Origin of the sequence: Bacillus sp. COPE52 (genome assembly GCF_003355115.1) — a bacterium.
Lineage (GTDB): Bacteria > Bacillota > Bacilli > Bacillales > Bacillaceae_G > Bacillus_A > Bacillus_A toyonensis.
This window is the reverse complement of sequence record NZ_CP031292.1, coordinates 2490032-2547702: the sequence shown is the minus strand read 5'-3', so window position 1 is coordinate 2547702 and position 57671 is coordinate 2490032. Positions and strand designations below refer to the sequence as shown.

Annotated in this window: 51 protein-coding genes and 3 pseudogenes (1 of these 54 cut by a window edge); 11 read left to right on the top strand and 43 right to left on the bottom strand. The window is 32.5% G+C overall.

Features of this window, described 5'->3' with window-relative positions; genetic code table 11:
• The 7 genes from DPQ31_RS12570 to DPQ31_RS12540 all read right to left on the bottom strand — a co-directional run.
• Window positions 1-800, bottom strand: the 5' portion of a protein-coding gene (locus DPQ31_RS12570; protein WP_098711579.1) for a MerR family transcriptional regulator. The gene continues 13 nt to the left of window position 1, outside the view; the window shows 800 of its 813 coding nt (coding positions 1-800); it begins with the start codon at window positions 798-800; its stop codon lies beyond the left edge, outside the window.
• A gap of 106 nt (window positions 801-906) precedes the next feature.
• Window positions 907-2364 (bottom strand): serine hydrolase domain-containing protein, encoded by a 1458-nt coding sequence (locus DPQ31_RS12565; RefSeq protein WP_208731983.1) that lies wholly within the window; start codon window positions 2362-2364, stop codon window positions 907-909.
• Complete coding sequence (locus tag DPQ31_RS12560) at window positions 2364-2876, bottom strand: DUF1700 domain-containing protein (protein ID WP_199633425.1); 513 nt, start codon at window positions 2874-2876, stop codon at window positions 2364-2366. Before DPQ31_RS12560 ends, DPQ31_RS12565 begins: the two co-directional genes overlap by 1 nt.
• On the bottom strand, window positions 2873-3214 hold the full coding sequence (locus DPQ31_RS12555) for a PadR family transcriptional regulator (RefSeq protein WP_000376294.1): 342 nt from the start codon (window positions 3212-3214) through the stop codon (window positions 2873-2875). The genes DPQ31_RS12560 and DPQ31_RS12555 overlap by 4 nt, the downstream gene beginning before the upstream one ends.
• 409 nt (window positions 3215-3623) lie before the next feature.
• Window positions 3624-6794 carry an ATP-binding cassette domain-containing protein gene (locus DPQ31_RS12550; protein WP_097958532.1) on the bottom strand — a complete coding sequence of 1057 codons (3171 nt, stop codon included), beginning with the start codon at window positions 6792-6794 and terminating at the stop codon, window positions 3624-3626.
• 79 nt (window positions 6795-6873) lie between these two features.
• The gene (locus tag DPQ31_RS12545) at window positions 6874-7353 is read right to left on the bottom strand and encodes an SRPBCC family protein (RefSeq protein WP_000879008.1); all 480 of its coding nucleotides are present in this window, start codon (window positions 7351-7353) and stop codon (window positions 6874-6876) included.
• 185 nt (window positions 7354-7538) lie between these two features.
• Complete coding sequence (locus tag DPQ31_RS12540) at window positions 7539-8102, bottom strand: class I SAM-dependent methyltransferase (protein ID WP_208731982.1); 564 nt, start codon at window positions 8100-8102, stop codon at window positions 7539-7541.
• A 252-nt stretch (window positions 8103-8354) separates the two neighbouring features.
• Between DPQ31_RS12540 and DPQ31_RS29850 the strand changes: the two are divergent.
• A pseudogene (locus tag DPQ31_RS29850) lies at window positions 8355-8438 on the top strand (IS3 family transposase); the annotation flags it as partial.
• Between the two features lie 59 nt (window positions 8439-8497).
• On the opposite strand, the gene DPQ31_RS12535 reads toward DPQ31_RS29850, so the two are convergent.
• The 3 genes from DPQ31_RS12535 to DPQ31_RS12525 form a co-directional block, all read right to left on the bottom strand.
• Window positions 8498-10450, bottom strand: coding sequence for a SpaA isopeptide-forming pilin-related protein (locus DPQ31_RS12535; RefSeq protein WP_208731981.1), 1953 nt, complete (start codon window positions 10448-10450; stop codon window positions 8498-8500).
• Window positions 10451-10603: 153 nt separating this feature from the next.
• Window positions 10604-11407, bottom strand: coding sequence for a class C sortase (locus DPQ31_RS12530; RefSeq protein ID WP_208731980.1), 804 nt, complete (start codon window positions 11405-11407; stop codon window positions 10604-10606).
• Window positions 11408-11499: 92 nt separating this feature from the next.
• Entirely contained in the window at window positions 11500-13161 is a 1662-nt protein-coding gene (locus DPQ31_RS12525; RefSeq protein ID WP_208731979.1) for a SpaA isopeptide-forming pilin-related protein, read from the bottom strand.
• A gap of 578 nt (window positions 13162-13739) precedes the next feature.
• Here DPQ31_RS12525 and DPQ31_RS12520 point away from each other — a divergent pair.
• The gene (locus tag DPQ31_RS12520) at window positions 13740-14966 is read left to right on the top strand and encodes an AraC family transcriptional regulator (RefSeq protein ID WP_208731978.1); all 1227 of its coding nucleotides are present in this window, start codon (window positions 13740-13742) and stop codon (window positions 14964-14966) included.
• A gap of 432 nt (window positions 14967-15398) precedes the next feature.
• On the opposite strand, the gene DPQ31_RS12515 is transcribed toward DPQ31_RS12520, so the two are convergent.
• Both DPQ31_RS12515 and DPQ31_RS12510 read right to left on the bottom strand, forming a co-directional pair.
• Window positions 15399-18071, bottom strand: a complete 2673-nt coding sequence (locus DPQ31_RS12515; RefSeq protein ID WP_208731977.1) for a M4 family metallopeptidase — start codon at window positions 18069-18071, stop codon at window positions 15399-15401.
• Window positions 18072-18583: 512 nt separating this feature from the next.
• Window positions 18584-18958 (bottom strand): hypothetical protein, encoded by a 375-nt coding sequence (locus DPQ31_RS12510; RefSeq protein ID WP_001106151.1) that lies wholly within the window; start codon window positions 18956-18958, stop codon window positions 18584-18586.
• Between the two features lie 194 nt (window positions 18959-19152).
• Here DPQ31_RS12510 and DPQ31_RS12505 point away from each other — a divergent pair, with 194 nt between their 5' ends.
• Complete coding sequence (locus DPQ31_RS12505) at window positions 19153-19317, top strand: hypothetical protein (protein WP_208731976.1); 165 nt, start codon at window positions 19153-19155, stop codon at window positions 19315-19317.
• 551 nt (window positions 19318-19868) lie between these two features.
• Here the strand turns inward: DPQ31_RS12505 and DPQ31_RS12500 are convergent.
• The 4 genes from DPQ31_RS12500 to yqeK form a co-directional block, all read right to left on the bottom strand.
• Complete coding sequence (locus DPQ31_RS12500) at window positions 19869-20717, bottom strand: GNAT family N-acetyltransferase (RefSeq protein ID WP_087969219.1); 849 nt, start codon at window positions 20715-20717, stop codon at window positions 19869-19871.
• An 81-nt stretch (window positions 20718-20798) separates the two neighbouring features.
• Window positions 20799-21536 carry a 5'-methylthioadenosine/S-adenosylhomocysteine nucleosidase gene (gene mtnN, locus DPQ31_RS12495; protein WP_140158459.1) on the bottom strand — a complete coding sequence of 246 codons (738 nt, stop codon included), beginning with the start codon at window positions 21534-21536 and terminating at the stop codon, window positions 20799-20801.
• The gene (locus DPQ31_RS12490; RefSeq protein WP_208732096.1) at window positions 21533-22207 is read right to left on the bottom strand and encodes a DUF3885 domain-containing protein; all 675 of its coding nucleotides are present in this window, start codon (window positions 22205-22207) and stop codon (window positions 21533-21535) included. Before DPQ31_RS12490 ends, mtnN begins: the two co-directional genes overlap by 4 nt.
• A gap of 13 nt (window positions 22208-22220) precedes the next feature.
• A complete protein-coding gene (gene yqeK / locus DPQ31_RS12485; RefSeq protein ID WP_199633423.1) occupies window positions 22221-22829 on the bottom strand; it encodes a bis(5'-nucleosyl)-tetraphosphatase (symmetrical) YqeK in 609 nt (202 codons plus the stop codon).
• Window positions 22830-23027: 198 nt separating this feature from the next.
• Between yqeK and DPQ31_RS12480 the strand changes: the two genes are divergently transcribed.
• The 3 genes from DPQ31_RS12480 (at window position 23028) to DPQ31_RS12470 (ending at window position 26068) form a co-directional block, all read left to right on the top strand.
• A complete protein-coding gene (locus tag DPQ31_RS12480; protein WP_208731975.1) occupies window positions 23028-23723 on the top strand; it encodes a response regulator transcription factor in 696 nt (231 codons plus the stop codon).
• A complete protein-coding gene (locus DPQ31_RS12475; protein WP_001243279.1) occupies window positions 23713-24870 on the top strand; it encodes a sensor histidine kinase in 1158 nt (385 codons plus the stop codon). The genes DPQ31_RS12480 and DPQ31_RS12475 overlap by 11 nt, the downstream gene beginning before the upstream one ends.
• 181 nt (window positions 24871-25051) lie before the next feature.
• Window positions 25052-26068, top strand: a complete 1017-nt coding sequence (locus DPQ31_RS12470) for a D-alanyl-D-alanine carboxypeptidase family protein (protein ID WP_208731974.1) — start codon at window positions 25052-25054, stop codon at window positions 26066-26068.
• Between the two features lie 58 nt (window positions 26069-26126).
• Here the strand turns inward: DPQ31_RS12470 and DPQ31_RS12465 are convergent, their stop codons facing one another.
• From DPQ31_RS12465 to DPQ31_RS12445, 5 genes are all read right to left on the bottom strand, one after another.
• Window positions 26127-26585 carry a DinB family protein gene (locus tag DPQ31_RS12465; RefSeq protein WP_208731973.1) on the bottom strand — a complete coding sequence of 153 codons (459 nt, stop codon included), beginning with the start codon at window positions 26583-26585 and terminating at the stop codon, window positions 26127-26129.
• A 2-nt stretch (window positions 26586-26587) separates the two neighbouring features.
• The gene (locus DPQ31_RS12460; protein WP_208731972.1) at window positions 26588-27235 is read right to left on the bottom strand and encodes an alpha/beta fold hydrolase; all 648 of its coding nucleotides are present in this window, start codon (window positions 27233-27235) and stop codon (window positions 26588-26590) included.
• Between the two features lie 85 nt (window positions 27236-27320).
• A complete protein-coding gene (locus DPQ31_RS12455) occupies window positions 27321-27881 on the bottom strand; it encodes a nucleoside/nucleotide kinase family protein (protein ID WP_208731971.1) in 561 nt (186 codons plus the stop codon).
• A 50-nt stretch (window positions 27882-27931) separates the two neighbouring features.
• Complete coding sequence (locus DPQ31_RS12450) at window positions 27932-28471, bottom strand: GNAT family N-acetyltransferase (protein ID WP_208731970.1); 540 nt, start codon at window positions 28469-28471, stop codon at window positions 27932-27934.
• A 103-nt stretch (window positions 28472-28574) separates the two neighbouring features.
• Complete coding sequence (locus DPQ31_RS12445) at window positions 28575-28931, bottom strand: hypothetical protein (protein WP_000535570.1); 357 nt, start codon at window positions 28929-28931, stop codon at window positions 28575-28577.
• Between the two features lie 576 nt (window positions 28932-29507).
• On the opposite strand from DPQ31_RS12445, the gene DPQ31_RS12440 reads away from it, so the two are divergent.
• Window positions 29508-29786, top strand: coding sequence for a hypothetical protein (locus DPQ31_RS12440; protein ID WP_176549963.1), 279 nt, complete (start codon window positions 29508-29510; stop codon window positions 29784-29786).
• A gap of 550 nt (window positions 29787-30336) precedes the next feature.
• On the opposite strand, the gene DPQ31_RS12435 is transcribed toward DPQ31_RS12440, so the two are convergent.
• Together DPQ31_RS12435 and DPQ31_RS12430 are read right to left on the bottom strand one after the other, a co-directional pair.
• Window positions 30337-30798 carry a hypothetical protein gene (locus DPQ31_RS12435; RefSeq protein ID WP_000569865.1) on the bottom strand — a complete coding sequence of 154 codons (462 nt, stop codon included), beginning with the start codon at window positions 30796-30798 and terminating at the stop codon, window positions 30337-30339.
• A 391-nt stretch (window positions 30799-31189) separates the two neighbouring features.
• A complete protein-coding gene (locus tag DPQ31_RS12430) occupies window positions 31190-31570 on the bottom strand; it encodes a hypothetical protein (protein WP_199633420.1) in 381 nt (126 codons plus the stop codon).
• A gap of 635 nt (window positions 31571-32205) precedes the next feature.
• Between DPQ31_RS12430 and DPQ31_RS12425 the strand changes: the two genes are divergently transcribed.
• Together DPQ31_RS12425 and DPQ31_RS12420 are read left to right on the top strand one after the other, a co-directional pair.
• Window positions 32206-32574 carry an FtsB family cell division protein gene (locus tag DPQ31_RS12425; RefSeq protein ID WP_000526888.1) on the top strand — a complete coding sequence of 123 codons (369 nt, stop codon included), beginning with the start codon at window positions 32206-32208 and terminating at the stop codon, window positions 32572-32574.
• 272 nt (window positions 32575-32846) lie between these two features.
• On the top strand, window positions 32847-33014 hold the full coding sequence (locus tag DPQ31_RS12420; protein ID WP_000358201.1) for a hypothetical protein: 168 nt from the start codon (window positions 32847-32849) through the stop codon (window positions 33012-33014).
• A gap of 464 nt (window positions 33015-33478) precedes the next feature.
• On the opposite strand, the gene DPQ31_RS12415 is transcribed toward DPQ31_RS12420, so the two are convergent.
• From DPQ31_RS12415 to DPQ31_RS12380, 8 genes are all read right to left on the bottom strand, one after another.
• Window positions 33479-35419 (bottom strand): AMP-binding protein, encoded by a 1941-nt coding sequence (locus DPQ31_RS12415; protein ID WP_097952813.1) that lies wholly within the window; start codon window positions 35417-35419, stop codon window positions 33479-33481.
• A 49-nt stretch (window positions 35420-35468) separates the two neighbouring features.
• Window positions 35469-37010, bottom strand: a complete 1542-nt coding sequence (locus DPQ31_RS12410; protein ID WP_000886736.1) for an acyl-CoA carboxylase subunit beta — start codon at window positions 37008-37010, stop codon at window positions 35469-35471.
• Window positions 37011-37012: 2 nt separating this feature from the next.
• Window positions 37013-37801 carry an enoyl-CoA hydratase gene (locus tag DPQ31_RS12405; RefSeq protein WP_000939822.1) on the bottom strand — a complete coding sequence of 263 codons (789 nt, stop codon included), beginning with the start codon at window positions 37799-37801 and terminating at the stop codon, window positions 37013-37015.
• Between the two features lie 4 nt (window positions 37802-37805).
• Window positions 37806-38717 (bottom strand): hydroxymethylglutaryl-CoA lyase, encoded by a 912-nt coding sequence (mvaB, locus tag DPQ31_RS12400; protein ID WP_000775420.1) that lies wholly within the window; start codon window positions 38715-38717, stop codon window positions 37806-37808.
• 21 nt (window positions 38718-38738) lie between these two features.
• Window positions 38739-38954, bottom strand: a complete 216-nt coding sequence (locus DPQ31_RS12395) for an acetyl-CoA carboxylase biotin carboxyl carrier protein subunit (protein WP_001987345.1) — start codon at window positions 38952-38954, stop codon at window positions 38739-38741.
• Between the two features lie 26 nt (window positions 38955-38980).
• On the bottom strand, window positions 38981-40318 hold the full coding sequence (locus tag DPQ31_RS12390) for an acetyl-CoA carboxylase biotin carboxylase subunit (protein ID WP_199633419.1): 1338 nt from the start codon (window positions 40316-40318) through the stop codon (window positions 38981-38983).
• A 15-nt stretch (window positions 40319-40333) separates the two neighbouring features.
• Complete coding sequence (locus DPQ31_RS12385; RefSeq protein ID WP_000397277.1) at window positions 40334-41479, bottom strand: acyl-CoA dehydrogenase; 1146 nt, start codon at window positions 41477-41479, stop codon at window positions 40334-40336.
• Between the two features lie 216 nt (window positions 41480-41695).
• Window positions 41696-42664 (bottom strand): YbgA family protein, encoded by a 969-nt coding sequence (locus DPQ31_RS12380; protein WP_001248624.1) that lies wholly within the window; start codon window positions 42662-42664, stop codon window positions 41696-41698.
• Window positions 42665-42844: 180 nt separating this feature from the next.
• Here DPQ31_RS12380 and DPQ31_RS12375 point away from each other — a divergent pair, with 180 nt between their 5' ends.
• Window positions 42845-43144 carry a WGxxGxxG family protein gene (locus DPQ31_RS12375; RefSeq protein ID WP_098711571.1) on the top strand — a complete coding sequence of 100 codons (300 nt, stop codon included), beginning with the start codon at window positions 42845-42847 and terminating at the stop codon, window positions 43142-43144.
• Between the two features lie 136 nt (window positions 43145-43280).
• Here the strand turns inward: DPQ31_RS12375 and DPQ31_RS12370 are convergent, their stop codons facing one another.
• The 7 genes from DPQ31_RS12370 to DPQ31_RS12340 form a co-directional block, all read right to left on the bottom strand.
• Entirely contained in the window at window positions 43281-43934 is a 654-nt protein-coding gene (locus tag DPQ31_RS12370) for a TetR/AcrR family transcriptional regulator (protein ID WP_000711175.1), read from the bottom strand.
• Between the two features lie 24 nt (window positions 43935-43958).
• The gene (locus DPQ31_RS12365; RefSeq protein WP_001265599.1) at window positions 43959-44978 is read right to left on the bottom strand and encodes an ABC transporter permease; all 1020 of its coding nucleotides are present in this window, start codon (window positions 44976-44978) and stop codon (window positions 43959-43961) included.
• On the bottom strand, window positions 44975-45700 hold the full coding sequence (locus DPQ31_RS12360) for an ABC transporter ATP-binding protein (protein ID WP_098711570.1): 726 nt from the start codon (window positions 45698-45700) through the stop codon (window positions 44975-44977). The genes DPQ31_RS12365 and DPQ31_RS12360 overlap by 4 nt, the downstream gene beginning before the upstream one ends.
• Window positions 45701-45886: 186 nt before the next feature.
• Entirely contained in the window at window positions 45887-46138 is a 252-nt protein-coding gene (locus DPQ31_RS12355; RefSeq protein WP_000548627.1) for a hypothetical protein, read from the bottom strand.
• 216 nt (window positions 46139-46354) lie between these two features.
• Entirely contained in the window at window positions 46355-47197 is an 843-nt protein-coding gene (locus DPQ31_RS12350) for a metallophosphoesterase (protein ID WP_208731969.1), read from the bottom strand.
• A gap of 260 nt (window positions 47198-47457) precedes the next feature.
• On the bottom strand, window positions 47458-48384 hold the full coding sequence (gene bla, locus DPQ31_RS12345) for a class A beta-lactamase Bla1 (protein ID WP_208732095.1): 927 nt from the start codon (window positions 48382-48384) through the stop codon (window positions 47458-47460).
• 266 nt (window positions 48385-48650) lie between these two features.
• Window positions 48651-50786 (bottom strand): peptidoglycan D,D-transpeptidase FtsI family protein, encoded by a 2136-nt coding sequence (locus DPQ31_RS12340; RefSeq protein ID WP_000744256.1) that lies wholly within the window; start codon window positions 50784-50786, stop codon window positions 48651-48653.
• Window positions 50787-51178: 392 nt separating this feature from the next.
• Between DPQ31_RS12340 and DPQ31_RS12335 the strand changes: the two genes are divergently transcribed.
• Entirely contained in the window at window positions 51179-52948 is a 1770-nt protein-coding gene (locus tag DPQ31_RS12335; protein ID WP_097959370.1) for a peptidoglycan D,D-transpeptidase FtsI family protein, read from the top strand.
• Between the two features lie 11 nt (window positions 52949-52959).
• Here DPQ31_RS12335 and DPQ31_RS12330 read toward each other — a convergent pair whose 3' ends face one another.
• The 5 genes and pseudogenes from DPQ31_RS12330 to DPQ31_RS12310 all read right to left on the bottom strand — a co-directional run.
• Window positions 52960-53787: an SH3 domain-containing protein gene (locus DPQ31_RS12330; protein ID WP_208731968.1), complete on the bottom strand. Its 828-nt coding sequence runs from the start codon at window positions 53785-53787 to the stop codon at window positions 52960-52962.
• Window positions 53777-54310: an RNA polymerase sigma factor gene (locus tag DPQ31_RS12325; protein ID WP_000435492.1), complete on the bottom strand. Its 534-nt coding sequence runs from the start codon at window positions 54308-54310 to the stop codon at window positions 53777-53779. Before DPQ31_RS12325 ends, DPQ31_RS12330 begins: the two co-directional genes overlap by 11 nt.
• A gap of 443 nt (window positions 54311-54753) precedes the next feature.
• A complete protein-coding gene (locus DPQ31_RS12320) occupies window positions 54754-56721 on the bottom strand; it encodes a penicillin-binding transpeptidase domain-containing protein (protein ID WP_208731967.1) in 1968 nt (655 codons plus the stop codon).
• Between the two features lie 200 nt (window positions 56722-56921).
• Window positions 56922-57464: pseudogene (locus DPQ31_RS12315) on the bottom strand (ATP-binding protein); the annotation flags it as partial.
• 15 nt (window positions 57465-57479) lie between these two features.
• Window positions 57480-57671 (bottom strand): annotated as a pseudogene (locus tag DPQ31_RS12310) (aspartate ammonia-lyase); the annotation flags it as partial.

Genomic DNA, 57671 nt, shown 5'->3' with positions numbered 1-57671 from the left:
GGATAACAAACCTCTGTAACCCACTTATTAGGATCCGTTTCCATCGCTGGGCTCACATGATAAATATTAAACATTGGGCCTGCTAATTCGTAACCTTCCGTCTCAATCCATTTTGCGGCTGCTTCATTTACGTTTGTCATTTGTTCATAACTTCCGCTTACTGTTATAGAAGCTACTTTGATTGGCTCTATTTTTTGAAAATGAACATCTTTTGTATTTTCATGCTTTCCTAAGATATTTAGCTGTATTTCTATATCCACATCATTTTCTTTGTATTCTTGATCATGGAAGACAGCGATACTATAACTCGGGTGAGCCATACTAATATTTTTCATATGAATTTCTTGCATTAATATACTCCATAAATCGCCTTCACAATTATACGATGGAATAACCTTTCTAACAGTAGCTACATTTCTTTCTGGAATTTTTTTTATTGAAACATGATAGTTCATCTCAACAACATCCTCTCTCATCGTTTTCATTGAGTTTTCGAGGAGACGTAATTGTTTTTGGAGGTTATTCATGTCTTCTTTAATTTGAGTACTACGATTTAGAAATTGCTCCTTTATACTATCCATATTATCGCATTCTATTATTTTTTTAATGGTAGCGATATTAAACCCCATATCTTTAAACGTTTGAATTTGATTTACTTTCTTTAGTTGAGCCGCTGAATAATATCGATAACCACTTTGCTCATCGACTTTTACTGGCTGTAATAGCTCCACTTTATCGTAGTGTCTCAACATACGTATACTAATGGAAGATAATTTTGAAAAATCTCCAATTTTAAACATGGTTTCCTCCTAAAAATTCTGTCTACTTCGAAGCTCAACTTTATTTTAAACAATGACATCGTGTGAGAGTCAACTGTTTATAACAACTTGAATTATAATTCTTTAATTAATTACCTTCTTTCTGCCTTCTTAAGGCAATTAAGATTGATATTAGTCCGTTTACAGCAAATAAGATTATTATAATTCTAGTTAGTAAGGCTACATCTGCTGAAAATACTTCAATCGTATGCCACGGTGAATTTGTGCTATAAGTAAGAAGTGGGATTAAAATAATTGATAATATTAGAAATAGACTCCCTACGAAAAACCAATTGGATTTTTTACGATTTTTCTTATGTTTATATTTTTTATTTAACATAATTGATGTAATGAAAAGTATGAGTATAACTAACGACATAACAATTTGTGTGATTGGGATATTTTTAGGAACTTCATTAGGTTCTTCACCATTCAAAATACTAATAATCCCCTTTTTCAATACCACTAGTGCCCCCTCTTCTAATACATGATTTTTATTCGTTAAGATCACACCACCCCAACCGCTATTATTTAAAATAAACATTTCAGCATGAGCATCGGGGGTAGATCCTGAATGCCAAATCATCGTTTCGTTGTCATTTAAATTCGTTGTTCTTAATCCAAACCCATAACTTTTTTCTGGATTTATTTTATAAAGTGGTGATAAATAAAGGTCAATATTTTCTCTCTTTAAAAATTGATTGTGCTCTTGGCGAGTTAAAAACATAATATATTGAATCATGTCTTCCAAATTCGCGGTAATATAACCATATGGTGCCCCAGCATTATCATAGGACACTACACTTTTTCTTGGTATACCAAACCAAGATTGATAGCCTGTTAAATATCCTTTTTCATATGCACTATCTTTATTTGCTGCCGCACCATTCATTTCTAATGGCTGAAAAACATGCTTTTCCATATATGAAGAATATGTTTCATTTGTTACTTCCTCAATAAGTGCACCTAAAACAATATAATTCGCATTACTATATTGATATATTTCCCCTGGTGAAGCAGTTAATTTTACATTTGAAAGTTTCATTACATTATCTTTTATTGATGTAGAACTTTTTAATTGCTTATCTGATAGCGCTAAACCTTCATATGTATTTATTCCACTCGTATGAGTTAGTAGATGTTGAATTGTTATATTCGAGGTTAATTGAGGATCTTTTAGTTTAAACCAAGGGAGATGTTGTTGAACAGAATCCTCTAATTTTATCTTTTTGTCTTCTATTAACTTTACTATAGCTAAAGCTGTTAAAGATTTACTTATTGAACCGATTGCAAACGGTGTTTTACTAGTTACCTTTTTTTCAGACTCTCCAGTAATTCCCCACGATTTTGCGAAGAATACATCTTTATGATGTACAATTGCAACAGAAGCTCCTGGAATGTTCTGCTCCTTTATAAATTTTTCAATGTACTTATCTAAAGTAACTTTAATATTTTGCTCAGCATAAACTTTTGGATGTACGATACATAATATTAATACATTACAAAGAATACAAATTTGAAATAATTTATAGATAATTTTCTTCATTATACTTTAGATAGCTTTCTTTTTTTATAAATTACTAGGCTAATAAATACTAATACAGAGAGTGTAAAACTAATCATTATTAATACATAGTTCCACCACTGATTCTCTGCTATACGATATAAAAGATTATAATTAAATGAATTTTTACTATGAGTTGAATTATATGATTCAGCTAAAAATATTGAAAGTGTAGTTTGTGAGATGAGGTAAGTAATAAATGCAATGAATATGCCACTTAATAGTAGTGAATTTGATTTTCCATTTTCATTTTGAAATTGTTTCATTTTTACTCGTATATCAATTTCATTTATTTCCAAAAAATCTTGAACAAATAATTGAGGAGTTCCTAGATCGTTTAGACTATCCTCACCATCTTCATGACATTCCTGAAAATGTTCTAATAATTGTCGTTTAATATTTTCCCTTTCTTCTATACTTATATCGTATTGCTTTAATTCTTTAAGTACGTCAGTTAAAAATTGCTGTTCTTTACCTTTTAGTTCATTCCTCATTTCAAAAGGTCTCCTTTCAAACCGCTTTTTAATAATGTTTGAATATCAGATTGCAATTCTAGCCACTCATTAATTTTCTTCTCAAGTCGTATTTTCCCGCTGTCATTAATTTCATAATAAATTCTAACTTTGCCACTGGCTGTTACTTCTTGATATGTATTAACCCATTCTTGATTTTTCAACTTAGTTAAAATGGGATAAATACTTCCTACTCCTTTCAATTTTAAATTGTGTACTTCAAGCTCTTTCATAATTTCATATCCATAACTTTTCTTTCTCGATAAAATCGATAATACACACATTTCTAAATGCCCTTTAATTAAACTTGTTCTGTCCATAGGATAAATTTAACAGAAATATATACTTCATTCAAGTATATATTTCTGTTAAATTTAAAAAATCAGATAATAAAACAAAAAGGTTTATAAACACCCAAAATTAGCACTCATGACCTATATTTATCTCTAATTTTCATTTTTATAATATAATTATTACATAATATATCAACCTTTTATCCCTTTTAGTTTTCATTCTCCCTTCCACTTATACTTCTTTCCATAGTGAGAAATATTGTATGTGGGACATAAAAATACTAAAAAATCCAACTTCTTAATTTTGACATTAAGAAATTGGATCTTCTTTCGTTATTTCGTAATAATCATACTGTGCTATTACATTTACCATTAAGAATACACGCTAAATATTAATTGAGTTAGTGGTTTTAATAACACATAAACTAATAAAATTTTACTTATTAATCTCCAAACATTCATAAACAGCCATCATATCTCGTTTATCCAACTCACGAATACGATTAAAAATCGGTATTTGTGCAACAGCCTCCGTTAATAAACTTTCATCCACAACATCACTAACTGTTCCAGTTAACCATGTTTGCACATCTATGCCATCAACAATTTCTTTAAGCCCTTCATCATTAATACCACTTGCATTACAAGTGACACATGGAATTGTTAATTTAAACACGCCATCATGTAGGTTATCTTCAGTTATAACTTTCTTTCCGTTACAGAATGGACATGGGTTGCTTTTTTTAATTTTATTAATTTGTGTAACTAATTTTTTGTAACCAAATGCTTCGTAAACATATGTTAGTTTTTTATATTTTCCATTTGTGAAATACTGATCTATAATGGTTTCTCTTGTTTCATAAACATTAGAAAAATCACAAATAGTTACTTGATTATTGGCGCTAATGGATTCTATATTCCCTTTAATTTCGTCCCAGAATGGTAAAACATTTTGTAACACTATTTCATAATTTGAAAAATTTGCTTGTCCTAATTCGAACATTTTCAGTGCAACTTGTACTTTTCTTGGCAATAAAGAAACATCTTCCGTCAATCTCATATCTCCACCTATTATAGACTTCAATTTAACGAGTGCCGGTAAATTACCAACTGTGTTCAACACTTCATCCATAGGCTGATTAATTATTTCACGAATATCTGAGTTTCCAAACTTAAGCGATTTATGATGATTTAAAACCGTCCCCTCACAAATTGGACATGTCATGATTTCTTTAGATTCCTTAATTTGTTCTTTAATAGCTGCTTTAGAAATCACAATATATCCACCAATGATCGTATTAAATCCTACCCATGTTCTACGTGTCTTACCTTTCTTATCATAAAATGATTTTTCAAAATACCCGTACCAAAATGTATGTTTTTCCTCTTCTGACATATCATTATAGCTCTTTGATAAATCATGACCGAGTTCATTTTTAATTTCTTCAAATAAAAATTCTATTTTTTCATATTGATAAAATTTCAATACTTTCATGATTTCCGGATCGAATAAACCATCCCAAAATGGAACATTTTTATCTTGTATTGTAATGTCTTTATTAAAGATTTCAATCTTAAGGCGACCTGAACAAGACGGACAGTGATTATCCTGTGAATAAAAATCAAAACTTCTCGTATCTTTATTGGTTGGATGGGAAGCTATAATTTGATTAATTAATCCACCAATCTCATATAAGAAACTATATTGACTATACAAATGTCTTTCAAGATCAATAGCAATTATTGGTGCAATTGTATCAGATTCATATTCGCCATAAATTAATCGGGCCATTGATGATAAACTTTTTAAAATACCACCCTTATAAACGTTTTCAGCATTTTTAAAATAGTTAATATGATTTTCTTTTACATAGTGAATTCCTTCTTTACGCTTTAGCGTTGAAGAAATATGTATTTGCGCAGCCTTTTTCACACTACTCTTTTGACGATAATAATCATTATGACTAATAACATCAAGATGTTCTACAGATTCAAGCTGTCTTTTCCCAAAATCAACAATATAATCCGAACTTTCTAGCATGTAACTATTATGTTCAATCATTATGATTGAGACTGATTCATCTTGTAAAATCCCTCTGACACTATCTATAAATTGATTTAAAATATTTTGTGATAAACCTTTTGAAGGCTCATCAAAAATAAATAAAGTATGTGGGTTTCTTGTGTTGGCAAATAACTCCGACACTAAATGAACACATTGAAACTCACCTGTTGATAATGTTTGTGTTTTTCTTTCTAATGTTAAATAGCCGAGTCCTAATTTGATTAGTAAACTCAAGCGCTTATATGCGATATCTTCATTTGGAAGGTCATCAATAATATCCTCAATTGAACGTTCAAAAATATCATCAATTTCTTCACTATACTTTGTCAGTTTCTTTTTAATATCAAGGAAAGTAGCAACGGTTGATCGACTTGTAATTGACTGATTGCGATCTTGTCCTACCATAACAAGTTTGTCTTTTGGATATCGCTTTTGAAAATCTTTAGCGATACATTCATTAACAAGTGTAGATTTTCCACATCCTGATTCCCCTGTAACAGTTACAAGTCTATTTTTAGGAATCTGAAACTTAGTCATTTGGATATTTCGACAATATAATTCATGGAATGTATAATATTCTGTTGGCATTTCGTTATTTCGTTCTGATAGTAATGGCTTTGGCCTTGGTGATTCTTTCACAATTTTCCCGCCATATTTTCCACTACCAGGTCCAAAGAATAATTGCTCATCAGTTGTATCCAGTACTGTATCTGAATGATCAATGAGCCAAATTTGATTTTTGCACCCTATTTTTTTGATTTCTTCTAATATTTGTAATAATGTTACGTGATCAAGCCCCACAGAAATCTCATCAATAATAATTACTGCATTTTCACTTACTGCCATGAATTCAGCTAAGTAAAGTCGTGTTAATTCTCCACCTGACAACGTACCCATAATTCGATTTAATGTTAAATAGCCAATGTTCATATTAATAATATTTTGTAAAATGTGTTGTTTTGCTTCACTAATATTTAATTCTTCTGCTAATGAAAGAATAGATTCAACACTTAAATCGTTAATATCCGAAATTATATGTGGTGTAGCAAATAACTCAATAGTATGTTGTTCAACTTCTTCACTAAAACGTTTTCCTTTACATTTTTTACACTCAATATTTTTAGTAGTACCACGCCCTTTACAAGCAGCACACCAACCTAGCGGATTATTAAATGAAAAAACCTCAGGAGATAGATTAAATTCTTCAGCAAGTTTTTCACGAATCTCTTTAAAAACACCTGTATGAGTACCAATTGTCGAGCGCGGATTGGAAGAAATCGATGATTTCCCTAGAAAAAGGACTAAAGGCATTTCTTCCATCTTAATAGCACTAAAATTAGTCTCCATTATATTAGGAAATAAATATTGATATTCAGCCTTTGGCAATAAGGAAACTAGACGCTTCTTTGATTCTTCACCAATTGTTTGACAAAGAGTTGTTTTTCCAGATCCAGATAAACCAGCAATACCAAGTGATTTATTAAACGGAATGATAGCATCTAATTTATTTATGTTATTTGCAATTAATTGATTTACTTTCATATTAACCTCTATTCTTATTTTCTTAAAAAATCATTTTCATAATATAATAATTACATAATGAATATTACCTATTATGTAATTATCCTTTCAGTTCATGAATCTTAACCTTGTATTTTTCAAACCATTGTTGCCACTCATCTTTTGGAAATTCTTTCTCTTTTCCTTCTAACACGGAAGAAAAAAGTTCTAAACAAATATGCCAACCAGCAATATCTTTCGGTGTATGATCTGTTAATTCATGAATGAATTCTTTAAGAAGTAATAGGGATCCATTTCCTGCTTTATGTATTTCAAATCGGACACGATCTTTATCCCATTTGAATTCAAGTACTGCATTTAGTTGACACTCTAAAATATCGATATTTAAAAATGAACCATCCATCATATCGAACTTTATCATTCCACCTGTTTTAAGGTTTTCAATCTGCAAATTAGACATCCATTTTTTAAGCTTACTGTTTTCAGTTAACACAGACCAAACTTCCTCTATCGTATAAGGAAATTGGCGTTGAAATTTTACAATATACCCATTAGATTGTTTCTCTATCTCAGCTAACATATTTATTCCCCTCACTCTCGCGCAGAATGTATGTTCTTATTTTACACGAATTTATGCATAAAAGAAATCTATATGGCAACTAAATATTAATTTAATGTGTAGATGACATTTTGAAAATTGATTTATTATAAATAAAAAAGCCGCATTTGCGACTCATGAACTAATACCTACTTTATTCGAATGACTTATCTTTTAATTGCGTCAACAATTAACGATGGAAAACCAAGTTTATCGCCTCGATTCCTAGAATCATACCTTTTCGAACGGAAAATAACCCCGTCATTCGCATCCCAGTCGTTGTAATAAAATTGACCATTTTCATCACAATACTCAAGTAAAACTACCTCAAATCCAGCCGTTTCAAACATTTTCGTTAATGTTTTGTAATTATGAACTATTTTATGACTTGCAGCAGGATGCTTTTTCGGCCCAGGTCCGCCTATTTGAACTATATTTTGGTATGTTACATCCGGAAAAAATGCATCAGGGACGCCGCATCGAATATGACCTGATGGTTTTAAAAATTCATAACAAATTTCAGCTGCTTTTACATCTTCTTCAAACGTAAGATGTTCCCATACATGCTCAGCTAAAATAGCTGAAATGGAATTGTATTCAAATCTTTCTTCCCAAGTGGTATTGTCTAGTAAATTAAGTTCATCTTCTTGCGTTTGAATCCATCCTGGATTATTATTAAACACTCCACCTCCAACTACTACTTTAATTTCATCTTGTTTTATTACCATCATTTTCACCCCGTAAACATTTTGTTTTATTAATATATTATATGTTTACTATAAACTTTCCTGCTTCAACAAATTAAGAAACATATATCCCTCCTCTAATATGAAAGAAAAGTTTAAAGTTGTTTCTGAATGAACTAAGAAGCAAATTGGATTTATTAAATAAAACCATTCAGTCGAATGTAACTTTTCTATTATTCCGTTATGTGGTACTTTAGCGAAAAAATGAATTGTTAAACGTCATAAAAATATAATGATTATTATCACAACAAACGAATTAAGGGGAAATTCAGTAGCATGAGCCCGGTACAATACCGAATTCATGCCATTAAAATTGTCTAATGCAAAATCTGTCTAACATTATGAAAACAGTTCATTATATATACTGTTTTCATAACTATTTACACATGATTTTTCTTAGAGAAATATAACACACCAAACATTACCAAAATACCAAACACATAAAAAATTGTTGTACCGCTGCCACCAGTATTAGGAGTCATCCAATTATTCTTCGCATTTTTTACTGTTATTTTTTGTGTCCTTACTGCCTCTGTAATTTCTACCTCTATTGGATCTCTAAGTAACATATATCCGTTTGGTGCTTTTATTTCTTTAATCGTATATTTTCCTAGTACTAATTGCCTGGAAATCACCTTTCCTTTTTCATCTGTTGTTAATCTAGCAACTTCTTTCCCTTCTTTATTTAACACTTGAAATACAGCACCTTTTATTTTTAAATTGATATCCTTGTCATCAACTTTCTCAATTTCAATTTTCCCACCCGGATCTGGCAATTTCTTATTTCCTATTTTCATTTCTATCACTTTATCTTTTTCTATTTTTACAACTACTTTATCTTTCAATAATTCATAACCTTTAGGCGCTTCTATTTCCACTAGGCTATAGTTTCCTATTGGTAAATCTTTAGATATCGTTTCTCCTTTTTCATCTGTCATTAACTCTCCAACTACTTTTCCGTTTGAATCTTCTATATGAAACTTTGCTCCTGCTAGCTTTTTATTTTTATCATTTGTGTCTACTTTCACCAGCTTTATTTTCCCTATTGGATCTGGCAATTTTTTATTTCCTATTTTCATTTCTATTACTTTATCTTTTTCTACTTTTACAGCTACTTTATCTTTCAATAATTCATAACCTTTAGGCGCTTCTATTTCCACTAGGCTATAGTTTCCTATTGGTAAATCTTTAGATATCGTTTCTCCTTTTTCATCTGTCATTAACTCTCCAACTACTTTTCCGTTTGAATCTTCTATATGAAACTTTGCTCCTGCTAATTTTTTATCATCATTATTACTATCTACTTTTTTTATTTTTATTTTTCCTGTACTAGGCTTGTTCCAATGTTTCCAGTTAAATTTGAAATTGTGAAATTCGAATCCACCAGTTTGTTTCACTACACCGACAAATGCTTGGCCATTAATTGAACCGCCTTTTGTTTCTAGTACAGCATTTGGAGCAAATACACTTCCAACAACACCATACCCCTCTGCTGTGATTTTTTTCGCATTAGGAAATACCCAAATCACTTTCCCATATAGCTCAGTAAACGGTGAATCTGGAGAATAGGGTTGTGATGTAGGAATTATATCTGTAGCCCTTCCTATATTATTCGTGTCATATAGAATAGACCCGTTCTTAAATGTAACCTCTCTTGCATCCGAGTACATAACAATAAAATCTTTGTCCTTAGCATTGGGTAAAAATACATCTCTTATTTCTAAATTTATTTTCCCTGTCAATTCTGATGAAACATAAATATTAGGATTGTTTATCTCTTTTCCGATGCCAAAACTCATATTTGGAATTGGGGTATTCGTTTTATATTGACCTGCATCTTGATTGACTTGGTTCACTATGTTACGGAACTCATTGAATTTCGCATCAATTTCTTGTTTTTCTTTAAAAACAATACGATCATAAGAAGATTGTATTGTACGATCTGGATCACTCTCTTTTGTCATTACGACTATTCCGTTTTGAATGATAAAAGATTCTTCCCTTGATTTCTTAAATTTTCCAGACAATAACAAAGATGGATATCCCCCATCAACCCATTTTTCACCTACTATATTAGATGTTCCCGCTGCAGCACCTACAATCGTATACCCCGATGCATCCATATCACCTTGAACTGCAATTGCTCCTTCAGTGTCGCCACCTACTGCTATATGGTTACCAAAGACAAAAGTATTATAACGCGATATATCACCTAGACCTTCTAAGTTTGTCGTGGATCCATATACTTCTTTTGGTACATATACGACAAAACTTACACTTAACATTAACAAAACAATAAAATGAATACTTACCAGCTTTAATCGTAGCCTCAATTCCTTTGTTCCCACCTTTACCGTATTTTTTCTATAGTCGAATAAAATAAAATTTTTATCAATGAGGATTTACTTCATCCCCTATATACCTTCTTTAGTTATCTCTGAATTTCCGGTCCCACTGCCCATTAATGCAGGATAAATAAATACATTCTATCGAGTTAACCTTTTCTTATAAATTACGACTAGAAACGCACATAACAATAGGATTGGAACTATTACCGTCCACTTATTAAACATAAATACCTCTGTACTTATTTCTTGTTTTTCTTTCTGGTTGAACTCTACACGCTCACCTCGAACGAGCAATCTATTTGTATTTACTCCATAAGGCGTACATGTAATTAATGTTGTATAATCTTTATCTTCCACAATTTTCAAATCGTCCGTTTCGTGTGGTAAAACTACTTTAATTTGAACAACTTTATAAGCAAGAATTTTGTCTAAAGAGTGAATATAAAAAAGATCTCCTTCACTTAACTTATCTAAATCTGAAAATAACTTTGCTGATGGTAAACCACGATGCCCGGTTAAAATAGTGTGCGTATTCTCACCACCTACCGGGAGTGACGAATAATCTAAATGCCCTATCCCCCGACTCAATGCTTCTTCAGAGGTACCTTGATAGATTGGCAGTTTTATTTTAATTTTCGATATTTCAATATACCCCATTACATCACCTAAATTTAACGCATCGGCATACGCTTGTTGATTACTATTTTCCTCAGCAAATGGATCTGCAAATGTTTGCGTGGAAGTTTGGACTTGTTTATTATAGTCGGCTGCTTCTTTTTCCCTACGTTCAATTTCTTTCTTTTGTAGCACTTTAATCTTCTTATCATAAGAACTAATCTCAGAATAATGAGCACGAGTCGCCAACCAATTACTAATAGTAGGATATAAAAAAATACCTAATCCAAATAGAAAAATACCTCCTAAAACAAGATTTCGTTTCATATTTCCACCTCTGTATATACTAAAATATCGAAAAGAGGAAAGCATTTTGCTTCTCCCCTTTTCACATCACATGGTTACATGTTCCTAGAACTTTATTTATTAGCAAATTTTTTTCTAAAGAAAACAAACGCTGCTGTAACCATTAACGTAAGGCCTAGTACAGTAAAAAGAGTCGTGCCTATACCACCGGTTACTGGAAGAATCCATCCACTTTTATTATTTTCTATCGTTAATTTAACCGTTTGATTATTTTCGCTAACCTTTACATCAATTGGGTCTTTTAATAATTGATAAGAAGCTGTTTTACCATCTTCTTTTGTATATGTTGGTGCTTTTGTTTCAAAAATTTGATAGTCTCCGTATGGAATGTTAGACCACTTAATAACACCATTTTCATCTGATACACCTATTACTTCTTTTCCTGCTACAACAACTATTTTCCCATTTTTATCTTTAAGTACAAACTCTGCACCTTTTAATTTCTTCTTATTATCACCATCAATTTTTGATAACTCAATAATTCCAGTTGTCGGAACAACAACTACTGGTTTAGATTCTTTTTCTCCAATTACATCATTTTTATTTGTAAAATCAATTTTTGCTATATTTAAAATTTCCGAACTAGATGGTACTCCTTCTTTTACTTGTGATTTAATTTGTAAATGAAATTCTTTTTTACCATCTAATTTTGTAAAATCTTTTACTGTAGCTGTTACTTTTTGACCTTCTACAGCTACATCTACAACGCTTGCATTTACTTCCGCTCCATCAATCTTCACGATTGGCTTTCCTTGCATCACTAATCGATTGTCCAAAGTATCTGTTACCACATATTTTTTGTATTCTTTAATGTCTTCTGGAATTAATGTTTTAATATCATAATTGTAATTAGTTAACGGATTTATTGGTAACGCTTCCAAATTACCATTAATCTTTTTATCAATAGTTGGTTCTTCATAGTTTTTCAATTCTACTTTAACTACTGTACCAGAAGTAATTGTTCCATCTTCATTAATTGTTCCTGAGTTCTTAATAAAAAACTCGCGTTTAGTTGGATCTATTACATAGCCTTTCGGAGCTTTTGTTTCTTGGAAATAGTATTCTCCATACTCTAATCCTTGCACACGAATATGACCATTAGCATCCGTTACTAAATCTTTTTTCACTTCTGTTCCATCTTTTTTAAATACAGAGAATGCTGCACCCGCTAATGCTTTATCGTTTGCACCAGTTTTTATTAAATCAACTGCACCGCGTTTAATCTCATTTTTTGGATACATATGAACATCATAGTTTAACACCTTACCCTCTTTATTCGTTAATGGAATATCTACTGTATACGTATTTGGATTTAGGTTAACATGTGGAGGGCCTGCCACCTCTTTCACTTCATAACGTCCTAGCGGAAGATCTTTTAATACAGCTTGTCCGTTATCATCAGTTACTACTTGAGATGGAGTTGCCCCCGTTACAGGTTTCACAGCTTCTTTCACGATTTTCCCATCATTTGAAATTTTTTCAAACGATGCAACCTTTTTTACTTCAAACGTTACACCTTTTAACGGTTTCGCATTTGTTGGCACCTCTTGATTTGCGGAACCATCACCTTCTACTCCTGTTGTTCCTTCTTTTTCTTGTTCATACTTATGAATCGTTAAAGAACCTTTGGTTGGTGAAGCTGCCTTTACTAATACACTAGACCACGCTGAAAACGTTAAGAAAACAACTAGAAGCACACTTAATATTTTTTTCATTTCTCTATTATCCCCTTTACTACTTCTATCATTTTAAAAATCTATTTTTTACTATTACCATCTAAAGGTGCAATTGTGTACAAAGTATTAGCCTTGAACGAATAACATAAAACATAGTTGTCTCAATACCCCATTGTTTACAATCACTGATTCACTGTTCTTATTTCTACTATTACGTTGTCTCCCCGTATGATATATGTAATTTTCTCTCCTACATTTCACTTATGTCTCTACTTCAAAATAATAGTTATTGTTGCATAGTAGCTTTCGTCGCTATTTTTTACTAATTACTTAGCGTCAATTCGTTAATCTCCCCCTCTTATCTCTATTTGAATCCAATCATAAACATTTTTTGATACATGTTAGCGTAACTAGCAAATAAGTGTGATGATTCATATTTTATGCTACTTCCCAAAACTGTTACCTGTATATTCAAATAATATGTGCTATTCATGTTAAATTATGGTATTATTCTTAGAAGTTTATAATTTTTATTGATAAAGTTTTTCCGTTTCTACTTATGAAAAAAGGAATATGTGTTTATTCAACTATCACGCACAACTGTAAGGAGGAAGAATATGACTAAAAAGCTCAGTCTAGTTGAGATAGAGTACATTTGCAATATGTTTTTCCAATCTTTTGAAGTTCCAGTTTGTTTTTTAGATTGCAACAAAAATATTCTTTTAGCTTTTACATCAAAAAATGATTCACTTTCATTGTATACATCAAAAATAGAACAGTTACATATGCTTTATCAGAGAAATGATTCATATAATTCTCCCATCTTCAGGACTCACCAACATCTAGGGCACTTCATTTTAATTCACATAAAGAGCGATTATATGGTGAACGGCACTGTTATTATTGGACCTGTAACAGATGTAAGCTTTTCTAAAAACGAAACGGATAGCAGCTTTCATTTTATGGCGAATTATAAAAAAACAAGAGACTATTACTTTTCATTGTCACTCAAAGATCAATATTTCTTTGTAAATATGGCGATTTTGTTCCATAACATTCTTTATAAAAAAATTTCAAATGTAAGTACCTTTGCCAATAACAGTGACTCATTTCATGTAAGTCCTAGCAGTATCTTAAACGAAAATGTATATATTTCAATGCAAAAAAACGAATCTTTCTGTCATAATTTTTATTTAGAGCAACAACTACTTGGAGCTATAGAAAACGGGGATAAAGAAACAGTACTCAAATATTATTATGTATTTCAACAAGAGATTCTTTCATCCTTATCTTCATTCCATCAATTAAGAAGACATAAAAACATTTGTATTTCATCCATTACACTTGCTACTAGATATGCGATAAAAGGAGGGCTTCCATCTGGGATTGCTTACAAGATTTATGATCTACACATCCAAAGAACAGAAAATTTAAAAGACAAAGAATCTGTTTGGCATTTATTAAAAAATGTTTTCTGTACTTTTGCAGACCGTGTGAAGGCACAAAAAACACAGCAATATTCACAAACTATTGCTATTTGCAAAAACTACATTTTCAAAAATATTTACAATCCAATATCTGTTAAACAACTTGCTACATTTTCAAACGTGAATTCGGATTATTTATCTATATTATTTAAAAAAGAAGTTGGTATTTCATTAAGTGAATATATTCAGCGTGAACGAATCGAAGAAGCAAAGAAATTATTAACTTTTACAACCTATTCCTTATCTGACATCTGTGCTTCACTCAATTTTACTGATCAAAGCTACTTCACTAAAATTTTTAAAAAATTCACTAACGAAACGCCTGGTAAATACAGGAAATCTCATGTTGTCATATAGGTGAAACTTCCATTAATACAAAGTGTTTTCAGTAATTAATGAATGGCTATTTAAAACTACTCTAACATTCATGAACTTTACGATTCAGGCTATTTTTAAACAACAAAAACACGTTACTATTTTTAATGAGAATAGTAACGTGTTTTTTACGTAATATATTTCTGTAGACAGAATCACATCCAAGTGCAAAGTTTTATGGAAGCCAAATGTACCACTTAACTACTAACATCTTAGTAAGTAATAACTTCATCTAAACATTATTGTGTGTAAAAAAAAGCCAAACTATTTTTCAGTTAGTGACATTCGCCCTTCGGTACCGATAATATAATTTACACTTAAGACAAACTGCCTTTTTTGTTTTACTTATTTTTCACTTTATTTTTTCTGGATTATGAATTCTTTTCTTCAAACGAATGATGCCTATGCCTGCCATTATTTTTGTATCTTTCTACATTTACGAACCAAAGTGAGTACTGTTGCTGCAATAACCATCAACATGCCCATTATTGCACTGTTAGTTGTACTTGCACCCGTTTTTGGAAGCTCTTTATATGTATATTCTTTTTTATCATAATTACTATTGTTTGATATATTACTATTACTAGCAAGACCATTAGCTTTGCTAGTCTCTTTATCTTTCACTAGTACTTTTTGTATTGCCTTTACCTCATTACCTACGGAATCTTTGACACTATATATTATTTCATAAGTATCAGCTTTAGATGTATCTACTTTACCATCAACTTTTACTTTAGAAGTAAGGTCATCGTTCTTTTTATTAGTAGCTGATACTCCTACCATTGGGTCAAATTGATCATTCTCATTAATTGTAGTTGTAGCAGGTACTTTTAGTATTGGGTTGTCATTTTTAACTTCTTCTCTAACTTTAACCGTTACAGTTTGTTTCGCAGTTACTTCATGACCTTTAGAGTCTGTAACTGTGTATGTTAATGCGTAAGTACCAGCTTTAGATGTATCTACTTTACCACCAACTTTTACTTTAGAAGTAAGATCGCCATCTTCTTTATCAATAGCTAATACTTCTGTCATCGGAACAAATGAATCTCCTACATTAATAGTCACTCCAATAGGCGCTGTTAATTTAGGCTCTATATCTAATATTTCTTCATTTTTCTCTACAATTACAGTCTGCGTATCCGTTGCATTCCCCCCTTGGGAATCGACAACCAAGTAGTTCACAATGTATTTACCTGGTTTAGATGTATCTACATCGCCTTTATGCTGTACTCTATTTGTTAAATCACCATCTTCTTTATCAGCAGCTGTTACATTTCTCATCGGGTCAAACGTATCACCTACACGTAGTGTAATTGTAGACGGTACAGTTAACTCTGGGACTTGGTTTTCGGCAGTTTTTTCGTTTTCTTTCACTGCTCCCTTAATTTTTGCTGCATCAAAAGCTTTTTGGACCGCTTGAACCTCAATTGAGTTCGCTCCATATTTGTTTGTTGCAACTTTAAGGCACGCTAATCTCAATTCTGAGAAATTAGAAGTCATGTTCAATTCATCAGTATTTGCATAGTAGAAAATATCAAACATTTTATCTTCACCAATACCATTTACAGTTACACCATTATGAGTACCACCTTGAGCAATTAAATACGCAACTTTATTAATAATACTTGAGTTGAAATGAATGCCTCCATTATCCTCTCCATTTAAATCATTATATTTACTATAATCATCTGGATATGGTACTCCATTTGAATAATTGATTGAAGATGGATTTTTCATATTACGGAAAACCGATCCAGTTTGTTCTCCTGTTGTCCAGTTAAATTCCCCGTTATTTATGTATTTCTCAATAGCCGTTCCCATAATATCAGATAACGCTTCGTTAATTGCACCAGATTCTCCGAAAAATTCAAGGTTAGATTCGCTAGAGGTAACCGCATGTGTAAATTCATGGCCCACTATATCGAACGCTTTCACCATGGGGTCACCATATATAAGCATACTAATATTATTAATATTAGCACTAAATGCATTCTCCCAATTTTTAGGGTTATTTGTTCCTCCAGAATCCCATGCATGTACAACTGATACTACTTTTTTTCCCTTATTATCAAAACTATTACGCTTGTATTTATCTTTATAAAAATCATATACCTTTGTTGCTAAAAAATGAGCACTTACCGCCTTTGGATCAGTAAATGTTGGTGAAGTGCTAGTTACTAATATACCAGGATAATATTTTTCTTCATTTGTAATATCTCTATAATTTACATCATATGTCTCAATTCCTTGCCCTCTTGTGTAATCAGCAAGAGCATATTTCCCATTACTTTGTTCAGAAATACCAAAAGTGCGAGTTATAGCTAAATCATCTTTTCCTGTTCCAGTTAGTGATACGAAATTGTTTTTTCTACTTTCCTTTAAAGGTTCAACATGCTCTTCACTTACTTTTAAACCTGATTCTTGTACCATATTTTTCAACATTTCACCATTATCGGCATTCACTAAATAAGTTCCAGATACATAGCTTGGTGTTGCAGCAGCAAATGTAACTTGATATGCATTTGAAGCTTGTCCATTATTTTCATCCACAAAAATAACTTCCTTAACTTCTGGTTCAGAAATGAACTTGATATCGCTCCCGTACTTCGTATAAATATATTGTTTGGCTTCTTCTTTTGATAGCTTAATAGGCTTTTTCAAATCTTCTTGTTTTAAATTTTGCGCGCTATCGCCTGAAACACTTTTAATAACACCCTTATTATCTACGTGTGCAGTTAATTGATGGCCATATACTTCTTTTCCTTCGTATGTTTGCTGCATACGTACGAGTGTAGTCCCATCATACGAACCACGTTTTTGAAAGACTTTATAATCTACTCCTGTTTCTCCATTGACTTGCTTTGGAGAAAGCGCTTGTTCTGTTTTCTCCTTAAGTGCATCCTTTACTACATTTTCTGGTGTCTTTTGTGACGGTTGAGTAAGTTCACCTGAGCGGAACGATTCCTCCTTCATTTGAACTTGTAGTTGATCTGTTTCCTCTGCATGACCTATTCCGTATGGCGCTACAGCTGTTAAAGCCAATCCTGTTGTTAATGCAACTATAGCTATTTCTTTTTTATTTTTCATGATATTTACCTCTTATAATTTCCTAAAATATAAAACTGTTAAAAATTATACTATTCATTCGTATCAAAAAAAGAAAATAAAAAGCATATAAAATTAAACAAAATCGCATAATTTAATGACGTTAATTCATTATTTAAATATAGTTATTCTAGAGAAAATCACTGCTTTTAATGAACTTTTTTATAGATATATATAAGGTTCGATAAATTAAATTTCACGTGTAAATTCTCTTTTTTTTAAAGATCCAGTTTGAGTTTTCTAAGGTTATCATAGCAAATAAGCCCTAGTAGGTTTCTATTTTCAGATCTTTCTATTTTAATTTTCATCAATAAATGAAGTCATATAAAAGTGAATTGTGTAACACAATATATTAATTACAGATATAAAGCATATTATAAAAAGGTGACTTCTGTAATCAACAAAAGTCACCTTCTTACAATAGATTCGCAATACATATTATCCCAAAAATGTTTATAATGTATAATTTCTATGTAACAAAGAAAAATAATTTATTAACGAGCATTTTCCAAAACTTTTATTAGGTCATTTATATTTTCAATTTTCTGTTGAAACTGATCAAATTTGCTATGTAGCAATGAAGGATTTTTATCTTCTCTTGAAATAACTTGTTTTAATTCGTGCTCTAATTTATCATACGCATCAAAGAAATTATCAAATTCTACACTTACAAGCTCGTCATTTTCACGATAAAATCTTTTTGCTTCTATATAAGTCATATATGATTTATTTAAAAATCCTAATGAAATTAAATATTTAGAAGTGTTTTCTTGATAAATAGCAATATCACATGCTGTTTTAATATCAGAATAAGTCTTTTGAATAAAACATTGTAATTCAAGAATCTTAAACTTTAAACCATAATTCATTTCATTCCCTCCCATCCTATCTATTCTACATAAAATAATAATATTTTACAAAATAAAATATTATTATGAAAGTGACATTTAAAAAGATAACGAAAGAAGAAACAAATTCAAACTTTTCAATCCTTACTTTTAATCTTCAAATAATCTTTTAATTGTTATATAATAAATTAAATATATAATTAGGAGTAGATATAATGCCAGAAACATTAGAACTCATTCTTTTCATACTTATAGCAATTAGTGCTGTAGGTTATCTAATAAAAGAAATTCAAAAACCTGAGAAAAGAACGCTTGGAATTTCACTAGAATTTTTAGTTTTTTTCTGGTCAATATGGAGAATATCGACTATCATAATTTAATTTATATAATCCCTCTCCTCTCGATAAACCTTACTATTCAATCAATACTGTAAACAACTCATTTCTTAAGCATATGTCTTTAATGGAGCAGCTACCTTTTGCTAGCTGCTCTTTTCTTTCTAACCATTATACACAAATTTTCATATAATATAGTCATTCCTTTCTTATAAATTAAGCTCGTCACTTCGGTTATAAAAATGGGATTATATCCTATAATTTTTTTTAGAATCATCCATAATTTATTTCTGAAAAAGTGCTTTGTTTTACTGAAAGGTGGTTGCGGAAACAACCGCCTTTTTATTTTCAAAAAAATCTAATTTCCAAAAAACTATCCACTGCTTTCTGGAACAGTTTTATAATTTCTAACCTGCTTCCTCGTTTCTAATTCAATATGTAATCTCTCGTTATTTTACTGTCACTTTATAAATAACCTTCTAATAAAAAGACCTCCACATATAGTATGTTGGGACTTATTCACGGATTATATATGAGAAATATTTTACGCTCATAGTGAAAAAATAAAAAGCGCAAAGAATAATTCCTTCCGCTTTTTATAACAATAAATACATTTCATATTGTGCTAAAGAATTCTTTTTAAACCCAGATTTCTTTAAAAACCCTTCCAGTAAACTGTTGTTTGGAAAACTAATAGATAAACTTGATAAATTCGATTCTACTCTTGCTACTTGTAATAATTTCATCCCAATCCCAATATTTCTATAATCTTTATCTACGAAAATATAACTAATTTTACCTTGTTCATTTACACATACAGAGCCTTTTAAATCATTATCAACATATGCACCGTAATACGTATTATTTGTTTTTTCAATGTAATCAATATCATTTTGCCAATTTATATGGAAGTTAAGCCATTTCTGAATTTCAAGTTTAAATGTTTGAAATTCTAATCTTTGTACTTCAATATTTTTATTATCTTTATTTGTTAATTTAGTTACATCATTTAAATTATAATAAGAAAGATCATACACTTTTTCATAACCTAATTTGTTATAAAATTGAATCGCCCTATCATTACCTACAATAACTTCAAGAAAAAGTTGCTGGCATTCATTTTGTATCGCTTCTTCTTTATGTAGCTCAAATAACTTTTGACTTACTCCAATGCCGCGAAACTCTGGATGAACAGCTAATGTTCCACAACGCATTGTTTTTATAGTTTCATAAACCTTTATACCACCAAGTATTATGCCAACAGATTTGTCACCATCTAAAGCAAGAAAAGAGTGTTCTAGCGAGTTACCTTCTGGTCCAAAAAATCTTTGTATAAAATCTTCTTTTGAAACATCCATTTTAATGATGTAATCTGAAAATCCATCCTTAAAAGCTCCATACACTAAATCTATACTTACTTCACTACATCTTTTATATTGAATCATATAAATATAATCCTCCACTTTGGCTTGTTATATACTACATTCAAATACATGAAATGAATTCCTTTCACCAGGATCTTTTAACTATTTATTATTTACTACAGTAATCTCATAAACACGTAAAAAAGCAATTAAATGCTCACATGCTCGTTCACATGCTAACATTTTAAAAACCTTTTGTTCTTCTTTCGTTTTATCATTCGCTTGATCTGAAGCAGCTTTTAAACATAAAAATGGTTTTTTATTTATATGACATACGTAAGCGAAAGCAGCGACTTCTTGATCAACCGCCAATGCTCCGTATACAGTATGCAGTAAATATCTCATTTCGGAACTACGAATACGCTGATCTCCAGATAAGAACGTACCGAAGTGAACTGGATCATAAGATCGTATTTTTTTTATTTTTCTTACAATTGACTTTGTTGTTTCAATAGGTGTTGTTCTACCATCATATAAATTAAAAACATCTTCCCCTGAACCAGCAGCAGTAACATCGTGTTGTATTGCATTAAGTGCTACTACAATGTGACCATTTTTTACCTTATTTGATAAACTTCCGCATATTCCTGTCATAAATAGCTCGTCCGGCTGAAACTCACTTATTAATAATTGTACACAACTAGCACAACTTACTTTGCCAACACCAGTTATTGCTGAAATAATTTCCAGGTCATTTATATAATGAAAATGAAATTCCCAAGCTGCTCTTTTTTCGATGCGTTCACTCGGATAATGTTGATGCAAATACGTAAGTTCTGGTTCCCATGCGGATACGATTGCGATACGTTTCATTACACACTTCACTTCCCCTACTGTCATTTAAATAAGCTATCTATACTTTCTCGTTCATAAACTGGAATCCACTCTTTGTATTTTTCATATAAGCCTCGTATTATTTCTTTATTCTTCGCAATGACTTCACATCCTCTATCATCATAAATAAACATGACAATATCTTTCGTTGCGTTAATGAGAAATACGTCTGGATAAAAAATCTTTTTTTTGCTTCCAAAACGAGGATAAAGATTTGGAAAATCCTCATGATTAACAGCTTGAATAAGTGGTTCATATTTAATATCTTCCGCAAGACATTTTAAAGAAAATTGAGATGTACAATATAAATCTGCTTCTTCATCTTTAAATAGAAAAGGTAACGTTTCTTGTCTTATACGAAACTTTAAATCTCTCTTTTTAATATATTTATTGTATATATTTATTTTCTGTGGAGTTTTTATATTTTCCTTTTTAAACCGATAAACATTTGCTACTACAAACACTACATCTTCTTTTAAAAATATATCTTCAAATAAGTATTTATTATATGTATATAGTTGAGAGAAGTATTCCATATTTAAATCGTCGGTTCCTTCTACAATTTGATATTTATCTTTCCCAAAATCAAAATGTAGATGATTTTCCCACTGAGAGTATATGGACGGTACTAACGTAACTCCTGGAAATGTTTGATTCATATATTCTTTTAACTGCATTTTCATATCCTTTCTACTCTACAAGTTCTTTTAAATACCAATAAGCTTCTTCTAGCCACGGATGTATAACTTTCAATGTATCTTTTCTTTCCCACAAATATGAAATATATACAAAAGCAGCATGTTCTAAAGATTTTTCTAATCCATTTTTTATATCTACTAAGTATGATGGTGTCCCATTTTGATCCCACTCTATTTTATCTGCAACAAATAACACTAAATCCATCTTCGTTGCATGTTTACGCAATGTTGTATGGCAACAAATTGCACCTAAAATCTCTTCATCTTCCACTTTAAATATCTCTCTTGCGATTACTTTCGATAGTTTTTGATGAATAATCATTGGAAATTTCCGTTCTTCTTGTAATATTTCGATTCCAACTGCTTCGGCAACTTTAATCCGGTCCTCATTCGGAAAGATTGCACTTATATCATGTAAATACCCTGCAATTTCTGCTTTTTCTTCATTTTCATGAAACATTATCGCTATTTTTCGCGCTTCATTTGCCACACGAATTGAATGATGATATGTAAATTCTTTATCGTACTTTAATAGAAACTCTTTTATAGAGTGTTCTATTTTCCCAGTTGGAGTAAATGAACATATTTTATTATATAACACGTTAATCTCCTCCTTATTACGTCCCTTCAATATAATAGGAAATTCAAATAATTCTTCTATTGTTAATTCGTTATGAATGCTTTAATTCCTTTTTAATACGTTACATGAAATTTTATGTAAAATCATTGCTACAAAGTACATAAATGTTTGTTATTATAGTAGTGTTGATGATTTGTAAGGAAAGGAACTAACTATATAATGAATAAAAGCATATTAATTATTGATGATGATAAAGATATTGTAGAGTTACTCGCTGTTTATTTACGAAATGAAGGATATAACATTTTTAAAGCTTATGACGGTGATGAAGCAATACAAATGATATCTGCATATGAAGTTGACCTCATGATTTTGGACATTATGATGCCAAAGCGAAATGGATTAGAAGTTTGTCAGGAAGTGCGTGAAAATAATACTGTACCTATCCTTATGCTGAGTGCAAAGGCTGAAGACATGGACAAAATATTAGGGCTTATGACAGGTGCAGATGATTATATGATTAAACCGTTTAATCCACTAGAATTAGTCGCTAGAGTGAAAGCTTTGCTGAGAAGATCCACTTTCCAAAACGCTACTACTCAAAAGAAAGACGATGGTATCATCCGTATTCGAACAGCTGAAATCCATAAGCATAATCATACTGTTAAAGTAAATAATGAATATATTAAACTTACATCTATTGAATTTGATATTTTATATTTACTAGCGAGCAATACAGGAAGAGTATTTAGTTCCGAAGAAATATTCGAACGTGTTTGGAATGAAGATGGTTATGGCTCAAATAAAACTGTAATGGTTCATATTAGTAATTTACGGGATAAACTTGAAACAGTAATGAATGGAGAAAAATTTATTCATACTGTTTGGGGAGTAGGCTATAAAATTGAGAAATGAAGCATTTGATATTTTAAAAGATATCCCAAAATGGAAGATAATTTTTTGGTTTTTATTAGCTATCACTCTTACACCTATTACTGAATTAATTATATATCGCCTCATTACGAGTGTAATCGAGAGTTCACTTACTCTAACCGAACTCGGTAAAGAATTCATTCGGATTTTTGGTTATGAAAAGTATAAAGGGATTAAAGAATCTTTATGGATGATGATTGTTTCTTATTTATTTTTATTTTCTATTTTTTCATCCTATCTATATATTTTTTATCGTCACGAGAGAAAGCTTTACTATGAAACTTGTATTAAAAAAATGATAGAAGAGATTCGTTATATTGCAAATGGAAATTTCAATCATAAAGTTTCCATCGTAAATCATAATTATTTAGAAGAGTTAGCGACTGGGGTCAATCAAATTGTTGAACAATTAAAAGAGTCAATTGACGAAGAAAGACAGGCAGAACAAGCAAAAAGCGAACTAATTACAAATGTATCACATGATTTACGTACTCCCCTTACATCAATAGTTGGATACGTGAATTTAATCCATCATGATAATTATAGAGATGAAGTGGAATTACGTCATTACATACAAGTCATTTATGGTAAAGTAACACGTCTAAATGCATTAATGAATGACTTGTTTGAATACACCCGTGTTCAAAATAAAGAGTTAAGTTTATATTCTGCTCCCATTGATATTGTAGAGCTACTTGGACAATTAACTGTTCAATTCCGAATACAAGTGCAAGAAGCAAATATTGAATGCCGCCCTTCTTTCCCCTCTCAAAAACTCATGGTATTAGCTGATGGAGACAAATTAGTGCGTGTATTTGAAAATCTTATTATAAACGCTATCGCTTATGGAAACGAAGGTGGTTATATTGACCTTACCGCTTATGAAAGCAATAATATGATTACAATTGATATAACAAATTACGGACAACCTATTCCTAGTACAGATTTACCTCATATTTTTGAACGTTTTTATCGTGTTGAAAAATCACGTTCAACAAACACTGGTGGATCAGGACTCGGATTAGCAATTGCAAAAAGTATTGTCGAACTGCATAAAGGAACGATTGAAGTATATAGTGATGACAAGAAAACAACTTTCACTGTAAAACTACTACCATATAAAAATTAATACACCATAATTTTAGGTTCAATTTCTAATATGATAAGAAATTGAACCTTTTATTTTCCATCAATATCCAAAGTTTAATAATCTTTTATAATTCTTTAGAAATTCTTTACCTTTTCTTTCTTCCTAATTAAGCATTCCTTTTTACAATATTATTATTGATGTCATAGTAGGAGGATCGCTTATGCAATTCTTGAAAAAATTCACAATTTTATTATTATCTTTTATTATTACTGCACTTATCGTTTTATATTTTTATCTTTATGTAAATGGTCCAATTATTCAAGCTAAATCAGCTATTTTAATAGATGCTAATTCAGGTGAAGTTATTTATAAAAAAAATGAAGAAACCCCTATACAATCAGCTACTTTGTCTAAATTAATGACAGAGTATATCGTATTGGAACAACTGAATGACGGCAAAATACAGTTAGATGAATCCGTAAAAATAAGTAACGAATTAATCCAAGCGGAAACGACTCCTATGCAAGTAACAGCAAAGGATAAAACGACGGTTCGTGATTTACTTCATGCATTGCTTTTAACAGGAAATAATCGTTCTGCACTCGCACTGGCAGAACACATTGATGGCAATGAAGATAACTTTACAACGTTAATGAATGAAAAAGCAAAACAGCTACAGTTATCACAGCCATCTCCTTTTCTAAACTCTACTGGAGCTAATCAAGATACAAATAAACAATCGAATACAACAGCGAAAGATGCAGCTAAACTAGCAACGCATTTAGTAAAAGATTTCCCTAATGTACTGAATATGACGAAACTAACCTCTTACCAATTTACCTTCAAAAATTTTCAAGTTTTCAACACAAATAAAATGATTTATTCCCTCAATGAAAACATTAAACTCCAAGGTGTTGATGGCTTGCAAACTAGTTTTTCAACTAACGGTAATAATAGTTTTGTCGGTACTGCAAAACTAGGAGATACTAGGCTTATTTCAGTAATATTAGAATCCGATGAAGAAAACACTACTTTTATTGAAACAAAAAAATTACTTCAGTACGGTTTTGAACCTTCCTCGTACTCTGCACTCCAAGCTTTTAAAGATACTCTTACATCTTGGGCAATATTGCTACAGTTTAAAAATTTAATCATACAAACGATGATGATCTTTTTCATTATTACAATTTTAATGTTTTTACATTTACGTCAAAGAAAATCCGAGGATTTCAACTAAGAAATCTTCTTACATATAAAAACCGACTTGCGTTTACAGTACAAGTCGGTTTTTACGTCTATAATCCTCTTCCAATTAAATTCGCTGAAACGGGCTGAAGATTTAACTCTCTTGCCCATATTGATAGCTGACCTATATGATGAATTTCATGTACGATAACATGTCGTAACACTTCACCATACTTGTACTCTTTATCCGTCCATGAAACTTTTATTATTTTATTCTCTAAGTCTTCTGTCCACGATTGTAAAAATCCCTCTAAATCCTTATTATACAAATGAGATAATGCTTTCACTTTTTGAATAGATTGATAATCCGTAAATTGCGGCTCATCTACTTCTTTTCCTTTCAAATCACAAATCCAGCTATACTCAACATCTACAATATGAAATAATGTTTCTAATATACTTCCAACACCACCAACACGTTTGCGAAGTAATTCTTCCACTGTAAGTTGTTCACACCACTTAAACCAATCTTCTCTTACTTGCCAGTTATATTGAAATACAGTGTACACAATTATCTCTCCCCTACCCCAAGTATCCACTTAACAGCACCTATAATATAATGTGGCTCATCCTTTTGAATATAGTGACCGCTATGTTCTGAAATTATAAATTTATTTTTACTGGATAATTGTAATAATTCTCTTTGTAATTGTAACCATTTCAGTTGTGCAGCTTGCGAATAAAAAGCTTTTTTACCAGCAGCTAGCACGACAAGGGGAATATCGCTCATTGATTTACAATGTCTATCTGCTTCACCTAGACTAAACATAAACTCTTCATATGAACTTTCATATGCAAATTGTTTATAGTAAGCTTCTTGAAATTCTGGAGACATGATTGGCAAAAATACTTCTTTATAATTTCCTGGTGTCGAATCAACCAAAACTGTTCCCAATATATCCTCGGGATAAAAAACCGTAAATAACCGTGCATTTATACCACCAAAAGAATACCCTACAAAAATATAAGGTGGCTTCAGTTCTAAAAGATTTAAACATGTTCTTAAATCTTTGACCATTTCAGAACTAATACGTTGCTTGGAACTCTTCCCACTTTTCCCTAATCCAGCTCGATCATATGTAAGTATTGTCCCAAATTCCGTCAGTCTTTCAGCAATATAATCCCATGCCTTTGAATAATCCCCGTAGCCTGATTCCATTATAATAACAGGCTACCACTTCTTTCCTTGGAATACTTTCGTATACATTTTAAAATCATCAACTTGTACATATTCCTCTATACATTTAACCATCGACAATCACTTCTCTTCGGTCAAGTTCCTCAACAACATGATTAATTATTTCACTTACAGAAAAAGATCCATCCAATACGATATCTGAATTCGGTTTAACAGTATGAATTGCCTCTAAATAAGCTTTTCTCGCATGTGCCATGTAATGTTTTAAATCATTATGTATTTCACTCATAGTATCTTCTTTAAAATCTCGTAAAATTCTTCTAGCCATTGCAATATCTAAAGGTGTGTCAATAAATATAGTTACATCAATGAACTGCCCCATTTCTCTATTTAAGTATGCAAAAGGATAATCTACAATAATATAGTCTAATTTACTATCTCGTATAAGATGCTGAATATCATGAATTAATGGTGTAAGTATCCACTCGTCATAATTCGCTCCATCATCAATCCATTTACAAATATCAGCAGGACAGTTATCAAAGTTATAACTATCAAAAAATAGCGCTTTTGAATTTGTTAACCCATGAGTTAAACTTTCTGTAATAGTAGTTTTACCTCCCCCTGAAACAGCTGCAATTGTGATTACTATAGTCTTTCTATTCATAATTTCCCACCAATCCCTTTTAATTAACATAATAAAATTATAAAAAACTATTATTTTTTATTATTCCATTCATATTCTAGCATACTCATTTCCCATAAATTCCAATACGTTTCTCCTACTTTTTTTGAATCTCTTAATAAACCTTCTTTTACAAATCCTATTTTTTCATAACAAGAAATGGCCGACGTATTAAAATCATACACGCCAAGAGTTACTCTATGTAGTTTTAATTCTTCAAACGCAATATGAAGTACTGCTTTCATCATATGTTTTCCTATTGAACGCCCTCTCATTTTCGTATTACCAACTAACACTTTTCCAATTCTCGCAGACTTATTTATATCGTCTTTTTGACCAAGTGAAATATGACCAAGTACTTCTTCAGTCTTTTCATCTATTACTTTGAAAGCAAGTGTATTTGCACTTTCTATATATTTCTCTAATTGCTGTTCGTTTAAAGGATATGTAAATGCATTTCCTGACCACTGTATTAAAAATTGTTCGGAATGAATCCAACTTATTAATTGTTTGAAATCAGATCTTTTAAAGGGCACTAATTTAATCACTCTCATTCTCCTTTCGTACATCACTCTTTATAGCCTCAAACTTATTTCTATATAAAGAATATATTCTCCTTTTATACGAAATTAAAATAAAGCCATTCATCAGAATGGCTTTACAAACAAAGCATACTTATGCTTTATTTGCTACGTCAACACCATTAAAATTAAACTCTGCAGTAATCGTTGTAACAGGAGGGAAAATTGCTTCAATTTTGCAAATGGAGATAATTACTGCAACAGATCCAGGAATAGCTGCAAGCTTAACTACATCGCAACTTACAGACGCAACAGTACCTACATAAGTACGTCCCTCTGTATTAATTTGAACTGTTCGATTAATTAATTTCTTAAGCTCATCTCTAATTCCTTGTACACAAGAATTATCACATTTCTCATGCTTTTCCTTTTTACACTCTTCGAATATCTCCCAACAATCATCCTGTTTACATGTACATTTCTTTTTACAATTATTAAATCGAGAACCCAAAACCTCACCCCCTAATCCTTTCTATTAGTAAAGTATGTCCACTAGCTTAAAAGTGTACGAGGCAAACACATAGAAAGAAAAAAACAAACAATTGTACTAAACATTTTTTTCTTTATTAATTATAAAAACAATTCTTTAACAGTTAGCGGCTTGTTTAATGAGGGGACTTGGATTTAATTCTGCTGAATTTAAAGTTTAGATAACCTCTTTATCAAATGAATCTTTTTTTCTTTTAATAAGCCAGCTCCTTTAAGAGTTAGCTGTTTTTCCTATTACTTTACATATACATAGGCTTTGTTTGCAGTAATATAATATATTTTTTCTCTGCTGTTTTGAAATATACATTCAGAAAAACGTACTCCAAAATTAGATATTATTTATAATCAGAATGTTTTCTTCAACATGTGTTTATTGATAAATGTCATAACCAGTAATTCTCTCCACTATCTCTTGGAAATTAGCATAGTTTTTATGAATTCTATATGTAGTAGAAAGCACTCTATCATATAAAGATAAAATAATAGGTTTATAAACAAGCCATTTCTTCACTAAAACATAGAATGATAGTAATCCTATTTGAAGGGAGGTATAAAAAAATGTCCTGGAATAATGATTGCTGGAGTTCGAAGAAACGGCATTGTTGTGATGACTGGTGGAAGTCTAAAGAAAAGCATCATTGTGATGATGATTGGAGTTCTAAGGAAAAGCATTGTAATGATGATTGGTGGAAGTCTAAAGAAAAGCATCATTGTGATGATGATTGGAGTTCTAAACGAAATAAGTGTCGTTGTAAATGTTTCTTTATTTGTTGTCATTGTAAAAGAAAACATTGGTAAGATTTTAATGTCAACTTAACGGAAAGAATATGTCTTTTGGGATCGATAAATACTAGAATATAATATACAAAAAGCTGACTGAGTATAGTCGGCTTTTTGTATATTAACACGTAGAGATTTAGACTGGCATCTATAGTTACAAGTTGAGTGGAGTGTCGAAATATAAGCTGACTCTTATAAATCGACTTTGTAATTATTTCACATACACTTTATTTACAGTAGTAAGTTTTCCTTTTTGCTATGGTGCATTAAGTCCTGTAACACTTAATTTTGCATCAATAACAAACCCTCAACATACTCACTTAATCACTGCGACAACATAGGGTTTATCATTTCACGTTTACTATGAGTTACCCATATCTTATATTTTGTGTAACTAGCCCAAACGCTAAATCCCTTGTTATTCCTAGCATCATAACATTTTATCTTTCTAGTTACACAATGCATTAACAATGAGCAACTAGAAATTAGCATCCGTGTCATTCTTCTCTGTCTATCGCATGAGCTCTTCCATGTAACTAAAAAATACACCTTAAATGATTGGTCCTTTATGTAAGTGAATAAAAAGATTACATTATCCCTCCAAATGTAATTGTTCCTAGTAAGCCTAATAAAACAAATCCTGTCAAACAAACAAAATCAGCAAGACAAATGGAAGACTGTGATAACGGAACAAATGACCTACTTGTATTAGATCCATAATGTTTTATTTTCTCATAATTTATTTCTAACATTACGTGTAGACATGATACACATTCTTCAGTTGTTTGAATAGATTCATCTTCTAATCGCTCCAATAACCTACTATTAAGAGCAAACGGAAGAGAATACTGCTTGTCTAATTTCATATTTTGGTACATTAATTGTAAACGAGATAACATATTATTTTTCTTTTTGTCAGACTTCACTTTACTTTTCATATTATTAAATTCATTTAATAACATCGTCAACTCATCTCTGCTGCCATATAAATCTTTAGCTATTCTTCTTTTTAGTTTGTACGAATAAATCATAGATTTAATCTCAATCATTGTATTACACTTCCTAATTAAATTTTATTTAACCCAATATGTTAAAAACAGTACTTTCAAATCCTATTAAAAATACACTTAAGTATCTTGATTTACTATCGATTAATATTACATTAACCTTACACAGTTGTAATAATTTCTTTAACACCCCTTCCGAACAAACATACGTTTCTTTTCGGTCAATTTTAATTCGGAAGTTAATTGCGTCATTTATAAAAACACCACTGATTTATTTTGTTAATTAAAAATAAAAAAGTGGACACCAAACTACAGAGCACTATAATAACGCCCTTTTTAGTTTGATGTCCACGGATTCTTCCAGTAGGACTAAATTTATAATTAGTATTATAGCCTTTTCTCATATTTTAGTATATTTCTCATTAGAAAAAGATTATTTTATATAGATTACTATAAGCATCCATAAAGCCAAAGCGCCAATGATAGCGAGCGCTATACGTGTAGTTAGTATCCTTAATTCAAAATCAGTTTTCTTGGAGGGTTCAGGATATACAATTATGTAAATTCCCTTTAATAATGCAAGCCATGCAATAACCGTTAGGAACCCCTGCCAGTTGAATGCCCATACATTATGTAGGATTACAGTGCCTAGCCCTAGGAAAATCGATAAAAAACCGTACATAATACCAAACCCTCTGTCTTCAACCACTAATTTTTTCAATTCACGTAATACCGATGGGCGTACGAAAAGTATTCCCGATACGATAACCGTGATCCATCCCCAAAATAATCCTAAAAAAGTGCTAATTTCCATTTTTAGTTCACTCCCCTCAATTATTTATATTTCAGATATTGCTACCTTTAGAACAATTTCAACACCTATATATTGGCTATATTTTGCTCTTTATTCATACAAATATGGCATATTCAATACCTATCCTTAATCATCTCATTCTTCGTCATTATCTATCCGAATCAACCGAAGTCGCTTTGTACTATTCCCGCACACTTTTTCATAACTTGGAGCTATCATGCACTGGAGCCAATATAATGATTTATTTGCCTTTTCACTAACCTCTACAATTGTCCCCTCTGTAATAAAATGATCACTTTGATACAATGTATACTCGCTTATCCCATGGAATCATCATTATTCCCTTCCCTTTTAAAATAGCGTTTTTATTTCAAATGATACTCCTATTAATTTAAACGGATTTTTCAATGTTTTTACCCAAAAATTCGTGATATCGTTAATTAGTCGAGTACTTCATTACTTGATGATTATCCTTAGGAGCCTCGCAGACAATCGGTGTTTCTTTTATGTAAATAAGGATTTTGTTTAAACTTTACGATATGCAACTATATTAAAATATCTTCTAAAATTCCCATTAAACATTTATAATACTTTTAAACGGTTTAAATTCTACAATCAGTAATGGAGGCATTTTAATGGGAAACATCCCAAAAGTATCATCACACCAATCAAATTCTAATATACCCTCACAGCAAGTGAACCCTAATACACAACAAGGTAATAGAAAAAAAACAAGACGCCGTATTATAACTACTTTGGCTATTATGGTACCTATAATTTTTGTCCTTCAATATTCTCTGAATAACCAACAAGAAATGATTAAAGAAAAACAAATCACGCTGAATACGGAACAACAAAAATTATCTTCTGTAAAGAAGGATGGCCATTCCCTTAAGAATGATGTTAAAGCTTTAACAAGTAGTGAAGAAGAAATTTTAAAATTCGCAAGGAAATTGTATGGATTTTCTAAACCGAATGAAACTATATTTCAAATAACTGAATAAAATTACACTGCATTACCCAAAAGGCGATTTGAAGATAATCGCCTTTTTATATTTAATTTCTAAAGGAATCATACTACTCTCTCTTTCTATCAAATAACTATTTTGTTTACTTCATTAAAATACAACCGTTTGACATCACAGGGAATTTTTATAAGTAGTTAACTTCTCAATGTAGTTTGTGTATATAATTCCATTCAAAGATGCATAATACCCACGTAACTATTTAAAAACACTTCGTTTTTATATCAAAGTTCAAAAAGGAGCTACATAACATGGATAAAAAAGATTTATTAAGTCAACAACTTGATCATGTATCATCTGATGCGCTGAATACTCCTAGTAAAGCCCAAGAGCAAATGCAAGAAACATCTCAGCAGGCACATAATTCAAACAAAAAGGGCAATACTCAATCTTTACATGTTGAAGATTTACCAAATTAAGACGTATATAGAATAACGAACAAATACTAAATTTTAAGGGGAAAAATTCTTAAGAACGAGTGAACTTAATTTTTTCCCTTTTCCTATTACATAACACTTTAATAGGAAATACGTACACATTTTTGACACATTCCCTAACACAATCTCCTGAAAATTCGTGATAATATTAATTTGTCGAATACGCCAAATTTCGACATTGCACGACAATACTATCTCCCTTAGTGAATCCCTGTCCCCCAGGGATTTCTCCTTTTATTCATTACTTTTCGCTTCACTAAATTTTCATCCTTAACACAATTCAATCACTCCAATGAATAGACATGCCACAATCCTATTTTGATAAAAACTATAAAACAAACATACGTCGTAATAATACAAGTAGAATTTTACTACTTCAAATTTACTTCTTCTCTTTTTATAAACATGAAAAATGAGCTCCATTTACATAGAGCTCATTCCTACATTTATAATTTACTAGACTGTAGACCCTGAATATGTGGAACTACTTCTGGATTTACAAGTGATGATAAATCTCCTAATTCTTTTCCTAAGTAAGCCGCTTTGATGACGCGTCGCATTACTTTAGAATTACGTGTTTTTGGCAAATCCTCTACAACGTGGATATCCTTTGGACATAATGCTTTTCCGATATGAGAATTTACTAAACTCATTAATTCTTTCTTTAATTCTGCTGTAAATATTACACCATCTCGTAATACTACAAAGCAATGACAAACCTCACCTTTTACATCGTCAGGTACACCAATGGAAGCTGCTTCTATTACATTAATATGTTTCACAAGAATAGACTCATATTCAGCAGGCCCCATACGTTTACCAGCAATATTTAGCGTATCATCTGAACGCCCTGTAATGATATATTGTTCACCATCATAAATAACCCAGTCACCATGAACCCATTTATTTTCAAATCGTGACCAATATGTGTTCACATAACGCTCATCGTCTTCCCAGAAACTTTTCGTCATTCCAACCCAAGGTTTCTCTAAACATAATTCTCCAACTTCATCACGGATTGGTTTACCTTGATCATCAAGTACAACCGCAGCCATACCTGGTAACGATGCGTTAAAACTAATTGGTGCGATTGGCTTAATCAGAACATTACCGAAAATCCCACCAGAAATTTCAGTTCCGCCTGAATAGTTACAGATTGGCACTTTTCCTTTTCCAACTGTTTCAAACAGCCACATCCATGGATCAGGATTCCAAGGCTCTCCTGTTGATGCGAATACTTCTAAACTCTTTAAAGAATGTTTATTCACATACTCATCACCTTTTGCCATTAATGCACGGATTAACGTTGGCGAAATACCGAGATGAGTAATTTCATATTTATCAACCGTCTCCCATAAGCGATCTGCTTCTGGAAAGTCTGGAACACCTTCGTACATAACCATCGTTGCACCATTTATGAGTGAACCGAATAATAAAAATGGCCCCATCATCCAGCCCATATCAGTTACCCATAATACACGATCACCTTGTTTAATATTCATTCCAAATCCTGCATCAAAAGCTGCTTTCAAAGGAAATCCTGCATGCGTGTGTACCGTTCCTTTCGGCTTACCAGTCGTTCCTGATGTATATATGAGCATTAAAGGATCATCACTATGCATTTCTTCGGCATGTATGAATGGTTTTTCTTTTTCTAGCGTACTCCATGAAAAGTCATAATGATGCGGTGTAAAATCATTTCCTGCATGACGAACAATTACCACCTTTTCAACAGTCGGGCAATGTTCACAAGCTTTATCTACTTCATCCTTTAAAGAAACAATTTTCCCGCGGCGTGAAAATCCATCTGCGGTAATAATCATTTTTGAACCAGCTGCTTGTACGCGTGTCATAACTGCATCCGAAGCAAATCCCGAAAATATTGGTGAAATAATTGCTCCGATTTTCATTACAGCTAGCATCGCAACAACTGTTTCCGGAATCATCGGCATATAAATTGTTACACGATCGCCCTTCTCAATACCCGCTTGTTTCAAACCATTGGCAACACGGCTTACCCAATTGTCAAGCTCTTCATATGTAAATGATTTTGAAGTTCCATTTTCCCCTTCGTACTGAAGTGCTGGCTGTTTTCTTGTCACTTCATCCGCAATCCAGCGGGATAAAGCTGATTCTACAACGTTACATGTTCCACCATTATACCACTGTGCAAATGGCGTACCATTTTCTAAATCTAACACTTCTGTATAAGGTTTCATCCATTGATAGCCAACTGCTTTTTCTGCCTCTCCCCAAAACCAAGCTGTTTCCTCAATAGATTTATTATAAAAAGTTTCATAGTCTTCATATCCCAATGATTTCATCCAACCATATAAACGTGTTTTTTCCTTATACTCTTCTGTTGGAAACCAAACTGCTTGTTTCAATGTTTTCCCCTCCTTGATTTTTTGAGCAAGAAAGCCCTAAATAGGGCTTTTAAACTGGATATACAGGATGCTTACGATCCGTGAATACTTGATATTTACTCATATACATTTCGAAACGCCCTTTTAACTCTTCACGTAAATTGTTTGGATGAACAATACCATCAATCACCATCTCTGATGCTAAATGATAAATATCAATATCTTTCTTATACTCTTCACGTTTTTCAGCAATGAAGCTTGCACGCTCTTCTTCTGGTAAAGCCGCAATTTTATTTGCATATACAGCATTGACCGCTGCTTCTGGACCCATTACAGCAATAGAAGCTGTCGGTAATGCTAAGCAGCAATCTGGTTCAAATGCCGGACCTGCCATTGCATATAAACCAGCTCCATATGCTTTTCGAACAATGATAGAAATTTTCGGTACAGTTGCTTCACTCATTGCAGAAATCATTTTTGCACCGTGACGAATAATACCAGCGCGCTCTACTTTCGTACCAATCATAAATCCTGGTACATCTGCAAGGAATAATAATGGAATATGGTATGCATCGCATAAATTAATAAACTTCGCTGCTTTATCAGCTGAATCGTGGAATAAAACGCCACCTTTCATACGCGGCTGATTTGCAATAATACCTATTGGCTTACCATCAATGCGTGCTAAACCTGTAATGAGTTCTTGAGCAAATAATTTTTTCACTTCAAAGAATGAGCCGTCATCTATAATTCTGTTAATCAGATCTTTCATATTGAAAGGAGCATTTTGATTTTCTGGAATGATTTGTTCTAACGTTTTATCGAACTGTTTCGGTTCTTGAGGTGTCATCAATGGAGTCTTTTCTAAGTAGTTGCTTGGAAAATATGAAATGTATTGTCTAGCCTGTGTAATTGCATCTTCTTCTGTCTTACATAAAACGTCTCCGCATCCTGATACTGAGCAATGCATACGAGCCCCGCCCATTTCTTCTAAAGTTACCTTCTCACCTATAACCATTTCAGCCATACGTGGAGATCCTAAATACATAGATGCATTACCTTCCACCATCATAACAACGTCACAAAAAGCTGGAATATATGCACCACCAGCAGCAGAAGGACCAAATAATAAACAAATTTGCGGAACTTTACCTGATAATTTCACTTGGTTATAAAAGATTCTTCCCGCACCGCGGCGCCCTGGGAACATTTCTACTTGATCTGTAATACGCGCTCCAGCAGAGTCAACTAAATAAAATAATGGAACACGTAACTTTTCAGCCGTTTCTTGAATACGTAAAATCTTTTCAACTGTACGAGCTCCCCATGATCCGGCTTTCACAGTTGAATCATTTGCCATTACGCACGCAGTACGCCCATGTATTTTACCAGTTGCAGTTACAACACCATCAGCCGGTAACCCTGTTTGCTCACAATTTGCAAATAATGCATCTTCTACATATTCGCCATTATCAAATAGAAGAGCTAAACGATCTCGAACAAATAGTTTTCCTTTTGCTTTGTTTTGTTCATGATATTTCGGTGCTCCACCTTGTTTAATCGTTTCAACTCGTTCTTCAAAATTATTTGATTGTTGTTTTTGATCTAACACATTTACTCCCCCTTATACATCGGTTTGCGTTTTTCCTTAAATGCCTGTAATCCTTCTAATCTATCTTCCGTATGGATTACACCCTCGTACGCCTGTTTTTCCATTTGTAATCCGGTATGTAAATCTACTTGAACACCATTAGAAATTGCTTCTTTTGCTAATCGAACTGCAATAGGACCATTACTAGCAATTTGATTTGCAATTTCAATCGCTTTCTCTTCTAGTAAATCAGCTGGTACGACGAATTCTACTAAACCATATTCTTTCGCTTCTTGCGCCGAAATACGTCTTCCTGTATAAATTAATTCTTTCGCTCTACCAACACCAATTAATCTCGGTAAACGCTGCGTACCACCTGCTCCAGGTATAATTGCAAGGGTAGTTTCAGTCAGACCAAGGCTTGCATTTTCAGAAGCAATTCTAAAGTCACAGGCTAAACTCAATTCCGTACCACCACCAAGAGCAATTCCATTAATAGCTGCAATAACTGGTTGTGGTAATTGTTCCACCATTTCCATAGTAGTACGAATCATACCAACCGCATGGCGAACTTGCTCTTCATTCATACCAGCTCGTTCTTTTAAATCTGCGCCAGCACAAAACGCTTTTTCACCAGCCCCTGTTAAAATAACTACACGTGTATTTGACTCTTCACTTATTTCCGTTAATATTGTTTGCAATTCTTCTAATAACGCTAAAGATAAAGAATTTGCTTGTCTTTCACGATATAACGAAATCTTTACAACATGCGGTGTTACATAGTCAACTGAAATATTTTGTAATTGTAGCATCTTCTCACCTACTTATCGTTTTATGTTGAAGCGCTCTATACACATGACTCGGTAATTGGATATTTAACTTACTTTGAATAAATTGACTAGCTCTCCATAACTTTTCTTCGTCTATATTTGTTTGGACACCTAACTTATGGAGCATATGCACTAAATCATCAGTTGCAACATTTCCTGATGCTCCCGGTGCATATGGACATCCCCCGAGTCCACCACAAGAACTATCAAACGTTGTAATACCGTGTTCTAAAGACTTCACTACATTTGCAAGTGCCATCCCATACGTATTATGAAAATGCATTGCAAACTGCGAAGCATCATATTTCTTTAATAGATGTTCTAATACTTGTTCTACTTGTAATGGATTCGCTACACCAATCGTGTCACCGAGAGAAACTTCATAAATGCCGTATGAAAATAGTTGATTACATATTTCATCAACTGCTGTGGCACTTATATCTCCCTCATACGGACATCCAAATACAGTAGAAACATAACCTCTAACCTTTTTCCCTTCGAATATTGCCTGTTTTGTTATATCTTCAATAACAGTTAATGCTTCTTTAATTGATTTATTAATATTACTTTTATTATGAGATTCACTCGCTGATAAAAAAACATTCACCTCATCTACATTTTGCAAAAAAGCTCGTTCCAAACCATTTTGATTTGGAACAAGCGCAGCATATGTAACATTGGGATCCCTTTTTAGCTCAGAAAAGACATCATTTGCATCCGCTAAGGCAGGAACCCATTTTGGGTGAACGAATGAGGAAACTTCAACGTACGACAATCCGGCTTCTGTAAGTAGTTGAATCCATTTTACTTTATCTTTTGTGCCAACAATCTTTTTTTCATTCTGTAAGCCATCACGTGGCCCTACTTCTTTAATGACAGCAAAATTAGGTAGTTTCAATTCGCTTCCCCCTATATCTCCCTATTCAATTTCTAGTAATACATCTCCTTCATTTACAAAATCGCCTTCTTGCACATTAATTTTCATAACTGTGCCAGCTTCTTCTGAAATGATTGGAATTTCCATTTTCATAGATTCCAAAATGACGACATCCTGCTCTTCCTCTACTGTATCTCCTACTCCTACAACTATCTTCCAAACATTTCCTGCCATCGATGCATATACTTTCGTCATCATTTTTTCCCCCTTAATATTCATAAATCTTATTTTTTAACAAGCTGTTTCGTTACGAAACCCGTTGTATAAATACCACTTTTGAACACATCGTCTCCGAGCACTTGCAGTAGCATCGGTGTATTTGTTTTAATACCTTCAATTTTCAACTCCTCTAGAGCATTTTCTAATTTTGAAATTGCCTCTTCACGAGTTTCACCATGAGCAATGACTTTTGCAATCATTGGATCATAAAACGGTGTAATTGTTACATGATTCTCTAAAAAGTGATCCATACGTATATTTGATGGTAATGTTAAATCTGTAATTTTCCCAGGTGACGGGAAGAATGTTTTCGGATCTTCTGCATAAATACGTGCTTCAATGGCATGACCACTACGTTTTACATCATCCTGAGTAAATGATAGTTTCTCTCCACTTGCGATAAGAAGTTGTTGTTCTACAAGATCTAACCCCGTAATTTCTTCTGTAACGGGATGCTCTACTTGTAATCTCGTATTCATTTCTAAGAAATAGAAATTTTTCTGATCATCTACAAGAAACTCAACTGTACCTGCATTTGTATACCCAAGAGCTTTAGCAGCTTGTACAGCCACTTCTCCCATTGCTTTTCGTGTACCTTCATCTAAAAAAGGTGAAGGTGCTTCTTCGATTACTTTTTGATTTCGGCGCTGTACGGAACATTCACGTTCCCATAAGTACACTGTGTTACCATGTGTATCTGCTAAAAGCTGAATTTCAATATGATGCGCGTCTGCAATATAACGCTCTAAATACATTTCTCCATTACCGAAGAAATTTTGTGCCCTTGTTTTGTTACTTTCAAATGCTTTGGTGAGCGTTTGCTCAGTTTCCATCAACTGCATTCCAATGCCTCCGCCGCCCGCGGATGCCTTAAGCATTAATGGATAACCAATTTGTTTTGCAATTTCAATTGCCTCTTCAACAGTTTCAATATTTGTAGTAATACCTGGAACTACTGGTACATCTGCTGCTTGCATTGCTATACGTGACTCAATTTTACTTCCCATCTTCGTAATGATTTCTTCTGAAGGACCAATAAATACGATTCCTTCTTCTTTACAGCGAATCGGAAAAGATGGATTCTCTGATAATAATCCGTACCCCGGATGGATTGCTTCAACATTTGTCTTCTTAGCTATTTCAATAATTTTTTCAAGGTTTAAATAGCTTTCTTGAACTCGTGGACCACCTACTAGATAAGCTTCATTTGCCATTTTTACATGAAGGGCATTTTCATCAGCCTCAGAATAAATAGCGACGGTACGAATTCCAAGTTTTTGACAAGTTTTCATAATGCGAACTGCGATTTCCCCGCGATTGGCAATTAATATTTTTTGAAACATAGTGATTCCTCCTTTTTATCTACATCCTAAATGTCTAGCAATTACGAGACGTTGAATTTCAGAAGTTCCTTCACCAATTTCTAACAGTTTTGCATCACGAATATGTCTTTCAACTTCATATTCACGCATATAGCCATAACCACCATGAATTTGTACTGCATGATTCGCAATACGACTAGCTGCTTCAGATGCAAATAGTTTTGCCATAGCCGCTTCTTTACCGAAAGGTTTATCGTTATCTTTTAACCAAGCTGCTTTATGTACTAAATTACGTGCTAACTCTACTTCAGTCGCCATATCCGCTAATTTAAATTGAATCGCTTGGAAATTAGAAATTGTTTTTCCAAATTGTTGACGTTCTTTCGCATATTGCAATGCACGTTCAAATGCAGATTGTGCAATACCTACTGCTAATGCTGCAATTGAAATACGTCCTCCATCAAGTGTATATAAGAATTGTTTAAATCCTTTATTAACATCACCAAGAATATTTTCTTTCGGTACACGCACACCATCAAGTACGATTTCACAAGTATTAGAAGCGCGAACACCCATCTTATCGTAAGGACTTGAGATCGTTAATCCTTCACTTGTAGTCGGTACGATAAATGCAGAAATACGTTTTCTACCATTCTCTTCAACACCGTTGATAGCGGTTACAATAATTGTATTTGCATACTCTGCGTTTGTAATCCAGCACTTTTCACCACTGATTACATACTCATCACCATCTAATACAGCTTTCGTTTGTGTACCTCCTGCATCTGATCCAGCGTTTGGCTCCGTTAATCCGAAAGCGCCTAACGTTTTACCTGATGCCATTGGAACTAAATATTTTTGTTTTTGTTCTTCTGTACCGAAATAATAAATTGGAGAAGCACCTAATGAAATTGTTGCAGCGTAGCTTAATCCTGTACCACCACAAGCACGACCAATTTCTTCAACTGCTAGCGCGTACGATACTGTATCGCCACCTGAACCTCCATACTCTTCTGGGAATGGGATGCCTAATAATCCTAGTTCGCCCATTTTTTGAAATGTTTCATATGGAAACTCTGCAGTTTTGTCATAATACACAGCTTTCGGTGCGATTTCCTTTTCAGCAAAGTCACGTACCATTTCTTTAATCATTTGTTTTTCGCGAGTTAGAGTAAATTCCATTCCGCTACACACCCCTTATCGAATATTGAGTTTCGACAGCGTGCGAGTTTCTACTACAAACATAACAACTTAAAAGACAAGAATATTAGTTAGACAATTGCTACAATTCTGTCATAACTTAATTTTAAAACAGATTCTGTACTAATGCACAAAAAAATTCCTACATTGTTCTACAACAACATAGGAGGTTTTGTGTCGAATTATGTAATTTATTGTTTAATAATCTCTACCTTTTCCCGAATCAGAAATTTCTACTAACGCTTCAGGGTATGGTTCGAAATACGTTTGTCTTAATAAATACTTTTCATCAAATCGAATGGCCCATGATTTTAAAATTGTAAGTAAACTACTAAGCGGTATTTTCTTTTCTGCATACTTTTGTAACAGTTCTATAAAATGATCTTTTTCTTGTTTTTTTAGCTTTGTTTTAAAATATCCAAAAATGTGCTCGCATACATTTACATTCGATGTATAACGGGGTGTGCGCATAAATAATTCATATAAAGTCTTCTCATAGTTTTCAAATACCACTTCAATCTTTTCATTTTTGTGATTTGCAATTATACGCCCTAATTCCTTTTGTTTCACCTGATTATATGCCATAAATAAATATTTATTATCCGACTGAAACGATACAAGTTCTTTCATATTTTTATTGTGTTTAATCATTTTGTAATATGCGATTGTAAATAGCCTTGTAAAGAAATGCTCTCTAATAATAAAATTCGACAATCTACCTTCCTCTTCAATAGGAAGATGCGAAAATTTTTTTACTACTGCTCCGCCAAATAAGCCAGCTCCTTTTCCCTTTGCTGGCGCTTTTTCAAAACCAGAATAAATTTTCACATCACGCGTACCACAACTTGGTGAACGATTCTTTAAAATAAAACCATCCACATCCGATATCGTTTGTAAAAAGTCATTTGAAAACTGCTCCATTTTTTCAGTAACGTCTTCTCTTGTCGACGGTTGCACAAGTTTATTCACACCATTTTCTTCTACGATTCGTATCGTTTCACGAGGAATTCCCAATCCAATCTCGACTTCTGGACAAACAGGTATAAATGTAACAAATGGCTGCAAATTTCGTATTGTTACATCCGGAATCATTTCTCCATTATAACGACAAGCATCAAATTCTAAACATTTACTTACGACGATTGTAGGTTTTGCAAATTGTCGCATTTCATTACCTCCTTAGTGCTAGTCCGTATAATATAAATTGTACTAAGATTAACGTTTTAAGCAAAGTTTGATTCATTTAGTTTTATAAATGCGCGCTCTATAATGATGGTTTAGACACTGTGAAACGAATAATACACACATACTCTGGAGAAATTAATACATAAGAAAGGAGGGAGCGTTATGAAGAAGAAATTATCATCTATTTTAAGTGTTTTAGCACTATCTATTATGTTTTTAGGTACATCTGCACAAGCTGAATACGATGGAAATAATATGAATAGAGTTAATAACACTGACATTTCAACTCGAGTTAATAACAATAACTTAGACAGAGTTAATAATGATGTGAGAACTCGAAATGTAAATACGACAAATGATTTAAATGATAATCGTGATAAAAATAATAATTGGGCTTGGCTTGGTTTATTAGGACTAGCAGGATTATTAGGTCTTAGAAGAAGAGACAAAGAAACACGCTAATTTATAATGTTTTTAGTAAACAAGTACTTATTTATCAAAAATATATAATGAATATAAATCGCCTTTTTAAAGGCGATTTATTATTTGTTTAAAAGTAATATATGTACTTTACACTTCAACATATTTTTACTTATGATTAAATTCGTGGTGTTAATCCATACAGTATAAATTGAATCGTATTTTCAATTTCCGCTTCATCATCCCATTTTTCTTCAGGCAATAATAAAAATCGAGTTAATAGAAATCCTAAAACAGCTGATAATGTAAGCCGTAATACGGAAGGTGGTGGCATCTCAATAATTTCCCCTTCTTCTTGAAACTTTACAATTAACTTTTTAAAATGTGAAAGCAGTTCTGTTTCTACTAATTGTTGTATTTCACTTTTTAGCTCTGGCTGAAACGGCACTTCTTGAATTAATATTTTAATCATTGGAAAGTGCTTTTTGGCAAATTCAAATCGATTATGAATGACTACTCTTAAAAGCCCTTCATACGATTCATAATCAGTTTTAAATATCTCTTTCGCAAAAGCTTGTACGAAAAATGGTGCAGCAAACTTTGTTAAAGTTGGCATTACGACCGCTAACAATAAATCTTTTTTCGTCTTATAGTAGCGGAAGATTGTTCCTTCCGCTACACCAGCACGCTTTGCAATTTCACTTGTTGAAGTTGAAGCATATCCTTTTTCTCCAAACATATCAACAGCTGCTTCTAAAATACGCATTTGACGTTCATTTCGTTTATCAGTATTAGTTGCAGCAATTAATTCCTCAAGCCAATCCTTCTTCATGTACAAAGCTCCTTTTTGTCATTATTATATTTTGCGATGTTTCTTTAAAGCAAATACATTTCCTACTGCAAATAATAGTGAAAAAAGTAGTAATACAGTAAGATCCAATGCAATTTCTGTAAATCCTTGATTTCGAATCATCACTTGCCTCATTGCATCAGCGCCGTATGTGAGTGGAAATAATTTCCCTAACATTTGGAGCCACTTATTCATAGATTCAATTGGAAACAACCCAGAAAAGAAAATTTGTGGCACAATAACAAGTGGTATAAACTGGATCATTTGAAATTCATTATTTGCGTATGCTGATAAAAACGTCCCTAATGTTAGTGCCGTTAAAGAGAGCATACATGTAATAAGTAGCGTTAGCCATATAGAACCTGCTACATATAAACCTAAAACATAGACTGAAAAACTTACAATTATAACAGATTGTATGAATGCAAAAATTCCAAAACCAATTATATACCCAACAACTATTTCCCATCGTCTAACTGGTGTGGACAATAATCGCTCTAATGTACCACTTAAACGTTCTCTTACGAAAGAAACTCCCGACAAAATGAATACAAAGAAAAATGTAAAGAATCCAATTAACACGGGACCGAGCCCATCAAACATCGTAAAGTCTTTAGAGCCATGTAAATAATTCACTTCAGGTTTCATTATCGATACATCATTCTTCTCTGTGCTCTTTTGCAATATTTGGAGTACAGCACGGTTTTTCGACGAATCACTGCCCTCTAACAAAAGATTTATTTTTCCATTCTCTAAATGAATTACTGCATCGATCTTTTGTTTTTCCAACTCAGAAATCGCTTTCTCTTTGCTATATTCATAAATTGAGGCTTCTTGATTTTTCATCACTTTTACTATAGGAGCGGGCACATCCACTACAGCAATATGTGGTATATAATCTTTTTGTGTAAATACTAAAGACAATAGCCAAAGTAATAACATTGGTGCCCCAAACATCATGGCTAACGAACGTTTATCTCGGAAAAATTGACGAATAATACGAATGATTACACCATTAACTCTCACGATTCAACCCCCTCTACTAACAAAAAGACATCTTCAATTCGTCTTGATGATACACGTTTTTTCAATTCCTCTGGCGTTCCAACCGCAACTAAGTTCCCTTCTCTAATCAATCCTAGACGCTCACAAAACTCTGCTTCATCCATAATGTGCGTCGTTATAATAATAGTTGTTCCTTTCTTTTTAAGTTCATAAAATTCCCCCCATATTGTTTTTCTAAGCAACGGATCTATCCCCACTGTTGGCTCATCTAAAATTAATATTTCAGGTTCATGAAGAAGTGCTATCGCTAATGATAGACGCTTTTTCATCCCACCTGAAAAATGCTGTACTTGCTTTTTCATATGTTGTGATAATTGTACAAGGTCAAAAACCTCTTTGATTCTTTCCTTTTTATGTTTTCCCTTTAATCCATACATCGTTGCAATAAAATCTGCATTTTCATATGCTGATAGTTCTTCGTATAATGCATCAGCTTGAGCCATATAGCCAATTCTTTTCATCTCATTTAAATTTGGCATGTTAATGTTGTATACAAATACATTACCTTTAGTTGCTTGATTAATACCTGCAATCAATTTAATAAGCGTCGTTTTCCCTGATCCTGAAGGCCCAACTAAACCAAATATCTCTGCTTTTTCAATTTGTAATGAAAGATCGTGTAAAACTTCTTTTTTCCCAAAACTTTTCGATACATTCTGTAAAACAATTGAAGGTTTTTGCACGTATTATCCCTCTTTTCTATAAAATGAGTGAGTACTCACTTTTATTTTACTCTTGCGTCATTATATGTCAATCTTCATTGATTAGTATTTATTTTCAATCAACAATATTACACAATGAAACAGAGTCGACATTAGAATATAATTTCTTAAAGTCGACTCTGTTTCATTTAAACTATGCATTTTACTTTATGTTTCTAAATTCATATACTTCCTAATTCTAGCAAGATCTAAAGAATATTCGATAACTAATTGCTGTAACGGTAAAATAACTGTATCGGGATATAAATGTGCATATTGTAATGTTTCTGCATATTTTTCTAATCTTTTTTCTAAGTATTTTATAATTTGCTCAGGATGGCTCACTAATAAACATTGACAATAATAATGTATTTGTTCCTCAATCGCCGTATACTCTTCAATTTCATATTCTTTATGCATGTGTACACCCCTTTAAGTTTTTTTACATAAATTCTTTATCACACTTTTCACTCGACTAATTTTTAAGTTTTTTGATTATTTACACTATAACAAACTCTTCAGGTCAAATTTTGTTACTTTATGTAACGTAGAAAATTTTTAACAAAATTGTAATGTTAACTCCTGCAAAATACATAAAGTCCCTTTACTCATTTTTGTATAAAAAAATCGTACAACTTAATTTAGCTGCACGACTACAATTTCTGGCCTATTCAAAATTCTTTGCGGAATGATACTATTTCCTAACCCTCTACTAACTACCATTGATGTATTTTGTTCTACATATAAACCCGCTGTATATTTAGGTAAAACACCTTGATTTGGCGCAACTAATCCTCCGATAAATGGCAATCTAACTTGCCCTCCATGAGCATGTCCCGATAAAACCAAAGCCAATCTCTCATTCGTATATTCCTTAATAAATTCAGGCCTATGGGATAATAATACATTATATCTATCTGGCTGCATTTCAATTTTCGCTTTTTTAATTTCATCTATTATAATATTTCCTTCATCACGGTTTCCAGTAACAAACTCTGGATCATCAATACCTAACAAGTTTATTTCTTGCTCACCCTTTCGAATGCCTACATGTTCATTCCTTAAAATATTGACATCATATTTCTTCAACTCTTTTTCTAAACTGTTATACTTTCCAGACCATTGTTCATGGTTTCCTGTCACAAAATATACAGGATACTTCTTTACCATTTCTCGTATTAATTGCATACTAACTTCTGCATCGTATGATTTACTGTCAATTAAATCACCTGTAATCGCAATAATATCTGGGTCTATGCTTTTTATTTTTTGAATTAACACATCTTGATTATCGCCAAATTGCTTATTGTGTAAGTCTGAAATTTGTAGAATTTTATACCCTTTAAAAGAGGATGGTATTTTACTAGAGGTTATTTTAACCTCAGTTATACTTATTAAATTGTTCTGTAAATATAAAAAGATTGTAAAACCTACTAATATACAAATAATCATTACGATTCTATTAATCTTCTTTTTCATATTTTCTCCTTTACATTCTCATCAAACACTTCTATATGCTAACTGAATTATATTATACTTTCTTGAAATTTATTTAAATTAATAAAATAATACAGTACATGAAATTTCATATGAGATACGTCATATATATTCGTTATATTTTTACTTTTACCTTTTTAATAATAAGAATACAAAAACGACTCTTATCACACGAAAAAAGTCGTTTTCTAACGTTATACTTTTAATACTTTCATGTTAAAAATGCGAAAACTAAAATACTATTACCTAAGAGCCTTAACTAGAACCTCAGTTGCCTCTGCAATGAGTTGATTATCATAGGTAGCCTCTTTCTCATCTTTACTAGATAAAATTGCGATGATAATTGGTGCTCTATTTGGCGGCCAAACGATAGCAATATCATTTCTTGTCCCGTAACTGCCAGCACCTGATTTATCTCCAACTACCCAGTCAGTTGGTACGCCTGCACGAATAAGTTTGTCTCCTGTAGCATTTCCTTTCATCCACTCTGTAAGAATTTTACGTTTTTCAGCCGGAAGTGCATTTCCGACCGTAAAAGCTTTAAGATTCGTAGCAATTGCTTTCGCTGTACTAGTGTCACGAATGTCTCCTGGAATAGCTTCGTTTAATTCTGTTTCAAAGCGATCAGACATAGTAACCCGATCCCCGATCTGTCTAAGCGCTTTTTCATATCCTTTAGGTCCGCCTATTTTATGAAATAAAATGTTCCCTGCAGTATTATCACTTGAACGAACAGCAGCCTCAGCAATTTCTCCTAGTTTCATTCCAGTATCTACATGTTCCTCTGTAACAGGTGAATAATCCACTAAGTCTTCTTTCGTAAATTTTATGACTTCATTTAATGTATCAATTGAGTTTTGCTGTAGTAATACTCCTGCCGCTAAAGCCTTGTAGGTTGATGCGAAGGCAAATCTTTCGTTATGTCGATAAGAGATTGTTTGATTTGTACCAGTATCAATCGCATATACACCTAATCGAGCATCAAATTTTTTCTCAAGTTGAGAGAACTCTTTATGCGTCGCCTGATTTTTATGTTTCACTTGTCCAGTCTTTTCTTTCGCTTCAACTTGCAGTGACCCTCCTGTAAGAGCTTCTAGGCTTGTAACACTTAAACCTAATATACCAACGCATATTCCTATTTTTAGCATCCTCTTGTTTTTCAAAATCATCATTCCTTTCAAATTTTCAATACTGAAAACAAGTAGTAAATTCAATACACTGTATCCTATTTAAAAACCTGTTTTTATACGTACACATAATAGACCATCTAAGAAACAAGTTTGTTCCATAAATTTAAAACCTTTTTAATTAGTAGCCAAAATATTAACAAAAGTAAGAGATAGCAACTGTGATAGTTGCTATCTCTTATTTTAAATCTTCCTTTAACTTATAAAGACTTTTATATACACAGGGTCTCTTCCCTGAGAAAAGTACTCTAATTTTGCTTAGAACTATCTGTATTAGTAGCTTCACCATGTATACGTTGCTTTTTTAAATCAAAGTATACATCTAAAACTTCCTTTCCAATTATAGAATTAATTCCACTTTTATCATCATGAAGCCATGGGACTACTATAGAAAATGCTACTTCTGGATTATCATATGGAGCATATCCAACTAATGTTAAATTGTAACATTCCATACGTTCTCCTTTTGCATTTCTACCAATTGGATCATCTCCTCCATATACAGTTTGAGCTGTCCCTGTCTTTCCTGCTGGTTTATATGGAGCATTTTTGAAATGTTTCACGCCAGTTCCATCACCTTCTTGGAATACCCATCTAAACCCCTCTTTTATCCGATCAATATGTTCTGTCTTCATATCAACTCGATTTAATACGACAGGCTCTATAGAGCGTATAACTTTGCCAACCTCTTCTTCTTTTATTGATTGTTCTCGTATTTCTTGTACAATTTGAGGTTGCATTCTATAACCGCCATTCGCAATCGTTGAAATATATTGTGCCAATTGCAATGGCGTATACGTATCATACTGACCGATAGAAAAATCTAGTAAAAACCCAGGTTGACTGTCTACCGTTCTCGTTTGTCCGGTTATTTCATTCGGTAAATCAATACCTGTTGGGACACCTAAACCAAATTGTTTAAAATAGTAGCGCATCGTATCAAATGCTTCTTGTTTAATATCCAACGTACCATTTGGTACGTAATTAACCCCTGCGATTTGTAAGGCCGTTTGGAACATGTATACATTCGAAGATACTTGTAAAGCTCTTAAATCATTAATATTACCAAATCCAGATACATTCCATGATTTCTTAGCTTGTGTACCTTTAAATTTCATAGGCGCGTCATAAAATTGATCTCCTGGATGTATTGCCCCTGTCTCATATCCAGTTAATAAAGTAGCACCTTTTACAGCTGACCCTAGCTCATACGAAGTTGTCATGTTACCTAAAGCCAAATCCTCAATCTCTATTTTTCCTTCTTTTTCTACAATCTTTTTGCCTGCCATAGATAAAATCTGTCCATTATTTGGATTCGTCATGACGACAAAAGCTCGGTCCAACAGTGGCTCTGAACTCTTAAAAGCTCTCAAGTTTTTCTCTATACTTTCTTCCACTTTTTTTTGTAATTCCATATCAATCGTTAATGTTAAACTATTACCACTTTTTCCTTTAGAGATTATTTCTGTGCTAACAATATTTCCGGATTTATCAGTAATGTTTTTCACTTCTTCTTTTGTACCGTGTAATGCATCTTCATATCGTTGTTCAATATAACTTTTTCCTACACGATCATTACGGTTATATCCACGTACCAAATAAGAATCTAAGTTTTCTTTCGGTAATCCTTCTTCACTGCTTGTAATATTACCTAACACGGAACGAAATAAATTACCATTTACATAATTACGTTCCCAATCAACCGTTGCATCTACTCCCGGAAACTCCTCAAGCTTTTCACTTATCCGCGCATACTCTTCATCTGTTACGTCTTTTTTGATAATTTGTGGTGTCAGTTGATAACCTGCACTCATTTTACTTTTAATAGCTAACACCTTTAAATCTTGTGCTGTTAATTCTGCCAATTCTACTTCTGTAACGCGACTTCGTCTTAAGTCATCAATTTTTTTATCTAACTCTTTTCCCTCAATTCCCTTTTCTTTAAACTTTTCTATATCTTTTTTAGTTATCTTTGTCTCTGCACGTTTCTTATTCAACTGCATCCAGAAATCTTTTTTATCGATATCGGTTAACTTATTTATATCTTGTTCGGGCATTTCAAGTACTTTCGCCAAGTCTTTTGCTGTTTTTAAAATATCTTCACTCGTAATCCCCTTCACCCTTGTATACGTAATTGTGCGAAGAGATTTATTATTAACGACTGCTTTTCCTTCTCGATCTAGAATTTGTCCACGTGGAACTGGTATACTAGTTGTTTCATTTTGACTGCTTTCCACTTGGTTCTTATAAGCCTCTCCTTCAACGATTTGTACTTTTCCTAGCTGCATAATAATAGCTGAAAACAGTAGAAATATGCAAAGGAACATTATATTTAATCGAATAGATATATATGTCTGCTGCTTCTTTTCTTTTTGTTTTTTCATAAATCCTCCATATAATTCTTCCGGAACTCCTCACTAATACTTAGTAAATAAATACGTTCCCTATATATTAGAAACCACCATTCAGTTATAAATAGTGTCTTATCTTTTTTCTACATCCTTGTAAGCGTCAATTTCTTTTCGTTTAGCCGCGTAACTGATACATCTCCTTTCCTGTCTTTCTCTCTATTTTTTTGTTGCTTGCATTAGAAATGCTAAACTGTATAATGACTCATATTAAGCTTACACATAGACTTGCTAGTAACTTTTCATGCTGGTTATTCCTTTCCTCATGCTGTAATACTTAATAGACAACCTAAGTAATAAAGTTGTTCCACATTTACAAAAAAAATAATTAACTATAAGATGAAATAGGCTACATAAGGGAGGGTTATATGTTACATATAAAAAGATGGAGATTTTTTGCGGTTCTTTCTATTGTAGGTTTGATTTTACTACTTTTAGTAAAAATCAACTTCATTTCAATTACTATCGCAACTTCTTCAGCTGAAAGAGGAAAAATTTTCGATCAAAATGGTGTAATACTAGCTACAAATAAGAAAGTTAATTCTATATATTGCACTTCTAATGATGAAAAGCTATCGAATCAAGATACATCAAACACATTAGCTTTTTTCAATCAATTTTCAAACGAGTTTCAACATGACATTTCTGCAGAGGACATAAAATCACAATTACAACAATCTTGTAAAAAGCAGACTATGAATGATATACCGTTATACTCTGACATAAATGAGAGTGAACTTACATTCATAAACAAGAACAAACCCAATAATGTAATAATTAAAGATGAATGGATTCGATATTATCCAAAACACGAAATTGGTTCACAGCTAATTGGATATGTAGAAAATGACCTTAATTCTAAGTATGGACCTGTGGGAAAAAGTGGGGTTGAGCTTCAATATGAAAATGATTTAAAAGGAAAACCCGGAAAAACTCTGATTTTTAAAATGAATAATAAAAAGTTCTCATGGAACATTCAAAAAGTACAAAGAGGAAAAGATGTCCGGCTAGCTTTAGACTCGAAATTGCAGCAAAAAACAGAGGAAGCATTACGATCTCAAATTAAGAAAATACATGATGCTAAAGCTGGTTATGTCGTAGTGACTGATATAAAAACTGGCGCAATTTTAACTATGGCCAACTCGGCAGTTTTTAATCCAAATACATTACATACACATGTATCATCTAAAAATGAAAACATTAAATCACTTTCGCAAAATAAAGCAATTCAAAAATTAAAGTATGGCGAATCTTATGTAAATATGGCCTCTACTATAAAGCCACTTACTATTTTAATTGGATTAAATGAAAAGCTTTTTCAACCTGAAGATACTTATTTAGATAAGGGTACTTTTCAATATGATAATCAAAATAACATTACGAATGCACCTGGAACGCCAACAGGTGAGATTACACCGAGGCAGGCTATCATTAATTCATCTAATACATTTATGACAGCAAAAGTAGCTCTGCCTTTATTCAACCAAAATAATGGGAATATAGAAAAAGTGGCACATATATGGACAGATTATTTAATGCAATTCGGTCTACGTTCTAAAACCGGGATTGATTTACCCTTTGAAGAAGACGGACAATATGAATTCCATCCATCTAATAAGTTTGAAAATGGAATCTCCGCTTTATTAAATGCCTCTTGGGGAGGAAATGAAGTGCATACCCCTCTTCAACTCGCTCAATATGCAGCAACTTTGGCAAGTAAAGGTGATAAATATAAACCTCAAATCGTAAGTGCTATTATGAGTCCTGACGGTAAGGAAACAAAAACGTTTAAACCAATTTTAGAAAGTTCAAATCGTTATCCTATGAAGTTTTGGAGTGTCGTGCAAGGTGGAATGAGTCAAAATATAGAGGAGATTAAAAACTTGCCCTTTCATGTCGCAGGTAAAACAGGTATAACAGGCTCTCCCAACGAGCAAGAAAGAATGATAAATCATTCTCTTTTCATTGCATATGCTCCTACCGAAGATCCACAAATAGCCATTTCTGTCGTTATTCCTGGTAGTAATTCAGAAAAAAACATCGCTGCTCTCGTTACATCAGAAATTTTAGAGTCTTGGCATACACTTCAAAAAGAAAATAATAATAATAATAATAAAGAGGAAGGTTCATTAAAGTGAACCTTCCTCTTTTACCATATAGAATCTATATTTATTATTTTCCATTCACCATTATCATTTTTTTCGAACATGAATGAATACTTAATATCAGTTAAAACATACTCCTTTTGTACATATCCAGTATTACCGTTAATTGTCGATATTTTTATATATCCATCATTTTGCACTTTTTCTGGAATCCAAGCTTTTACCATTTCATTAGATACTTCATATACAACCTGTGATTCTCGTTTTGGTTCAGCTAAAATTTTTGTTTTATTTCCAGTAACCGTTGCATATATAAAATGCGTTTGCTTTGGTTGGTTACTTTCTGTCAAACCACTTGGTACTTTGTATATTTTTTTTGTATCATTTGCAAATTCTCCCCCCATTGTAAGAGCGACTTGCAACTCATGAAAAATGTCTTCATCAAACTTCAATTCATCCTTCTTATAACGCTTCCCTTTAAATAGAACTTCATCATTTAATGCTCTATACAAATCATTTTCATTTTTTGAATTTGTGCTTTGATATAAATCATTCATAAATTGTTTTAATGATGGATCTTGAGCAGACTCATCTTTTGTTTTCGGCTTAATTTGAGTACTACTTTGTACCGGTGATTTATTGTCATCAAGCCAAGGTTGTTGAACAATAAAAAATAACATAGTACAAACCAAAACAACTGCAACAGGCAATACTTTTTTACGAAATGGTCTCTTATTTTTTACAGAATCTACTTCACTATTTTGATATACCGATTGCTTTATTTTATAAATAAATTCTTCTTCATCTTTCCGATGCTCCATTGGGCCTTTTTTCAATTTACTATACCAGTCAGGATTTTTTTTACTGTTCATCACTACTACCCTCCCCTATTAGTTTTGAAACTTTGCTTCTCGCTCGGCTTAATCTAGATTTGACTGTTCCAATTGATACACCTAATGTTTCAGCCATTTCTTCATAAGATAATTCATATTTCGCGTCCAGTATTAGTATTTCACGGTGTTTTTTAGGTAATTTTAATACAACATCCCACAGTTCATTTAGTTCCTCTTGCTTAAAAAACTCTTGTTCTGCCGAGGAAGACTGCTTGTCGTCACTAAAAAATCCCACTAAAGATATCCTTTTAAAATAAGAGGATTTCAAATAGTTTATCGCTGTATTTCTTGTAATTTTTAATATCCACGTTTTAATAGATGACTCCTTTCGAAACGAATGCCAATGTTTAAAAACCTTTATAAAGACATCTTGTGTGATGTCATCTGATAAGTGTGGATCTTTCGTAATAATAAATGAATAATTCCATACATCTTGCCAATAGTCTTTAATAACATAGTCAAGCTCATCATGATTACATTTTTCAATAAACTTCTGTTCCATTTCCACACCTCAAACTTATTTGAATAAACATAAAACTGCCCTCACTTTTAATATGGTTTCAATATATAGACATGATACAAGTTTCATTTGTTCCATTGTTTATCTTTTTTTTGATAGAAGAATTCTCCTGAAAAATGTAAAGGTATACAATACATTTTATTACATAATCACCTTTACATTCTCTTCGATGACAGACTCTATATTTAGCCCGTACTTGCAAATACTATTTCAAAAATCACTTTTGAAACAATAGAATTTGATTTAAATAATGAAAATGATAAGATATCAACTTTTTAGAACCACAATAACATAGAAAAAGCATTCTCAAGTAGGGAGAATGCTTTTTTTAAAACTTAATTGTTCTTTGTTTTGCCCAATTTATACTATTGAGTTAAGCATACATATAATATATATAGTAAAAGATTTCACCTTATAATCTAGTGTTATTTCTGAAAAACATGTTTTACTTTTTCGCCTGGAACATTACTGCCCCCTCTTCCTTTTACATCTTCAATCATCATGGTAACAATCATGTCTGGCGCATTTGCATCAAACGCTGCAAACCATCCAAGTTCTTTTCCGTCTGCTTCTTTCGACTCCTTCAGTTCTGCTGTACCGGTTTTACCAGCAAGAGTTACACCATCAACCTTAGCAATTCTCCCAGCGCCGTCAGGGTCATTAATAACTTTTATTAATGCACTCTTTACTATCTCTTGATTCTTTTTAGAGACCACGTTTTCTTTCCAATTCCCCGCTACTTTTGCTTCTTTTAACAGATGAGGCAACGGAATATTCCCTTCATTCACAATCGGTGCATATGTTAATGCTAAATGAAGTGGCGTCATTAATACTTGTCCTTGTCCATATCCCGTGTCTGCTAGTTGAATATCATTTTTTATCCCATCTTTTGCAATTGTTGAAATAGGAAATTCGTATTCGATTGGTAATTTTTCATGAAATCCGTACTTCTTAAATTCATTTACATACTGTTCTTTCCCCATTTTCAAAGCTTGTTGAGCAAAATAAATATTATCAGAGTACTTCATTGCCTTTTCAAAATCAATTGGACTAGCTTCCTTCACACGTGTTACATAATAATTTCCCCACGATGAATCTTTTGTCCACTTCAATCCTTGAATTTTAAATTCTTCTTTAGGATTTAATGTTTTCATTTCCAAACCAATTGCACCTGTAATCGTTTTAAATACAGAACCTGGTACAAATGCTTTTGTGAAGCGATTCATCATTGGCAGTTTAGAGTCGTTATTCCATGCTTCTCTTTGGGCTTTTGACGCTCCTCTAACTATTATATTTGGATTATAAGCAGGGCTACTTACAAGTGCGATTGTTTCACCCGTTTTAGGATTGACCGCTGCACTAGATCCTGCTTCATTTTTCATCTCATTAAAGATTTTTTCTTGAATTGCAGCATCAATTGTTAACGTAACATTTTCCCCTTCTTTTGCTTCTTTTTTTGCTACGTTTTTAATCTCTTTCCCGTTTTCATCTTCCATAAATACGCGTCCACCCTTTTCACCACGCAATTTATTCTCTAATACTTTTTCTAAACCTGTCTTACCCACTAAATCATCTGCTTGATAACCTTTTTTTTGAAGCGATTTTAACTCCTCTGCATTCACCTTTCCTATATATCCTGTTAAGTGTGCCGCTGCTTCTCCTAATGGATACGTACGAATATTTATTGGGCGAGATGAAACTCCTTCTAATTCAATATAATCATTCTGTCTGGTTCCCTCTTTTAAAATGCCAATTGGTACAAAGGAGTCTGGTTTTATCCATTTCGCTGTGAGCTTTTGTTCAACCTCTTCTGTAGACATATCAAGTAATTGTGCTACTATTTCTTTCGTTTGCGCTGCTGTTTCACCTAGTTTCTCTGGAATAATTCCAACCTCAGACGCTTTACCGTTCGTTGCAAGCCCTTTTCCATTTCGATCGTATATTTCTCCGCGTTTTCCTTGTTCTATTTGCATACGTACTTTGTAATCTTTTTTCATACCTGGGAAAATGAAGTCTGGCGTCCAATCTATTTTCCAAGATTCCTTTTCTTTCACAAGTTTTACTTCATGGATGAATGAAACTGTTCCTCCATCCGTATCCATTTTAACTTCAAAAAGAAAACGTTCTTTATCTTTCGTATTCTCTCCTTTCGTTTTAACTTTTAAATTCTTAGCTCCAATCCCCTCATAGATTTTTTGATATTTTTCTGTGAATTCTTTTTTAGAAATCGTTTTTTTGGCATGATCTGATAAATGATCATACATATTTGCAAACTTTTTATCATTCCATAAATTAACATATTCTTCAAATGCTTGTTTGGGCGGTTCGTTTTTATTACACCCTACTAACATAACCGCGAAACAAATGAAAAACAGCATCCATAATTTTTTCAATTCAATCTTCTCCCTTAGTTAAAAATGATGATTCCTTTCTTAATTTATTAAATAAAAAATGTTTCAACGCTTAATAGACAGTGTAAGTAATGACATTGTTCCATATTTACAAAAAAATTAATTTACGCTTAAGTTGCATTTGAAGAGAGAAGTTTGTAAGATTCAAAAGAAAAACCGATGAAAAGTATACCTTTCATCGGTTAACGAGATGCATACGGGAATATGATTCTAACTTTTGTTCCCTTACCTACCTCAGATTCTAGCTCAATCTTATGATTTAATTTTTCACATACTTCTTTAACAAGATATAATCCCATTCCCGTAGACTCTTTAAATTTCCTACCATTTTCTCCAGTATAAAATGGATTGAAAACACGTGGTAAATCAGCAGTAGGAATACCACCCCCATAATCTTTTATTTCCAAAATAATTGCTCATCCTTTTGAACACGCCGATACTAATACTTTTTCTTTCTTACTTGATGAATATTTAATTGCATTTGACAGTACTTGATTGAGTATAAATCAAAACCATTTCTTATCTGTTTCTACAATAAGATTCGGCTCTACTTTTACCTCTGGATACACATAACTACGTATAAATAGATGTTTATTTTCATGAATAGCAGAATCAATCATTCCAAATAACTGCAATCTGTCCACATGAAAATCCTGTTCAAATGTTTCTAAACGAGCAACATATAAGACCATTTCTAATCCTTTTTTGATTTTTTTTGATTCTTTTCGTTTCTTCATTATTTATTTTTTCTTTAAAAGAGTTGCTCCTGCAATCCCTGGGTGTGTCATTTCGAATGGATCTAGAATTAACTCTAAGTCTTCTTGTGACAATACACCATTTTTCACACAAAGTTCTCGAACGGATTGACCTGTTGCAATTGCTTCTTTCGCAACACGAGCTGCTGCTTCATAACCGATATGAGGGTTCACGGC

Bases quoted from the DNA above. Each gene is read 5' to 3' on its own strand.
- DPQ31_RS12385 (WP_000397277.1), bottom strand. From the start codon at position 41,479: ATGGAATTTACTCTAACTCGCGAAAAACAAATGATTAAAGAAATGGTA.
- DPQ31_RS12530 (WP_208731980.1), bottom strand. From the start codon at position 11,407: ATGAAACGAAATCTTGTTTTAGGAGGTATTTTTCTATTTGGATTAGGT.
- DPQ31_RS12515 (WP_208731977.1), bottom strand. From the start codon at position 18,071: ATGAAAAATAAAAAAGAAATAGCTATAGTTGCATTAACAACAGGATTG.
- DPQ31_RS12545 (WP_000879008.1), bottom strand. From the start codon at position 7,353: ATGTTAGCTGAGATAGAGAAACAATCTAATGGGTATATTGTAAAATTT.
- mtnN (WP_140158459.1), bottom strand. From the start codon at position 21,536: ATGACAGTAGGGGAAGTGAAGTGTGTAATGAAACGTATCGCAATCGTA.
- DPQ31_RS12490 (WP_208732096.1), bottom strand. From the start codon at position 22,207: ATGCAGTTAAAAGAATATATGAATCAAACATTTCCAGGAGTTACGTTA.
- DPQ31_RS12430 (WP_199633420.1), bottom strand. From the start codon at position 31,570: ATGGAAATTAGCACTTTTTTAGGATTATTTTGGGGATGGATCACGGTT.
- DPQ31_RS12565 (WP_208731983.1), bottom strand. From the start codon at position 2,364: ATGAAGAAAATTATCTATAAATTATTTCAAATTTGTATTCTTTGTAAT.
- DPQ31_RS12375 (WP_098711571.1), top strand. From the start codon at position 42,845: ATGAAGAAGAAATTATCATCTATTTTAAGTGTTTTAGCACTATCTATT.
- DPQ31_RS12395 (WP_001987345.1), bottom strand. From the start codon at position 38,954: ATGATGACGAAAGTATATGCATCGATGGCAGGAAATGTTTGGAAGATA.
- DPQ31_RS12380 (WP_001248624.1), bottom strand. From the start codon at position 42,664: ATGCGACAATTTGCAAAACCTACAATCGTCGTAAGTAAATGTTTAGAA.
- DPQ31_RS12540 (WP_208731982.1), bottom strand. From the start codon at position 8,102: ATGATGGTAATAAAACAAGATGAAATTAAAGTAGTAGTTGGAGGTGGA.
- DPQ31_RS12425 (WP_000526888.1), top strand. From the start codon at position 32,206: ATGGGAAACATCCCAAAAGTATCATCACACCAATCAAATTCTAATATA.
- DPQ31_RS12550 (WP_097958532.1), bottom strand. From the start codon at position 6,794: ATGAAAGTAAATCAATTAATTGCAAATAACATAAATAAATTAGATGCT.
- DPQ31_RS12480 (WP_208731975.1), top strand. From the start codon at position 23,028: ATGAATAAAAGCATATTAATTATTGATGATGATAAAGATATTGTAGAG.
- DPQ31_RS12370 (WP_000711175.1), bottom strand. From the start codon at position 43,934: ATGAAGAAGGATTGGCTTGAGGAATTAATTGCTGCAACTAATACTGAT.
- DPQ31_RS12350 (WP_208731969.1), bottom strand. From the start codon at position 47,197: ATGAAAAAGAAGATTAATAGAATCGTAATGATTATTTGTATATTAGTA.
- DPQ31_RS12390 (WP_199633419.1), bottom strand. From the start codon at position 40,318: ATGTTTCAAAAAATATTAATTGCCAATCGCGGGGAAATCGCAGTTCGC.
- DPQ31_RS12420 (WP_000358201.1), top strand. From the start codon at position 32,847: ATGGATAAAAAAGATTTATTAAGTCAACAACTTGATCATGTATCATCT.
- DPQ31_RS12340 (WP_000744256.1), bottom strand. From the start codon at position 50,786: ATGAAAAAACAAAAAGAAAAGAAGCAGCAGACATATATATCTATTCGA.
- DPQ31_RS12500 (WP_087969219.1), bottom strand. From the start codon at position 20,717: ATGATTCAATATAAAAGATGTAGTGAAGTAAGTATAGATTTAGTGTAT.
- DPQ31_RS12405 (WP_000939822.1), bottom strand. From the start codon at position 37,801: ATGCTACAATTACAAAATATTTCAGTTGACTATGTAACACCGCATGTT.
- DPQ31_RS12560 (WP_199633425.1), bottom strand. From the start codon at position 2,876: ATGAGGAATGAACTAAAAGGTAAAGAACAGCAATTTTTAACTGACGTA.
- DPQ31_RS12455 (WP_208731971.1), bottom strand. From the start codon at position 27,881: ATGAATAGAAAGACTATAGTAATCACAATTGCAGCTGTTTCAGGGGGA.
- DPQ31_RS12510 (WP_001106151.1), bottom strand. From the start codon at position 18,958: ATGAATTATGGTTTAAAGTTTAAGATTCTTGAATTACAATGTTTTATT.
- DPQ31_RS12330 (WP_208731968.1), bottom strand. From the start codon at position 53,787: ATGAACAGTAAAAAAAATCCTGACTGGTATAGTAAATTGAAAAAAGGC.
- DPQ31_RS12325 (WP_000435492.1), bottom strand. From the start codon at position 54,310: ATGGAACAGAAGTTTATTGAAAAATGTAATCATGATGAGCTTGACTAT.
- bla (WP_208732095.1), bottom strand. From the start codon at position 48,384: ATGATTTTGAAAAACAAGAGGATGCTAAAAATAGGAATATGCGTTGGT.
- DPQ31_RS12355 (WP_000548627.1), bottom strand. From the start codon at position 46,138: ATGCATAAAGAATATGAAATTGAAGAGTATACGGCGATTGAGGAACAA.
- DPQ31_RS12435 (WP_000569865.1), bottom strand. From the start codon at position 30,798: ATGATTGAGATTAAATCTATGATTTATTCGTACAAACTAAAAAGAAGA.
- DPQ31_RS12505 (WP_208731976.1), top strand. From the start codon at position 19,153: ATGCCAGAAACATTAGAACTCATTCTTTTCATACTTATAGCAATTAGT.
- DPQ31_RS12470 (WP_208731974.1), top strand. From the start codon at position 25,052: ATGCAATTCTTGAAAAAATTCACAATTTTATTATTATCTTTTATTATT.
- DPQ31_RS12520 (WP_208731978.1), top strand. From the start codon at position 13,740: ATGACTAAAAAGCTCAGTCTAGTTGAGATAGAGTACATTTGCAATATG.
- DPQ31_RS12335 (WP_097959370.1), top strand. From the start codon at position 51,179: ATGTTACATATAAAAAGATGGAGATTTTTTGCGGTTCTTTCTATTGTA.
- DPQ31_RS12555 (WP_000376294.1), bottom strand. From the start codon at position 3,214: ATGGACAGAACAAGTTTAATTAAAGGGCATTTAGAAATGTGTGTATTA.
- DPQ31_RS12460 (WP_208731972.1), bottom strand. From the start codon at position 27,235: ATGGAATCAGGCTACGGGGATTATTCAAAGGCATGGGATTATATTGCT.
- DPQ31_RS12525 (WP_208731979.1), bottom strand. From the start codon at position 13,161: ATGAAAAAAATATTAAGTGTGCTTCTAGTTGTTTTCTTAACGTTTTCA.